Raw genomic sequence first — 57671 nt, 5'->3', positions numbered from 1 at the left:
AGAGCAGGACAAAGAACAATAATTCTGACAATGAGTGATTGGATGGTGATATCTAGTGGCTGAAAGTAAGAACAACAAATTGCAAATCCGAAATAGTACTGTAGATTCCCTTGTGTTTACGAAAGATGCCCATGAGGACGGAATTGAAGTTCGTGTCTAAGATCACGATGTTTGGCTGACACAAAAGGCGATTGGTCAGCTTTTCGATGTAGACAGAAGTGTTGTTATAAAGCACCTCAAAAATATTTATGAGAGTTGCGAACTGTCTGAGGATTCAACTTGTGCAAATTATGCACAAGTTGCGGATAACGGCAAAACTTATCAATACAAGTTCTATTTTTTGTCTGCCATTATCGCTGTTGGTTATCGCATCAACTCCGCCAAAGCAAAGGCAAAGTGACTGCAACTATTGCAAAAGCCTTAGCAGAGAGCGAATTTGAACAATACAGAGTCATTCAAGATCGTTTGTATCAAAGCGACTTTGACAGGCTTGTTGCCAGCGCCGAGGAGAATAACTGATATTCCCGGCGGTTGCGATTATTGTTCAGGCGGCGCGCCTGTTTCATTTTGGCCTGCCGCCATTCGTGACTCAGTCATGTTCGCGTCCTCCTGAAATGAAATATGCTCTAAACAAGCACCTCACTAACCATGAGAAAAATATGATTAAGAAGTTGCTTAGAGCATATAACACCGGAATTTGGATTCCGAACTAAAAAAGAATTAGTGTTGCTAAAATATTTTTATGTGCTACAATGATAATAGATAAAATCTATAAATAAGGGAGCGGGGAAAACATGATACCAGACAACGAAGTAAGGCTGACACAAATGACAAAGACAGCGGGCTGTGCTGCCAAGATTGGTCCGGGGACTCTGGCGGGGGTACTGGAGAATCTTCCAAAGGCTGAGGATCCGAATCTGCTGGTGGGAATCGAGACCTCCGACGATGGAGCCGTATACCGGGTGAACGATGAACTGGCGTTCATACAGACGCTGGATTTCTTCACACCGGTGGTGGACGACCCCTATACGTTCGGCCAGGTAGCGGCGGCCAACGCATTAAGCGATATTTATGCCATGGGCGGAGAACCGAAGGTGGCGCTCAATATCGTGGCCTGGCCCAACTGCGTCAATCCGGCATTTCTCGGTAAGATTCTGGAGGGCGGAGCCTCAAAGGTCGCGGAAGCGGGAGCGGTCCTGGCAGGCGGCCATTCCGTTCAGGATGATGAGCCGAAGTACGGCTTAAGTGTGACGGGATTCGTCCATCCGGACAGAATTTTTAAAAACTGCGGCGCAAGACCAGGCGATGTGCTGATTCTGACGAAACCACTGGGAACAGGTATCGTCAATACGGCGGTGAAGGCGGATATGGCTTCCGAGGAGGCGAAGGCGGAGGTGATCCGGGTTATGACCTCCTTAAACAAGACGGCCAAGCGCGTGATCGAACAGTTTGACGTGCACAGCTGTACCGATGTGACCGGGTTCGGCTTAGCAGGTCACAGCGTCGAGATGGCGGAAGGAAGCGGTGTGACTCTGGAAATCCATATGTCGGATTTACCGCTTCAGAAGGAAGCTCCGGATCTGGCAAAGATGGGGCTGATTCCGGCGGGAGCTTACAGAAACCGTTCGTTTGTTGAGAATAAGGTTGATTTCGGGGATACAGAGGAGTTTCTGTGTGATATTTTCTGTGATCCTCAGACCTCGGGGGGACTTTTAGTCAGCGTCACACCGGAGGATGGAGAAAAGATAACGGCCGGGCTGCGGGAAGCCGGTTTGGAGACTGCGTTTGCGGTGATTGGCTGTGTGAAGGAACTGGAAGATAAATTCGTGAAACTGAGGTGAGATTATGATCTATCTCGATAATGCCGCCACCTCGTACCAAAAGCCGGAGGCGGTGTATCAGGCGGTACAGGAGGCCATGTACCATATGGGAAACTCCGGCAGAGGAGCTCACGGCGCATCCCTGGATGCGTCCAGGCAGATCTATTCTGCCAGAGAGCTGCTGGCGGAGCTGTTCCATGCGGGAGACCCATCCCGGGTGGCGTTTACGGCCAATTCCACCGAAAGCCTGAATATGGCAGTCTTCGGCCTGTTCGGACCGGGAGATCACGTAATCACCACAATGCTGGAACATAACTCCGTTCTGCGTCCGCTCTATCTTCTGGAAGAAGCCGGACTGGAGCTGACGATTCTTCCCGCTGATCAAAATGGCTGCATCTGCTACGAGGATATTGAAAAGGCAATCAGACCCAATACGAAAGGAATTATCTGTACCCATGCCTCCAACCTCACCGGAAATATGGTGGATATCGGACGGATTGGGCGCTTCTGCAGAAAGAAAGGCCTGCTTTTCGTTGTAGATGCTTCCCAGACCGCAGGCGTGTTCGACATTAATATGGAAGAAATGGGAATTGATGTTCTCTGCTTCACCGGGCACAAAGGCCTGCTCGGCCCTCAGGGAACGGGAGGAATCTGCGTGCGCCAGGGTGTTGCTGTGAGACCTCTCATTGTGGGTGGAAGCGGAGTCCACAGCTATTCAAAGTCCCATCCGGAGGATATGCCGACTGCTTTGGAGGCCGGAACTTTAAACGGTCACGGAATTGCCGGACTTTACGCGGCTTTACGCTATATTCAGGAAACTGGCATGGAGCAGATCAAGGAAAGAGAGCTATCTCTGATGAGGCAGTTTTACGATGGGGTGAGAACCATTCCGGGAGTGACCATTTATGGCGATTTTACGGGGCAGAGGGCGCCTATCGTGTCACTGAATATCCGGGATTACGATTCCGGTGAGGTGGCGGACGAGCTGGCGTATCACTACGAGATCTATACCAGGGCAGGCGCCCACTGTGCGCCTCTGATGCATCGGGCGCTGGGGACGGAGAGCACCGGAGCCGTCCGTTTTTCCATGTCACACTTTAATACGGAAGCCGAGATCGACGAGGCCGTCCGCGCGGTACATGAAATTGCAAACACGCTCTAGTGCCTCCCGGCTTAAATACGCCTTATATAGTGCCTGATATCTGCGTCAGGTGTGCAACTGGCGTAGAGAGCAGGTGCTATGCATGGTGTATTTACGCCGGGCGGCACTAGTACGGACTACTGGAATTCCGGCTTCTGACAGGGGGAAATGTCTATGAATCTGAAACAACTGGAGGCCTTTGTCTGCGTGGCAGAGGTGAAAAACTTTTCTCAGGCCGCCAAGAAACTGTATCTGACCCAGCCTACGGTCAGTGCCCATATCCATTCGCTGGAAAAGGAGCTGGGGGCCAGGCTGTTTATCCGCACGACGAAGGACGTGGAATTATCACCGTCCGGGGAACTCCTGTACGACAATGCCAGAAAAATGCTGCAGCTGGAGAAAAATATTCTCCGCGATTTTACGAGGACCGATACGCCGGGCGTTCAAAAGATAACGGTGGGAGCTTCCACTGTTCCAGGGCAGTATATTCTTCCCCAGATCCTTTCTCTGTTTTCCAGGACGTATCCCGGTAATCAGCTGGAATTAATGGAGGCGGACAGCCTGGAAGTAGTGCGCATGGTGTTGGATGGGAAGGTGGAGATCGGCTTTACCGGTACGCGGCTGGAGGATCCGACCTGTGTGTTTGAGCCGTTTTACTACGACCGCCTCGTGGTAATTACACCAAATGTGGAGACATACCGGGAATATGAGAAGACCGGCTTTCCCATGGAACGTTTCTATGAGGAGAAATGGATTGTCCGGGAGGACGGATCCGGAACGCGAAAGGAAACGGAACAGTATTTGAAGGAACACGGCGTAGATTTAAAACGTATGAACGTGGTAGCTACAATAAGCAATCAGGAGACCATCAAAAAATCGGTCAGCACCGCCATGGGAATTGCCATTATCTCCAGTGCCGCGGTGGAAGATTATGTGGCTCAGGGGCAGCTTCTGCGTTTTCCTCTGGCAGAGGGCGATATTTACCGAAAACTTTACATGGTCTGGAGTAAGAGCAATAAGCCTGGCAAGGCGGCCCGGCTGTTCATACAGTTTGTTAGGGAACTGTATGCTTACTTATAGATAAAATCTATAAGCGTAATACGATTATCAATTAGACAGAGGTCCCTTTCTTTGCTACACTGATTTCATAAAATTTACGTAACAATTCAGAGCGGCGGGAAAATTGGCGCAAAAGCGGACGTTGAGCTTGCTCATAAGACCGTCTTTGCACCAATTTTCACATCGGATGAATATCCGGTGTTTCTTGAATGGCTGTATCCTTCAAGAAGATAAGCCGTTCGGAATTGTTACAGTGAAGAAAAGGGGGACAACATGAATTTGACGGAATCAAAAAAAACACTGGCGTTATCAGGGGTAGTACTGGGTATCGTTGCGGCGGCTCTGGCCTTCTTCGGAAACCCGAAGAATATGGCGATCTGCATCGCCTGCTTTATCCGTGATACGGCGGGGGCCATGAAATTACACCAGGCGGCGGTGGTGCAGTATGTGCGGCCTGAGATCGTCGGAATTGTGGTGGGAGCGTTCTTGATATCTCTGATCACAAAAGAATACCGCTCCACGGCAGGCTCTTCACCGATGATACGGTTTGTGCTGGGGATGATCATGATGATCGGCGCCCTAGTATTTCTGGGATGTCCGCTGCGTATGCTGATCCGTATGTCGGCAGGCGATTTGAACGCCTACGTGGCTCTGGTTGGCTTTGTGGGCGGCGTTTTTACCGGAACAGCCGCACTTAAGAAGGGCTTCAGTCTTGGAAGATCTTATGAATCAAGAAGCGTCAGCGGATACGTTCTGCCGGTCCTTTTGGTTATCGTACTGATCTTGAGCGTGACGACGACTCTGATGGCAGTCAGCGAGAAGGGGCCGGGAAGTATGCACGCGCCGGTTCTCATTGCACTCGTGGGAGGGCTGGTATTCGGAGCGGTCTCACAGAAATGCCGGACCTGCTTTGCCGGAAGCTTTCGAGATGTGATTTTAATGAAAAACTTTGATTTGATTACGATCATCGGAGCATTTTTCGTAGTAATGCTTATCTTTAATATTGCAACCGGAGGGTTTAAGCTTTCCTTTGACGGTCAGCCGGTAGCCCATGCACAGCATTTGTGGAATATACTCGGTATGTATGTGGTTGGATTTGCAGCCGTCCTTGCAGGCGGGTGTCCCCTCAGACAGCTGGTGCTGGCGGGACAGGGATCTTCCGATTCCGCTGTTACCTTCCTGGGAATGTTCATAGGCGCGGCTCTCTGTCATAACTTTGGACTTGCCGGCGCGGCAGCAGCGGCAGCGACGGACGCTTCACCAGCGGTAGCCGGAGGCCCGGGAATGGCTGGAAAAGCAGCGGTTATCCTCTGTATCGCGGTGCTGTTTGTGATTGGTTTTCTTCCGGGAATTCAGCGGGAGAAAAATAGAAGAACAGAAATCAGAGATCAGAGATCAAAGATCAAAGGTCAGAGATCAAAGGTCAGAGATTGGAGATCGGAGATCAGAAAGTGCAGAGAACAGATCAGGAGGAAACCCACATGTACGAAGTAGATGCAAGAGGCTTATCGTGTCCGGAACCGTTAATGCTGGTGTCGGATGCATTGAAATCCCATCCGGGAGAGAAATTGAAAGTTCTGGTGAGCGAACCGCATTCCAGAACGAATGTAGAGAAGTTTGTTAAGAGCAGAGGACTTACCGTGCTGGTAAAAGAGACTGGTTCGGATTTCGAACTGACGATAGAAGGATAGAAATTAATGAGGCAAAAGGAAAATAAAGTGATCGTGACTTTCCACACAACGGCGGAAGCGATTGCGATGGAGAAAGCCTGTTTAAACGGCGGAATCCCGGGCCGTCTTATTCCGGTCCCGCGCCAGATTTCCTCCGGATGCGGATTGGCCTACTGTGCCGCCGCAGAGCTGGAGGAAATGATTTTAAAATATATGAAGCAAAATGATATGCATTATGAGGCGGTTGGTGTGTATCTGATCTGATTCGATTCGATGGAAGCAAATGAGGCGGTTTGATGCGGAAAGCAGAGAGCAGTAAGCAGAGAGCTGAAAGCAGTAAGCAGAGCGCAGAAAGCAGAGCAGAAAGCAGTAAGTAGAAAGCAGAGAGCAGAGAGCAGAGAGCAGAAAGCAGAAAGCAGAAAACAGAAATCAGAAATCAGAAAGCAGAAATCAGTAAAGTAGAGATCAGAAATCATAAAACAACCAACAACCAGCAACCAACAACCAGCAACCAGCAACCAACCAACAGCAATACCAGCGGTCAGATCTCTGACCGCCTTTTTTTAACTAATAATTTTTTAGATTTATAGAAAAAAACTATAAGTATCCTTTCCGAATTGTATTCAAAATATCCACCCAAAAGACAGAAATAAAGAAAAATGCACAAAAATGAAAATGGTATTGACAAATAGTTGTACAATATGGTAGACTCAAACTGTCAGAGGTCAGAAAATTTAATAGAGATAAGTATTCAAAGAAACTTATATATGCTCATAATTGGTTGAGCGTTTCTACCAACTACCGTAATAGTTGTCTATAAGTTTTTGCATGACTGTCAGCACGATCAGTAAAGACTGCAAAAGACACCAGTCATGCGAAAATTATAGGGGTGACGGTGGTTTTTTTTTGAGATGGAAGTCGTCCGGACGCGATTTTACAGCTGTCTCTCCTATAACAGGAATACGGAATAGGAGGGAAAATGGCCGGAGATAAGAATTTTGTACTGAAGGGAAACATCTGTTACAGCGAAGATGCAAAGAACTTAAAACTGGTAGAAGCCGGATGGCTCGTCTGCAGGGAGGGGCTGTGTGCCGGAGTTTTTGAGACACTGCCGGAGGAATACGCATCGTATCCGGTGACGGACTGCGGCGATCAGATCATCACACCAGGACTTGTGGATTTACATGTCCATGCACCGCAGTATGCGTTCCGCGGTCTGGGAATGGATTTAGAGCTTCTGGACTGGCTGAATACCAACACATTTCCGGAGGAGTCCAAGTACCGTGATTTAGATTACGCGAAGAGCGCCTATGGAATTTTTGCTGATTCCATGAGGAGCAGTGCGACTACGAGAGCCTGTATTTTCGCAACCATCCATAATCAGGCGACAGAGCTTCTCATGGATCTCATGGAGGAAACTGGATTAAAGACCATGATCGGCAAGGTCAACATGGACCGGAACTCACCGGAGTACTTATGTGAAGAGAGTGCGGAGCAGTCTGCGGCCGACACGGTGAAGTGGCTGGAAGACACGGCGGATCAGTATGAGAACGTCCGTCCGATCCTGACACCTAGGTTCATTCCATCCTGTACGGATGAGCTGATGAGGAAGCTAAAAGAGGTTCAGAAGAAGTATGACCTTCCGGTTCAGTCTCATTTGTCTGAGAATCAGGGCGAGATCGCATGGGTACAGGAGTTGTGCCCGGAGTCACGCTTCTACGGAGATGCTTACGATCAGTTTGGCCTGTTCGGCGGAGATGTGAAGACCATTATGGCCCACTGTGTATCCTCGACCGAAGAGGAAATCGAGTTAATGAGAGAACGCGGCGTATACGTCGCCCACTGCCCGGAATCCAATACGAACCTCTCATCCGGTGTTGCACCGGTGAGAACCTATCTGGACAAAGGCGTCAACGTGGGGCTTGGCTCTGACGTAGCCGGCGGAAGCAAGGAATCCATATTTTACGCCATGGCACACGCAGTCCAGGTATCCAAGCTGAGATGGAGACTGCAGGATACCAGCTTAAAACCGCTTACCGTGGAAGAAGCTTTCTATTTGGGAACCATGGGCGGCGGCTCATTCTTCGGAAAGGTTGGAAGCTTCCTGGAAGGCTATGAGTTTGACGCATTGATTCTCGACGACAGCGATATCCGCCATCCGCAGCCGCTTTCCCTGAAGGAGAGACTGGAGCGTTTCATCTATTTGTCTGATGAGAGGCATATAAAAGGAAAGATCGTAGCGGGAAACAGAATTTTCTGATATAATTAAAGAAAAGTGTAAATTTAAAACTGAATATAGAATTTCGAGAAGTTACCATATACGAAAGAAACCCATATATACTGAGCTGCGTGGGGCTGCTCTGCTATATAAACGAAAATCATTCAACTATCAAGGAGGTAGGAAGTATGGAAACGAAGGGAAACGAGAACTTTTTTGAGAAAGTGTTCCACTTGTCGGAAAACCACACGGACGTCAAAACCGAAGTTGTAGCCGGTATTACCACATTTATGACCATGGCATACATACTTGCAGTAAACCCGAGCATCTTAAGTGCGACTGGTATGGACAGCGGCGCCATATTCACGGCGACTGCACTGGCGGCACTGGTAGCGACTCTGTTAATGGCAGCATTTGCAAACTATCCGTTTGTACTTGCACCAGGTATGGGATTAAATGCGTACTTTGCATACACCGTTGTTTTGAACATGGGTTACACCTGGGAGATGGCTCTGGCAGCTGTATTCGTAGAAGGTCTTATCTTCATTCTTCTGTCACTGACCAATGTGCGGGAGGCGATCTTCAACGCAATCCCGATGAACTTAAAACACGCGGTATCCGTAGGTATCGGTCTGTTCATCGCATTTATCGGCCTTCAGAACGCGAAAATCGTTGTGGACGGCGCCACACTTGTTTCTGTTTACTCCTTCAAGGGTGCTTTAACGGATGGAACCTTCAATTCCGTAGGAATTACAGTTTTATTAGCAATCATTGGTATTCTTATTACCGCAATTTTAGTTGTTAAGAATGTAAAGGGCAATATCTTATGGGGAATCCTGGCAACCTGGATTCTTGGCATGATCTGCCAGGCGGTCGGCTTATATCAGCCGAATCCGGAACTTGGCATGTACAGCGTATTCCCGGATTTATCCTCCGGTTTCGGTATCAAGAGCATGGCTCCGACGTTCTTCAAACTGGACTTCTCAAGAGTGTTATCCCTTGACTTCCTGGTAGTTATGTTCGCGTTCTTATTCGTCGATATGTTTGATACGCTGGGAACGTTAATCGGTGTAGCTTCCAAGGCCGACATGCTTGATAAAGACGGAAAGCTTCCGCATATCAAGGGTGCTTTGATGGCAGACGCTGTTGGTACATCCGTAGGCGCATTATTCGGTACTTCCACCACCACCACCTTCGTAGAGAGCGCTTCCGGCGTTTCTGAAGGCGGCAGAACAGGTTTAACGGCAGTAGTAGCAGCCATTTTATTCGGCTTATCCTTATTCCTGTCCCCGATCTTCTTAGCGATTCCGTCCTTTGCAACGGCACCGGCTCTGGTAGTAGTAGGATTCTTAATGCTTACTTCCATTACGAAGATCGACTTCAACGATTTTACAGAAGCAATTCCATGCTACATTGCAATCATCGCCATGCCGTTTATGTACAGCATTTCTGAAGGTATTGCCATGGGCGTTATCTCCTATGTAGTCATCAATCTGGTTACGGGTCACGCAAAGGAGAAGAAGATCAGTACGCTGATGTATGTTCTGGCGGTACTGTTTGTACTAAAATATATATTGATTTAATAATATATAGAGCAACTGAAAATAGCAACCTGAGCAAATCAGGAGAACCGGTCATGTAGACATTGTCAAACGGGCTGGCGGCGACATCACTTTGATGGATGAAATTGTCCTGAAAAAGTCTCGTCGCTGCCAGCCTTTCTTATTTTTTAAGAACAGGGGCCGGCCGGAGCCTGATTAGCAGGAGAATAAAAGAAACAGGAGGTAGGATACCATGGGAGTTGGTAATAACATGGTCCGCGTTGACGCCATCGAGAAAGTGACCGGCGGCGCCAAATATACGGCGGATTTGGAACCAAAAGGACTTCTTGTGGCTAAGGTCGTAAGAAGCACAATTGCCAATGGTGTAGTAAAAAGCTTTGATTTGGAGGCAGCTCTGGCCGTGCCGGGAGTCGTTAAGATTGTTACGTGTTTTGACGTTCCGGATATTCAGTTCCCGACACCGGGACATCCCTGGTCTGTGGAGACCGCGCACCAGGATATTGCAGACAGAAAGCTGTTAAATACCAGAGTCCGCGTCTACGGTGACGACATCGCTGCGGTAATTGCAGAGGATGAGATCGCGGCAAGCCGTGCGGCGCGTCTGGTGAAGGTGGAGTATGAGGAGTACGAACCCATGCTTACCGTCGAGGCTGCCATGGCGGAAGGAGCCACGGTTCTTCACGAGGAGAAGCCGGGCAATGTAATCGCCCATTCCAGCTTTGTAGTAGGGGAAGGAACCTATCAGGAGGCTGTGGAAGGCGAGGACGTGGCAGAGATCGATCATGTCTATGCGACGCAGAGCGTTCAGCACTGCCATATCGAGACTCCGATTTCCTTTGCTTACATGGAAAAAGGAAGGATTGTCGTGACGACTTCTACGCAGATTCCTCATATTGTACGCCGTGTCATCAGCCAGGCGCTGGGAATTCCGGCCGGTGAAATCCGCGTGATCAAGCCGTACATCGGCGGCGGATTCGGCAACAAGCAGGACGTCCTTTATGAACCGTTAAATGCGTTCCTCTGTACCCAAGTGGGCGGAAGAGGCGTCCGCATGGAGATTTCCAGGGAAGAGACGCTGGCCTGCACGAGAGTGCGTCATGCCATCAAGCTGCACGTGAAGGCGGCAGTGAGAAAGGATGGAACGCTGGTAGCGAGAAAGCTGGAGGCATACTCCAACCAGGGCGGTTACGCTTCTCACGCCCACGCCATCGTGGCAAACACATCCAATGAGTTCAAGCAGATTTACCACGACGAGAAGACGCTGGAATCCGACGCTTACACCGTCTATACGAATATTACCACGGGCGGCGCCATGAGAGGTTACGGAATTCCGCAGGCTGCATTTGCTGCGGAGTGTATGGCCGATGATCTGGCTGTGGCCGTTCATATGGACCCGCTGGAATTCAGAATGAAAAACTGCATGCCGGAGGGCTATGTGGATCCCCATACCCACGTTGCATGTAATACATACGGCTTAAAGGAATGTATGGAAAAAGGCCGGAACTATATTCATTGGGACGAAAAACGGAAAGAGTATGAGAACCAGACCGGTCCTGTCAGAAAAGGAATCGGTATGGCGATCTTCTGCTATAAGACAGGAGTTTACCCGATCTCTCTGGAGACCGCTTCCTGCCGTATGGTTTTAAATCAGGACGGCTCCATGCAGCTGCAGATGGGCGCTACGGAGATCGGACAGGGCGCGGATACCGTATTTACCCAGATGGCCGCGGAGACCACCGGTATTACGGAGGACAAAGTTCATATTCTCTCCACGCAGGATACCGATATTACACCGTTTGATACGGGCGCTTACGCATCCCGCCAGACGTATGTCAGCGGTATGGCCGTGAAGAAGGCCGGACTCATTTTCAAGGACAGAATCCTGGATTATGCGGCATATATGCTGGATAAAGAGAAAGACACCATGGATATCCAGAATAACGTGGTGGTCGATAAGGAGAGCAGGGAGAAGCTTCTCGATATGGCGGAGCTTGCGACGACGGCTTTCTACAGCCTCGACCGCTCGATCCACATCACCGCGGAGGCGACCAGCCACTGCAAGGATAATACCTTTGCAACGGGCGCCTGTTTCGCAGAGGTGGAAGTGGATATGCCTCTCGGCAAGGTGAAGGTGACCAATATTGTTAATGTTCACGACAGCGGCACGCTGATCAACCCGAAGCTGGCTGAAGCGCAGGTTCACGGCGGCATGAGCATGGGACTTGGATACGCGCTCAGCGAAGAACTCCTCTTTGATAAGAGCGGCAGGCCGTTAAATGACAACCTGCTGGATTACAAACTGCCTACCTCCATGGACACGCCGGATCTCCACGTGCAATTTGTGGAACTGGACGATCCGACGGGTCCATTTGGAAATAAAGCGTTAGGTGAGCCGCCGGCTATTCCGGTCGCACCGGCCATCCGGAACGCAGTGTTAAACGCAACTGGTGTAGCGGTAGATTCCCTGCCTCTTGACCCGCAGAAGCTTGTGGCTCATTTTAAGGCAGCGGAACTGATCTAGAAGGGACGGTGATATTCCATGTATGATATTGAAAAATTATACCAGGCAAAAGATATAGGGGATGCGATCCGTGCCTTGAAGGAAGACCCCGAGGCCGTCGTCATTTCCGGCGGCAGCGACGTGCTCATTAAGGTCAGGGAAGGCAAGCTTGCCGGATGTTCCCTGGTCAGCATTCACGGAATCAAAGAACTGGAAGGTGTGAGAATGGAAGAGGACGGCACCATCGTCATCGGTCCGGCGACCACATTTTCCCATGTAACCAATAACAGGATTATTCAGAAATATATCCCGATTTTAGGGGATGCCGTGGACCAGGCAGGCGGACCGCAGCTGCGCAACATCGGTACGGTGGGCGGCAATGTCTGTAACGGTGTGACCAGTGCGGACAGCGCCTCATCCTTCTGCTGTCTCGACGCGGTCTTAGTCGTCGAAGGACCGGAGGGAGTGCGGGAGATTCCGATCCGTGAGTGGTATACCGGCCCAGGAAAGACGGTAAGGCAGCACGACGAGATACTGACTGCCATCCGGATCCGCAAGGAGTCCTACGAGGGCTTTGGCGGCCATTACATCAAGTACGGCAAGAGGAACGCCATGGAGATCGCTACCATGGGCTGTGCGGTCACAGTAAAGCTGACCGAAGATAAGAAGCACATCGAAGAAATGCACATCGGCTACGGCGTCGCCGCTCCGACCCCGATCCGCTGCTTTAAGGCAGAGGAAAAGGTGAAAGGCATGGAAATCGGAAACGAGCTGTTTGAGACGCTGGGCAAGAGCGTTCTGGAGGAAGTTAATCCACGTACCAGTTGGAGAGCTTCCAAGGAATTCCGTTTACAGCTCATCGAAGAGATGGCAAAACGTGCCCTGAAACAGGCGATTATAAATGCAGGGGGTGAATGCGATGCTTAAGATTGTTCATATGATTGTCAACGATAAAGAGGTCGAGGTGGCGGTAGACGACAGGGAATCCTTACTGGAGACGCTGAGGGACCGTCTGGGCCTTACCAGCGTGAAGAAAGGCTGTGAGGTCGGAGAGTGCGGGGCCTGTACCGTCTTAGTGGACGGCGAGGCCATCGACAGCTGTATCTACTTAACCATGTGGGCGGAAGGACGCCGGATCATGACGGTAGAGGGCTTAAAAGGTCCTAACGGCGAGCTGAGCACGATCCAGAAGGCATTTGTGGAAGAAGCGGCCGTGCAGTGCGGATTCTGTACGCCGGGTCTGATCATGACCGCGGTGGAGATCGTGGGAACCGGAAAACGGTACAACCGCGAGGAATTGAGAAAGATGATATCCGGCCATCTCTGCCGGTGCACGGGATATGAAAATATCTTAAACGCCATGGAGAGAATCGTGGAAGAGACTTATAAGGTGGTTGGCAAAGAGGATTAAAGGGAGAAGCGTGTTACTGTTTTCATAGAGCTTCATTATGTTTTGGATTGTTTCGAAGAGAGAAAAAGCCGGAGCGGCGACATTTGGGAGAGTGTCGCCGCTCCGGCTTTTTGGGTGCGGTGAGGTGTGGGGCGGAGAAGGGGAAGATTGGATTGTTGGGGGATATTTAGACCTGTTTCGGAAAAATGATGCGGAAGCAGACTGTCAGACGCGGCATTTCTATGGTATGATAGATGAAACGTAAGTGACACATCTAAGAAAACGAGGACAGAGCGTATGGAAGACGGGCTGAGAACCGTGATGAAAGAATACATCGATCAGGTAAACGACGTTTGCCTCCGTTTGCTGGCTGGCCTCTGCCTGAAATCCAAAGCGGATTTTCTGTGCAGCAGAAAGCTGCGCTGGGGCATCGAGTATGAGATCAACGGAACGAAGTATCTGCTTCATGGGGCCGGATGCCGGGCCTGTGACGGGGAACGGTATCTGGACTGGAACTTTGGCTATGGAAGCAGATGGTGTGGAATAGACCCGTGGCTTCTCGCCAGGACGCTGGAATATAACCGGGATCCGCATACAGAATACTACGACGGAAACCGAGTGAAAGCGGAATGTGAACAGGCGGTATCGCTTGGCGAAATGTATCAGAAGCACAATCTCTATTACTTCACAATTCCTGTCAGCGAAACCTTTGAACCACAGTTTCCCAAAGAATTTGATACTCTGATCGTGGAACATTTTGAGGACCGGTGGGTGATCCCGAGGAACCGGATGGTTGAGCGCTTCTTGAGAAAGAGCAGAAGGGTGTACAGGGAAATCGGCAGCAGCCTGAATAAATATACACTGAGATTCATGCTGGACGGGAAAGAGACCGGTACATTTCTGTACGATGATATCTGTTATCCGGAGCGTGCGGTGACGATTATGAGAGAAATTCTGATAAACCTCGGGAGCGGTACAGACAAACCACAGAGAATGGAGAACAGATGAAATATTTAATATACGGAGCAGGAACGATCGGAATAACCTATGGATGGCTGCTGTCTCAGAATCACGAGATCGACCTGCTGGTGAAGCCGGAGCACTATGAAGAACTGTCTGGAGGAGTGGTTTTATCCGTTAAGGACTTGAGGAAGAAGGCCTCCTCTTACGAGAACGTGACTTTTTATCCCAGCTGTGTGACGGAAGTGACAGACCATTACGACGGGATCCTGGTAACTGTTAACCGGTGTCAGCTGGCGGGCGTTCTGCCCCGGCTTTCAGAGCTGGCTGAATATACAAAATATTTTGCATTTATGCAGAATAACTGGAATATTCAGGCGGAGATCGAGGCGTACTTATCGGCGGATCAGTATCTGATTGCGTTCCCTTCCAGCACGGGAGGCGGCCGCGATGAAGCCGGTTTAAAGGTCATCCTCTCCGATGAGGCAGTAAGGCTGGGCGGAAAATGCCGGGCCGGGCTTGGCGACATACAGACAGCGCTGAATCAGTCCGGGATTCGTACGGTTTTCGATAAAAATATCTTTGACTGGATGAAGGTCCACTATTTGCAGCAGTCTGTTACGGCGGGCGCTGTGCTGGAGTGCGGGGGCTACGGCTCATTTGCGAGTGACTATCAGGCCGTCAAAAAGGTGGTCAAGGCGTTTCGGGAGGGGATCGGTGTGTGCCGGATGCAGGGAGTCGATACGAATAAGACATTTCCGGCCGGCCTGTTCAAACTCCCGACATTTGTGGCAGCCCATATCATGCAGAACATGTTTTTAGAGGCCAACACCAGGGAGATGGTGGAAAACCATATGAAGAAGGGGCTCCCGGAATGGGCGGCGGGCTATCAGGAGATCTTAAACGCCGGAACGTGCTGCGGCCTGCCTATGACGGTATGGAGATCGTACGATGAGGCGGTGGAAAAGTACTGCCTGGAACAGACCTTGAAATGTTAAAAATGCACAAAAAACAGACGAATTTTTTATTAGTTTATACAGATTGCAGGAAATGAGACTGTCTGCTATACTAACACACAGTAAGAATTGCACCTTGATAAGTACATCTCTATATGGCTGTTTAAAACATAGCTGGGTTCACGCGGCATATTTTCTCCCAATTTATATTCGGCGACATTAGTCTTGACGATATGAAGGGACGAATCGTGAGCGTCCCTGTCCGCCAGCAGTATACCAGAAGTATAGTTGTATGAAACAATGCATATTTTTACGTAAAAAATTCAGGAGGAATTGAAATGGCAGAAACTCTATTGATGAAAAACGTAAAGTATCTTGTGACATGTGACGACAACGACAGGTTTATGACGGATATTAACATGCTGGTGACAGATGGGGTAATTACCTACATTGGAACAGAAGAAAAAACAGCTGATAAAATAATTGATGCGTCCCGGATGGTTGTCTATCCGGGACTTATTAATTCCCATCATCATTTATATCAAACCTTCACAAGAAATCTTCCACAGGTACAAAACATGGAACTCTTTCCATGGCTGAAAACTTTATATGAGATATGGAAGGGCATCGACGGCGACAGTGTCTACTACAGCTCCTTAACCGGAATGGGGGAGCTGTTAAAGACTGGCTGCACGACGTGCTTAGACCATCACTACGTGTTTCCGGAGCACAGCGCCGGAGCACTTCTTGACGCGCAGTTTGCGGCGGCGGACGCCCTGGGAATCCGGATGGCGGCCACGCGGGGCAGCATGGATTTGAGTGTGAAGGACGGGGGACTGCCTCCGGACAGCGTGGTTCAGACGATCGATGAGATTTTAAGGGATTCGCAGGCGGTGGTTGAGAAGTATCATGATTCTTCCCGGTATTCCATGCACACCGTTGCGCTGGCGCCCTGTTCGCCGTTCAGCGTGACCGGCGGCCTCTTAAGAGAATCAGCGGTCCTGGCCCGCAGCCTGGGAGTCCGCCTCCATACGCACCTGGCGGAGACGAAGGACGAGGAGGCGTTCACCCTGGAGCATTACGGCATGCGTCCGCTGGCCTATATGGAGAGCCTGGGATGGATCGGAGACGATGTCTGGTATGCTCATGGAATCCATTTTAACACAGAGGAACTGGAACTTCTGGCAGCGACGGGAACCGGAGTGGCCCACTGCCCTGTCTCCAACATGAAGCTTTCCTCCGGCATTGCCAGAATCCCGGAAATGCTGCGGCTGGGAGTGAAAACCGGACTGGCCGTAGACGGAAGCGCCAGCAACGACGGCTCCAATATGCTGGAGGAGATGCGGGTGGCCTATCTGCTTCACCGCCTGAATTCCAGCAGTGAGGCTCCATCCGGTTACGATATCCTGAAGATGGCTTCGAGAGGGAGCGCATCGATTCTCGGGCGAGAGGAACTGGGACATTTAGCCGAGGGGATGGCGGCAGATTTCTTTGCCATATCCCTGGACCGTATCGAGCTGGTCGGCGGACAATACGACCCAAAATCACTGCTGTCCTGCATCGGATTCAAAGGTGCAGTGGATTACACGGTTGTGAACGGGAAGGTCGTGGTAGAGCAGGGCCGTCTCGTCAATGTGGAAGAGGAAAAGATCGTATCGAGGGCCAACGCGGCTGTGGAAAAACTTCTGTATATAAAGTGAGGATCGTGAGATGAATGAGAAAAGAAATGCTTCGGTTTTTGATTTAAATGGAATACCCAAAATGTCCCAGACACTGCCCCTGGCGCTCCAGCATGTGGTTGCCATGATCGTAGGCTGTGTGACGCCGGCCATCATCGTTGCGGGAGTGACAGGCGCCAGCCGGGAGGACCAGATTATCCTGATCCAGGCGGCGCTGCTCATATCCGCGGTTGCGACGCTGATCCAGGTGTTTCCTGTCCATAAATACTGCGGCTCCGGCCTTCCCGTCATTATGGGCGCCAGCTTTGCATACATACCCATGCTGATATCGCTGGGAAGCAGGTTTGACCTGCCCACCATTTTCGGCGCGCAGCTGGTGGGCGGCGCGGTTGCGATCCTGGTCGGTGTCTTCTATAAGAAGATCAACGCGCTGTTTCCTCCCATTGTGACGGGAACTGTGGTCTTTACGATTGGTCTTTCCCTGTATCCGACGGCGGTGAATTACATGGCAGGCGGCACGGGAGCGGCGGACTTTGGAAGCCCTCTTAACTGGGCAATCGCCCTTTTTACGCTGGGCGTCGTACTTTTCTGCAATCACTTTACGAAAGGGATCACGAAAATGGCATCGATCCTGATCGGGATGGCCTGCGGCTACGTTCTGGCCCTTGTGCTGGGAAAGGTTTCCTTCGCGCCCGTCGCGGAGGCGGGCTGGTTTCAGATCACGACACCGCTGCATTTTGGCATTAAATTTGAACTCACCTCGATCATATCGATGACAATCATGTGTATTGTGGGATCGGTAGAGGCAATCGGGGACTTTACCTCCACAGCGGGAGGCGGCCTGGACCGGGAGGCCACGGAGAATGAGATGTGCGGAGGGATAATCGGGAATGGAATCGCCTGCATTCTGGGCGGTCTGTTTGGCGGAATTCCCACGGCGACATTCAGCCAGAACGTGGGAATTGTCATTATGACAAAGGTGGTAAACCGGTTTGTGATCGGTACGGCAGCTGTTATCATCCTTCTGGCCGGATTTATTCCGAAGTTCGCTTCGCTGCTGACGACCATCCCCTCCTGCGTGCTGGGAGGCGCGACGGTGTCCGTCTTCGCCATGATCGCCATGACAGGAATCAAGCTGATCGTGAAGGAAGAGCTGACCGCCCGCACCATCTCGATCGTGGGCCTGTCCGTTGCCGTCGGTATCGGCGTGATCCAGGCTCCGGGCTGTCTGGGACTGTTCCCGGACTGGGCCAGAACCATATTTGGGGAATCGGCGGTCGTGATGTCCAGTATCATGTCGATTGCACTGAATCTGATCCTTCCGAGGGAAGAGGCGGAAGCCATGAATGCTGCGATGAACAGCAATGGAATTTAGGGGGATGAATCTATGGGAAAGTTAACGGGTAAATTAGAATTTGCAGCAGCCTGGTCCTTCCGGGAGGCGCTTAAAAACGGCGGCGCAGAGACGAAGCTGTCCATGGTTTTGATGGGACTCGGAAATATTGTACATAAACAGGTCGCCAAAGGCCTGATCTACATGGCAATCGAAGCGGCTTACGTGGTATTTATGATTATGACCGGCTTTCACTGCATCTCCATGCTGGGAAGTCTCGGCACCGTGGGGCAGCAGGTGGTCTGGGACGAGGTGAACCAGGTCTACTTATATACAAAGGGAGACCAGTCTGTGCTGATCCTGCTGTATGGAGTGGCGGTGCTGTTTCTGACCGTACTTATGGCGGCCGCATGGTACGGCGCAGTGAAGAGCGCCTATAAGGCCGAGTGCCTCGATAAGGCGGGAAAGCATGTAAACAATTTCGTGGAAGATGTAAAGAGTCTGCTCCATGAAAATTTATACCGCCTCTTCATGACGCCGCCGCTGACCTTTATCTTCGGGTTTACCGTGCTGCCGCTGATCTTCATGATCTGTATGGCGTTTACCAATTACAGCAAAATCGACAACCATCTGGTTCTGTTTGACTGGGTCGGCCTCGATAATTTCCGGGCGCTGTTTGATTCCAGCAGTATCCTGGGAAGTACCTTCTGGTCAGTCCTGTCATGGACTCTGGTGTGGGCGTTTTTTGCCACCTTCACCAACTATATCTTCGGTATGATCCTCGCGATCGCCATCAACCGGAAGGAGACGAAGGCCAAAGGCTTCTGGCGGTTCTGTTTCGTCCTTTCCTGTGCGGTTCCCATGTTCGTATCGCTGCTGATTATGAGAACGATGCTGCAGCCCAACGGCGCCGTTAATGTGCTCCTGAGAAATATCGGGCTGATCGGAGCCGATGCCAGCCTTCCGTTCTTTACCAATCCAACCTGGGCCCGCGTAACCATTATCGTCATCAATATCTGGGTCGGAGTTCCCTACACGCTGCTTCAGCTGACCGGCGTCCTTCAGAGCATCCCGGCCGACGTATACGAGGCAGCCAGAGTGGACGGCGCCAATGCCTTCCAGACCTTCTTTAAGATCACGCTTCCGTATATGCTTTACATTACCACACCGTACCTGATTGCCACCTTTACCGGCAATGTCAATAATTTCAATGTCATCTACTTATTATCCGGCGGCGATCCGGTGACGGATTTAGCCTCTACGGCGGGCAAGACGGACCTTCTCGTCACCTGGCTCTATAAGCTGACGATTGATAAACAGTATTACAACATCGGCGCAGTCATCGGTATCCTGACGTTTATCATTCTGGCCGTGGGAGCGCTGCTCACGTACCGCAACAGCAAATCCTATAAAGATGAGGAGGCATTCTAGTATGAAAAAAATGAGATCGGCAAAACAGGTTAAGACGGTAAATAATATCCTGGTTCACACGGCTCTTGCCATTCTGGCGGCAGTCTGGGTGTTTCCCATCATCTGGGTGGTGCTCACCAGCTTCCGTGCGGAAAAGGGCTCCTATGTGTCAACCTTCTTTCCGAAGGCGTATACGCTGGCAAACTATACCAAGCTTTTCACGGATACGACGATTTTAAACTTCCCGCGTATGTTCGCCAATACGCTGTTCATCGCGGTGTGTTCCTGCATTCTGTCCACGTTCTATGTGCTGGCGGTATCCTACTGTCTCTCCCGGCTTAAGTTCCGTATGAGAAAGCCGTACATGAACATGGCGATGATTCTGGGCCTGTTTCCAGGCTTCATGTCCATGGTGGCGGTGTATTTTATCCTGAAGGCTCTTGGACTGACGGAAGGCAATCTGATCCGCCTGGCGCTCATACTCTGTTACTCCGGAGGCGCGGGACTGACATTTCAGATTGCCAAGGGCTTCTTTGACACGGTTCCGCGCGCCATCGACGAGGCGGCCCTGATCGACGGCTGCAACCGCTGGCAGATATTTTCAAAGATTACACTGCCATTGAGCAAACCGATTATCATCTACACGGTGCTGACCTCCTTTATCTCACCGTGGGTGGATTTTATCTTCGCAAAGGTAATCTGCCGCGCCAATTCGGACCAGTATACGATAGCGATCGGCTTATGGAGAATGCTGGAAAAGGAATATATTGACAACTGGTACACCAGCTTTGCGGCCAGCGCGGTGCTGATATCCATACCGATTGCGATCCTGTTTCTGTGTATGCAGAAGTATTATGTGAATGGCATGTCCGGTGCAGTGAAAGGGTAACGCAGCTTCAGGAAGGCTGAGGAATGACTATGACGAAGAAAATGACAGCAAGAGAGCTGAAACGCTTCTATGCGGACAGCACATTTAAGAAAAATTACATCTATGACGGCCATGATCTGGGTGCTGCCTGCGGCAGTGACGGGACTGTGTTTAAGCTGTGGAGTCCGGTCGCGGACCGGGTGGAGCTCCATCTCTACCCGGATGGGGACGAGAGCGGCTGTATGCGCTCCGTCTCCATGGAACGGGGAGAGAAAGGCGTATGGATGTACCGGACGGAGGAATGTCTTCACGGTACGTATTACGATTACGATGTGAGCATTGGCCATGAGACACGCCGGACCGCGGACCCGTATGCAAGAGCCTGCGGAATCAACAGCAGGCGCAGTATGGCGGTAGAGCTTGGAAGGACGGACCCGGAAAGGTGGGAATCGGACCGGGCCCCGAAACGGCAGCAGGAAGACATCATCTACGAGCTTCATGTGAAGGAGTTTTCCTGGGACGGGAGCGCGGGATTTCCGGAGGAGTTAAGGGGAACGTACCGCGCGTTTACAGTGGAGGATACTACCCTGTTCGGGGATGGCGTCCACCCAACCGGAATCCGGTATTTAAAGGAGCTGGGCGTGACCCATATCCAGCTGATGCCGGTCTATGATTTCGGCTCCGTCGATGAGGCCGGGGACCGGGACCAGTTTAACTGGGGCTATGATCCGGTCTGCTACAATGTGCCGGAAGGCTCCTATTCCACCGATCCCGCCCACGGGGAGGTGCGGATAAAGGAACTGAAGGAGCTGGTGCAGACGCTGCACCGGAACGGTTTTCGGGTCATCATGGACGTGGTTTACAACCACACCTACTCGGCGGACTCTTCCTTTCAGCGGGTTGTACCCTGGTATTACTACCGCCAGGAGGAAGACGGAACGCTCTCCGACGGCTCCGGATGCGGCAATGATTTTGCCGCCGAGAGGGAGATGGCTGCGTCATTTATCCTGGACTCGGTCCTTTACTGGACAGAGGAATACCATATGGACGGCTTCCGGTTTGATTTAATGGGGCTGCTCCCGACAGAGCTGATGAACCGGATCCAGGAAGAGCTGGATAAGCGGTACGGCATGGGTGAGAAGCTGATCTACGGGGAGCCGTGGGCTGCGAACGAGACGCCCATGGAACCCGGCTTTCATCAGGCTTTGAAAGAAAATGAAAAGAGACTGAATCCCCGCGTCGCCATGTTCTGCGACAACACGAGGGATGCGGTTAAGGGCCACGTGTTCGAAGCCATGGAACCAGGTTTTGTAAATGGCGGGGAAGGACTGGAGCGGGAGATCATGCACGCGGCTTCAGCCTGGTGTGACAGGGGCGGGGCATTCCACGCTGGTTCGCCGGAACGGGTCTTAAGCTACGTTTCGGCCCACGATAACCTGACGCTCTGGGATAAACTGATCCTTTCCATGACCCATAACGATCATTCGCTGGCGCTGCACATGAGCCGCTGTGACAAAAAAGGCTTTTATGAAAGGCCGGAGGAGGTCGTGCGGGCGTATAAGCTGGCGGTTTCTGTGTATTTTACATGTCAGGGACGCTTATTCTTCCTTTCGGGCGAAGAGTTTGCGCGGACGAAGGAGGGAGATGACAACAGCTTTGAAGCTCCCATTTCCTTGAACCGCCTGGACTATAAACGGGCGTATGAATTCGAAGAGCTGGTTCATTTTTATAAAGACCTGATTGCGCTGAGAAAATGCCTCCCGGGCCTCTGCGATAAAACGGAGGAAGCCGGAAAACGCATTTTTAAGAAGAGTGCAAACCGAAAGGGCGTCGTCAGCTTCCAGGTGGATAACCGATACAGGGGAGAGGGGCTCTGTGACACGCTCTTTATCGCTTACAACAGCCGCCGCCGTCCGGTGAAGGTGACACTTCCGGAAGGGGAGTGGGAAGCATTTTTAAAGGATGGAGACAGCGGGATGTGGAGGCGGCCAGAGAGAGAGACGTATTCGGGCCTTCTGATTCTGCCGCCGGTTTCCGCGGTTATCATGGGACGGAAAACAGAGATTAATCAGGAGGCAGCGCGATGAAGTTTGTATATGGAAAACAGGATTTTAAAACACTGGAGCGCGGCCAGGAGAACTGTTATCTGCTGACCAACGGGCTCGGCGGCTTTTCGTCGGAAACGGTGATCGGCTCAGCCGCCCGCAACGACCACGCGTTTTTTATGGCCTGTACGAAGGCGCCGAATCACAGGTATCACATGATTCACAGGCTGCGTGAGAGGCTGGTTATGGCAGAGGGTGCGGAATATCTCTCCAGCCAGGAGTTCGCAGACGGAAAGGAACCGGAAGACGGATACCTCCGCCTGTCCTCCTTTCAGTTCGAGGATTGCCCCGTGTGGATGTACCACACGGCCGGAGTCGAGGTTAGAAAGACAGCGGCCATGAAACAGGGGGAGAATACAATTGCCGTCCGGTATGAGATTCAGAATCACAGGAGAGAGGCGTGTACTCTTGAGGTAGTTCCTTTCCTGCAGTTTGTAAAGAAGGGGGACGATCTGGACATGGATCAGGCGTTTTCCTGTTCTGACGGCCGGGTCAGTTCGGCGGGATTGGACCTCTATTTTTCTACAGACGGCATTGTGACTGCCTTCAAACCGGTTTATGAGACGTACTACTACGCTTATGACGCCTGTGACGGACGGAGGGAGACCGGGAAGGCGCTGGCCAACCATGGGATCAGCTTAACGGCTGGCGCCGGAGTGTGTTCCAGTCTGGAAATCGTATACTCTCTGGAACCGGTGACGGAAACGGCAGAGGCCATACTGGAAGGCGCGGTCCGATATCGCCGGGAGCTGGAGAGACAGGCCGGTTTTCAGTCTGAGACAGCTTCCATGCTGGCCAAGAGCGCGGCACAGTTCATCGCCCGCCGGGAAACCACCGGGGGAGATACGATTCTGGCCGGATATCCGTTTTTCGAGGACTGGGGCCGGGATACCATGATCGCGCTGGGCGGATGCGCTTTGGCGACGGGGCGGTTCGAGACGGTAAAGAGCATTTTAAGGACATTTTTGAAGGCGGAGAAGAATGGGCTGATGCCGAATCTCTTCCCTGAAGGCGGCAGCGAGCCCATGTACAACACGGTGGATGCGGCGCTTCTTTTTATCAACAGCGTTTATCTGTATTTTGAGAGGACAAATGACATATCCTTTGTAAGAGAGTGCTATCCGGTCATGGAGCATATCGTGAGGCGGTACGAGGAAGGGACGGATTTCGGTATTCACATGGACGAAGACGGGCTGATCGCCGCGGGACAGGGCTTCGACCAGGTAACCTGGATGGATGTGCGGATCGGCGGCATACTCCCCACACCGCGCCACGGGAAACCTGTGGAGATTAATGCTTACTGGTATAATGCGCTGCGGATTATGGAGAGATTGGGCGGGACCGCCTCCGCCGCTCACTACGGCCGTCTGGCGGAGCTTGTAAAACAGTCTTTCAATGAAAAATTCTGGCTGGAGGAAAAACACTGCTTAAAAGATGTGATCTCCGGGACAGAAGATGGCGGCAGAGCGGGCGCTGACAATCAAATCCGGTGTAATCAGATCTGGGCGGTCTCCATGGCTTTTTCCATGCTTTCACCGGAAAAAGAGAAACAGGTGGTGGAAACTGTGGCGGAAAAGTTGTATACTCCTTATGGACTGAGAACTCTCTCAGAGGATGAGAAGGAGTTCAAGCCATTTTACGGAGGCAGCCAGCTTGACAGGGATTTGGCGTACCATCAGGGTACGGTCTGGGTGTTTCCGCTGGGCGGATACTACCTCGCATATCTGAAGGTACATGGATACAGCAGGGAGGCGAAGGCGGAAGTATGCCGCCAGCTGGAGGTTTTGGAAGGCGCCATGCGGGAAGGATGCGCCGGGCAGCTGCCTGAGATTTATGACGGGAAAAATCCCGTTTCTTCGAAGGGGTGTTTTGCCCAGGCGTGGAGTGTGGGAGAAATCCTCCGTGTATATGAAGCTTTGGAAAAAGTATAAGTAAAGGAGAATCGATGATGATGGAACAGGAATTAAATAAAGTTCTGGGCGAAAGATTTGGAAAAACTCTTGAGGAGGCCTGTATGGAGGAAATCTACCATGCGCTTCTTACCATTGTAAAGGGCAGGATGAAGGACCTCAAAAAGAATACGGGCAGCAGGAAGCTCTATTATATTTCGGCAGAATTTTTAATTGGAAAGCTGCTTTCCAACAACTTGATCAACCTCGGCCTGTTTGATGAGACGGCGGAAGTCTTAAAGAAGCACGGAATCGATATTGCGGATATCGAAGAGGCGGAGACAGAGCCATCGCTGGGAAATGGCGGCCTCGGAAGGCTGGCGGCCTGCTTCCTCGACTCGATTGCGACGCTTGAGCTGCCGGGCGACGGCGTGGGCTTAAATTACCATGACGGCCTCTTTAAACAGACCTTTGCAGACCATAAGCAGAGGGAAGAGAAGAACCCGTGGATGACCGGGGACGACTGGCTGACAAGGACGGACGTTCGGTTTGAAGTGCCGTTTAAGGATCTTACCGTGACCTCCACCATGTATGACATTGACGTGCCAGGCTACAAAGGCGGAAAGAATTCCCTTCATTTATTCGATTTAGACTCGGTGGACGAATCCATCATCCATGACGGAATCGAGTTCGATAAAGAAGATATCCGGCGGGGCTTAACCCTCTTCCTCTATCCGGACGACAGCGACGAGAAGGGACAGCTTCTGCGCATCTACCAGCAGTATTTCATGGTAAGCAACGCGGCTCAGCTGATTTTAAAAGAGACGGAAGAGCGCGGATTTGATCTGTACCATCTCCATGAGCATGTAGTCATTCAGATCAACGATACCCATCCGACCATGGTGATCCCGGAACTGGTCCGCCTCCTGATGGCAAGAGGCTTTAACATTGACACCGCCATCGATGTGGTGAGAAAGACGTGTGCGTACACCAACCACACCATCCTGGCAGAGGCCCTGGAAAAATGGCCGGCTTCCTATTTGGAAAAGGTGGTTCCGCAGCTGATGCCGATTATCCGGGAGCTGGATAAGAGGGTGAGACGCGATTTCCACGATGAGAAGGTCTATATCATCGACGAGCAGGAACGCGTTCATATGGCTCATATCGATATCCATTACGGACAGAGCGTCAACGGCGTTGCGGCTCTTCATACACAGATACTCGAGGAATCAGAGCTGAAGCCGTTTTACGATATTTACCCGGAAAAATTCAATAATAAAACGAACGGAATTACATTCCGCAGATGGCTGCTGCACTGCAACCATGAGCTGGCTTCCTATATTGAGGAGCTGATCGGATCCGGCTATAAGATTCACGCGGAGGAGCTGGAAAAACTCCTTGACTTTCAGGATGACGAGGCAGTTCTGGACCGTCTCCGCCAGATCAAGCAGAATGCAAAGCTGGAATTAAAGAAGTATTTGAAGAGCACCCAGGGAGTCGAGATTGACGAAACTTCCGTTTACGATATCCAGGTGAAGCGTCTCCACGAATACAAGCGCCAGCAGATGAATGCGCTTTACGCCATTTATAAGTATCTGGAGATCAAGAAGTGCAATCTGCCGAAGCGTCCCATTACCATGATTTTCGGAGCTAAGGCGGCCCCGGCCTATACGATTGCCAAGGATATTATCCATTTAATTCTCTGTCTGCAGGAGCTGATCGACAGCGACCCGGAAGTGAGTCCGTACTTAAAGGTCGTGATGGTGGAGAATTACAATGTGAGCAAGGCTGCGAAGCTGATTCCGGCCTGCGACATTTCCGAGCAGATTTCCCTGGCTTCCAAGGAGGCGTCAGGAACCGGCAACATGAAATTTATGTTAAACGGAGCGGTGACTCTGGGAACCGAGGATGGCGCCAATGTGGAGATTCATCAGCTTGTGGGCGACGATAACATCTATATTTTCGGAAAATCCTCCGATGAGGTTATTAAGCTCTATGAAACCAGCGGTTACTGCTCCAGAAAGATTTATGAGAGCGACAGCCTCGTGGAGGAGCTGGTGGACTTTATCATCAGCAAGAAGATGATCTTAACCGGCGATCCGGTTAATTTAGGAAGACTTTATAAAGAACTGGTTTCCAAGGACTGGTTTATGACACTTCTGGATGTGAGAGAGTATATCGCTGTGAAAGAGCAGATGCTGGCGGATTACGAGGATGAGCGTTCCTGGGCCCGCAAGTCCCTGGTTAATATTGCGAAGGCCGGATACTTCTCTTCAGACAGAACCATCGAGGAGTACAATAAGGATATCTGGCACCTGTAAAACGGATGGTTTACGCTGCAAAGTGAGTGTGAACGGAAGCAATGATACGCTGGAGGAAATGGAAAGACTATGGCAGACAGAAATGAGCAAAAATGGTGGAAAACATCGGTGATCTATCAGATCTATCCCAGAAGCTTTAAGGACAGCGACGGCGACGGAATCGGAGACTTGAACGGAATCATAGAAAAACTGGATTATCTGGAGGAACTGGGGATCGACGCCGTCTGGCTTTCACCTGTGTGTAAGTCACCTCAGGACGACAACGGGTATGATATCTCGGATTATCAGGATATCGATCCGCTGTTCGGAAGCCTCCTGGATATGGAACGCCTGATTAAAGAGGCGGGAGAGCATGGGATTAAGATCATCATGGACCTGGTCTTAAACCATACGTCGGATGAACACCGGTGGTTTTTAGAAGCGAAGAAGAGTAAGGATAATCCCTACCATGACTACTACGTCTGGCGCGACGGTGAGGAGGGCGTTCTTCCCAATGACATGAGAGCCTGCTTCGGCGGCCCGGCATGGGAGTGGGTACCGGAACTGTCACAGTACTATTTTCATCAGTTCTCCGTCAAACAGCCGGATTTAAACTGGGAAAATGAAGCCGTACGGAGGGAAATCTACGAGATGATCCGCTGGTGGATGGACAAAGGCGTGGGCGGCTTCCGCTTAGACGTCATCGATCAGATCGCCAAGGAACCGGACTTAAAGATTACGGGCAATGGACCGCGCCTTCATGAATTTATCCGCGAATTGAGCCGGGAGACGTTCCAGAAGGGCGATTGTGTCACCGTAGGCGAGTGCTGGGGCGCCGATACGGAGCGTGCAAAGCTCTACAGCGCGCCGGATGGAAGCGAGTTCTCCATGGTGTTCCAGTTTGAGCACATCATGCTGGATTCCGTACCGGGCAGGGAGAAATGGGATCTGGCCCCCCTTCCTTTCGTAAAACTCAAGGAAGTTTTAAACAAATGGCAGTGTGAGCTGCAGGGGAGCGGCTGGAACAGCCTCTTCTGGGACAATCACGATCTGCCGCGGATCGTATCGCGGTGGGGCAATGACAAGGAGTACCGTGTGGAGTCGGCTAAGATGCTGGCCACGGTTCTCCACGGCATGCAGGGAACGCCCTATATCTACCAGGGAGAGGAACTGGGCATGACGAACACGGACTATGAGATCGGAGAGTATCGGGACATCGAGACGCTTCATATGTATGAGGAACGTCTGGAAGCCGGGTATTCTGAGGAGGAGATCATGCGGTCCATCCACGCCAAAGGGCGGGACAATGCCAGAACGCCGATGCAGTGGAACTGCGGCGAGGGAGCCGGATTTACAGATGGAACTCCCTGGATCCGGATCAATGGGAATTACGGGGAAATCAACGCGGAAAGAGAACTGGCGGATCCTCAATCGGTCTTCCATTATTATAAGAGACTGATCCATTTAAGGAAAGAGTATCCTGTCTTTGTACATGGAAGCTTCCAACTGCTTCTGGAGGACGATCCGAATATCTTTGCATACGTAAGAGAATGGGAAGGCGTCCGCCTGCTGGTACTCTGCAATTTCTTCGGCAGTGAAATCGAGTGCCCTTTAAAGGAGATGTGGGAAGGCAAATCCCGGCTCCTGTGCAATTACCAGGATGCAGAGAATGAGGAGATTTTAAGGCCGTATGAGGCCCGGATGATTCTGCTTTAAGGAAGGAACGCTTTGGCCCGGAGGCTGAACCTGTGGAGGAAAACTGCAGGGGAGGCGCCGGGCTTTCGCATAATCATAAAATAAATTCCAAAACGGAGGTCTGCCCATGAGCGCCAGTTCGGTAACAGAATACACAGATAGCTTAAGTGAGGACGGAAAAAAGTATGTCAGCGATTTCATCGGATTCATGCGCAAACAGTATCCGCAGATCGATTCTAAAATATGCTTTTCAATGCCGATGTGGCTGGCGGGAGAAAAAATGAAGGACGGATATATCGCTGTCTCCGCGGCCAAAAATCATTTTTCCATCCATTTTTCAGAGGAAGGATATGTAACCAACATAGCCAGAATGGTACCTGCCTGTAAAACCGGAAAACAGTGTATCAATATTAAATATGGTGATGACGAGTCCTATCAGATTGTGAAGGATCACGTCAGGGATTTTTTGCTGCGCCAGTAACGGCTCATGGGGACTGTGCCCGCCGGAGTGTTCCGGCGCACACGGTCCCCATGGTTTATTTCAGGCCGTTTATGTTGTCCACGAATTCGCTGTTTCTGGCAGTCAGTTCTACCCAGGCCGGCCGAAAACCGCATTTTATTGCGTTGCGGACGGACTTTAAGTTGGACCATGCGGCACAATAAAAGGGAACTTTCCCCAAAGCGATGATTTCCAGCGCCAGTTTGCTGGTCAATGCGGCCGCGATCCCTTTTCGTCTGTAAGCGGGAAGAACGTCGATCCCGATCTGATACATGGCTTCACAGTCGGCAGAGCAGCCAGCGAGTCCGATTAGCCTGCCGTGATCGTAGGCTCCCACGCCAAGAACATCGAGCCCTCTGTTTTCGCTGGATAGGGCGTTGCTCCATTCCTCCGTATACAGATCAGAAAAATCGCCTTTATGCAGGACTCTTGTCTCGAATTCACAGGGCAGCTCCTTCAGTTGTGTCAGATCAGGCAGAAAGTATTCTGCCATAAAGCATACCTTTAAATTGTAAGCGGCCAGAGCGTCGTTTAAAGCGTTTATATTAGGCGTCTCAAAACAATGCTCAACCGGATATTTTTCTATGTAGACGCTAACAATGCCGGCCAGCCGTTCACTCACCTGAGCTACAATGTTATTGCCGTAGGATACCAGATCACATTCCAGCGGCAGAGGAAGATATTTTCTCGCGTTTCTGTGCGGTTTCGACAGTACAACCCGGTTTTCTGCCTGCAAAAAATCTTCCGCGCTGCAGCTGCAGTCGACTGCGGATTGTTCCAATGCTATTTCCAGTATTTCCTTATTCGTCATAAATAATCTCCTCAAAGTAAAGCATATCAATTGAATGAAAGTAACTTTTCCCTACATTCATAATACCGGGAGTATCGGATCGCGGGTAAAATATCATGGGAAATTCCCTCCTCTTTCAGAAAACGGGAGGCTTCCATAATTTCCTTTAGCGACAGACTCCTGTTCAGCTTTTCACGGTTTTCTATCTGTCTTTTCATCTCCAGAACCCCTATATGCAGCATCGAGCCCAATTTTACGAGCACTGCCGCCGGTATGCGGTCTTCTCTGATCCAAAGGCAGTAGGGCTTCCTGTCCTGCTCACAGGGGCTGTAGAAGCTGGCTCCGACGACCCGGCAGCCGCAGCTTTGGCATTCCAGTACCAGACTGTGGCCTTCCAGAAATGCCTTCGTGTCTTTTCCGTGGCACTGCGTGCATGCCAGACTGGATAAGTCCGCATTACGTATGCAGCAGGCGCATAAATCGCTGTCCAACCCTCTGTAGTTCTGTGTCATATAGGCGTCAATGGCGTCTTTCTGTTCCTCCAGCAGATCGGGGATGGCGTGAAGCTGGAAACTTTCGATCAAGGCATCATTTGCCCAGTAGGAAGGCGGGATTATAGAAGCGTGCTCAAAGGAACAGCAGGCGCTGCACCAGATCCACAGGCCGCCCCGTCTGGGCCTGTCGGCCCTCAGATAGATATGGCCGCCCCTGTGCCCGCAGACTGGACAGACAGCGGGGAATTCACAGGTGTCCAGCAGTGATTCCATAGAAATGTCCGAGCTATGCCACATGATATCCCTCCCTTTTTCTTTCAGACTTCATACAGCCGGACGAAGCTCTCCGGCCATAATCCTGTGAATCCATTGTACCATAGGCTAAAGATTCGTGAAAGACTTTGCCGTGCGGTTATTGTAATCCGTACGCATTGCAATTGCCCCTTTCTTTCGCTATAATGGATGAATACAAATGGCAGGAGGAATTGACATATGATACGATGTGCAACCATAGGAACAAATTTTGTGGCGGACTGGTTTATGAAGGCGGTCCAGGCGTGTGACGAGATCACCTGCAGCCTGGTTTATTCCAGAAACAGGGAGACGGCGGAGGTGTTTTGCAGGAAACACGGAGCGGGGCGGTGGTGTACGGATTTAATGGAGGTTGCGGGAGCAGAGGATGTAGATGCGGTCTATATCGCCAGCCCTAACAGCCTTCATTACGAACAGGCGGCGCTGATGCTGTCCCATGGAAAACATGTGCTCTGCGAGAAGACCATAACCTCGAATGAGGCGGAGCTTAAGGAACTGGTCCGGATTGCGGGAGAGAACCGCGCAGTTCTTATGGAAGCCATGCGTTCGGTCCATGAGGAAGGATTTTTGCAGCTGAGAGAGGTGCTTCCGATGGTGGGGACGATCCGGAGGGCCAGCTTCCAGTATGCGAAATATTCCTCGCGATACGATAAGTTTAAGGAAGGAATCATTGAAAATGCATTCAACCCGGAGTTTTCCAACGGCGCTCTGATGGACATCGGAGTCTACTGCGTCCATCCGCTGGTACGGCTGTTTGGTATGCCGAAGAAGATTATCGCAGATTCCCTGCTTCTCTCCAACGGTGTGGAAGGAGCGGGTACCATCCTGGCCTCCTACGATGGCATGCAGGCGGAACTTCTCTATTCCAAAATCACCAATAACCGCCTTCCAAGTCAGATTCAGGGAGAAGACGGGACTCTGGTGATCGACAATATTACGAATATCTGCAGCGTGGTTTTCCATGACAGAAAAGGCAATGCGGAAACGGTTATTGATCTTCCTCCGGAGCACAGCCTGGAGGGAGAAGTAAAGGACTGGCTCCGCATGATTGAGACCGGGGAAGGAGTTCGGGAAGACAACGAATGTTCCCTGATGGAACTGCGTGTGATGGATGAGGCGAGACGCCAGGCGGGAATCGTCTTCCCGGCCGATCTCCGCAAAATTACCGGGTGTTGATTATATGAAAGCAAAGGGGGATTACCTATGTATTATTCGACGACCTGTCCGTCACCTGTGGGAGTGATAACCCTGGCCTCCGACGGAGAGAAGCTGGCCGGTCTGTGGCTGGAGGGACAGAAGTATTATGGCGGCGCGATTGCAGGCAGCATGACAGAAAATGATGATGTGCCGGTGTTCAGCGCCGCGAAACAGTGGCTGAACCGGTATTTTTCAGGGGAGAAACCGTTGGCCTCGGAACTGCCCCTGGCGCCTGTGGGCAGCGAATTCCGGCAGAAGGTATGGGAGATTCTCTGCGAAATTCCGTATGGCAGCGTGATCACCTACGGAGATATCGCAAAACGGATGGCTGTGATGTTAAACAGGCCCACCATGTCGGGGCAGGCGGTGGGCGGAGCGGTGGGACACAATCCCATTTCCATTATCATACCGTGCCACCGGGTTGTGGGCGGAAATGGAAGCCTGACCGGGTATGCAGGCGGAATTGCCACGAAGATGAAGCTGCTGGAGCTGGAAGGCGTAGATATGTCCTCCCTGTTTATTCCCGCGAGCAGCGAGCCAAATGGACACGCTGGCGCGTCCATTTGACGACTGCCGCGAGGGGGAGTGCGCTCTGAACGCGAGAAACGGTACAGGTCAGGGGCGGGCCGCAGTTTCAGACTGATTCGGCCGGCTCCCGGTATTGCCGGCTCCCCCCTGTTTTAAACGACCGCGTATATTTATCCCCATACAGGGTCATGAAGTGTGATTTTCATCAGACATTCACCGTCTCCCATCTTAATACTTTTCAGCAGTTCCACGTCAGCCTCACAGGCAAACGCCTGCTCAAAGAGGACCTTGCTGTACCCTGTCGTACACTGACACCAGGTATTCGTCTCCAGCTTATCCACTTCCGCCAGCATGGGGCAGGGACAAAAATGGAACTGCAGAAAGAGTTCGCCGTCTCTGCAGGAGAGTCCGGCGGCTTTTGCTTTCTCTGAATTTGCAAACTCTTCTATGCTTGATACAGATGCCTTCAGTTCCTTTACGAGCGCAGCTTTCTCATCCATTCCATAACCGCATTGACAGTTCCTTCTTATTTTCTTTATGGTATCAGATTCGAATCTGCTTTCCAGGCGGTGCATGGCAGACTTTACCCACTCAGAATTGCTTTCTGTATTTGTTGCCTGTTCCTTACCATAAACCACTTCATTCGCCAGATCCGCGTTGCTTTCCGCTTTGACAGATTCGTAAATGACCTTCTCTTGTATTTTTCTTATATCAAACATTGTTTTCCTCCATAATCCTGACTGGGTGTGTAATGTTAGCTGAGTAATGTTAGCTGAGTAATGTTAGCTGAGTAATGTTAGCTGAGTAATGTTAGCTGAGTAATGTTAGCTGGGTAATGTTAGCTGGGTAATGTTAGCTAAGTATTGTTGGTTAAGTATCGTTCATGAAGATTCGTTCCTTGAGCGGTACTTTCTGTTCTGGCAGCCGCTTCTGAAAAACATCTTCCCGATCATCTCACATACCTGATGGTGGACCGCATAAAAAAATGACCTCCTTTCTGCATACAGTGTTTCGAACACTTTTATTATAGAAAGAAAGCCATGGTGTTGACTTCTGAATTCTTGCTGTTATGAGCTTGTTATGAAATGGGGATGCATAAATCCATAACAACGCTGTGATTGCCGCGGTCAATGCGGCGATACAGATTCAGTCCGTAACGCCGTGCCATGTGATAACCGCTCTGCGGCAGCCAGATATTGAAGATTCCCTGCAGCGTCTCGAAGATGTCCTTGATTTCTCCGTCGTAATGATACACAATCCATTTGCCGCCTCTGATCCGCATAACGTGATCCAGACTGCAGTCCGGCTCTGCTGTCATGCAGAGATCGCAGATGCACTGAGATGCATTTGTAATCGCCGGGTCATTGAAAAAGCGTTCGATCAGAACGGTCTCTTCCCTCAAAAATGCTTTGTATTGATCGAAAAACTGATACCAGTGCGTCTCAATGTCCACATAGCTTCCAATAAAACGCTCATATATCACAAATATGTCAGGAAACTCCTGAATTTCGATTCGTGCTGCGTATTCTTCCGTAGTTTTGAAGCGGGCAGTCCGCTCCGGGGTAAAGGGAACAGGCATGCTATGAGCCGGTATTGACTGCTTGTACCCCGTAGGGGAGGTATGATGGCGCTCTTTAAATACGGTACTGTAGTTGGAAGCGCTGTATCCGTAATCCAGACCAATGTCCGTAATGGCTTTCGTTGGATTCAGCTTCAGATCCACGGCGCTCTGGTCAACCTTACAGCGTTTGATAAACGCATAAACGCTTTCGCCGGTTTCTTCCTTAAATATCCGGCTGAAATGGAATTTTGATATGTAAACATGAGCGGCTAAGCGGTCAAGCGACAGATCCTCATCTAAATGCCCCATTATATAATCAATGCTTTGATTCACAAGATTTTTTCTGTCCATAGTTCTCCAGTTCTTTGCTGTATTTAAGATACGTTTATTGTAAAATCTTTGCCTCACGCTGTCAATACATGGGAACGGAGTGGAAGGAAATACCTGTACCAGGCCATAAACACATCGCCCGGCTGCATAAAAAAGCGCCCAATGACCAGTCAATAGTCATTGGGCGCTTTTCCTGTGAAAGGATGGATCTTATTTCACTTTTTTACCTTCTCTCGGAAGGATAATATTCAGCAGAACCGCCACGATGGTAGCGACTACGACCGGTGAACGGCCGAAGATGGTGACTACCCAGCTGGGGAATGTGGAAAGTGCTGCGGTGGCCTGGGAGATACCCATGCCGAGCGCTGCGGCAAGTCCTACGATAGAAGAGTTGCGGTAAGTCATCTCTTCCGACATAACGAGCTTCATACCGGTCATGGCGATAGAAGCAAAGACTGATACGGTCGCACCGCCCAGAACACATTGGGGAATGGTGGTGAGCAGTGCGGAGAACTTCGGGATTAAACCGGCTGCAAGGAGAATGACAGCGGTAAGACCCAGGACACAGCGGTTGACAACCTTTGTCGTCGTAACGATACCGACGTTCTGGCTGTAGGTTGCGGTGGGGAGGCCTCCGAGCAGGGCGCCGAGAATATTAGTGACACCGTAGCCCATGATACCGCCCTGAAGTTCCTTATCGGTTGGTTCGCGGTCGATAGAACCGCTGGTAGTTGCCGTAAAGTCGCCGATCGCCTGTATGGAGTTGATGGCGAACAGGATTGCAATGGCAATACAGGAAGACGGTTCAAACATGATTCCAAAATGAAGAGGCTGGGGAACCTGGAAGGCTGCCGCGGAACCGATGCTGGCGAAATCGACCATGCCAAAGAAGAGTGAGACAACATAGCCGACGATGATGCCGATCAGGATCGAGGCGAGCTTAAAGATTCCTTTGCCGAAATGGTTCAGTACAGTAACTACGACGAGTGTAATAAATGCAATCGTCCAGTTCTGCCAGGAACCGTATGTGGGGCTGGAGGTACCTCCGGCCATGTAATTAATTGCCGTCGGATATAAGGATAAGCCGATGGTGAAGACCACGGTACCCGTAATAAGCGGCGGAAAAAACTTACGGATCTGCATGACAAAAGCACCCACAATGAAGGCGACAACGCCGCCGACGATCTGAGCGCCTAAAATAGCAGGAACGCCGTAGTCCGCTGCGATCGACTGCATGCTGGGCACGTAAGCAAAGCTGATGCCCATGATTACCGGCAGAGCGGCTCCGAGGCGGAAACCATTCTTTTTACCGATGGGGAAAAGCTGCAGTAATGTGGAAAGTGCGGATACGACAAGAGCAGCCTGGATTAAGATAACCCGGTCTGCGGTGGAAAGGTTTGCAACGTTGGATACGATGATGGCTGGCGTAACGCAGCCAACGATCATGGCTACCACGTGCTGAAGTGCTAACGGCAGAGCCTGGGAGAATTTTGGGATGCCGTCCATCTGAAATATAGAAGCGTATTCTTTACTTGACTGTTTCATAGAGAGAGTTCCTCCTTAGGTTATTGGAAGTACTCCGGGAAATCGGATTGCGGTTTCCCGGCAGAAAATTACTGATGAATGCGAGTACCGGTTTTCCCCAGGATTCCCTCTTTTGCTTTTTCAAGCAGAGTGATGAGTGCGTTGCGCCCATCTTTGGAATCTGCGAATTTCACAGCAGCCTGCACTTTCGGAAGCATGGAGCCTGGCGCAAAATGGCCTTCGTCCATATACTTTCTGGCATCGTCTGTTGTGATATCGTCCAACCATTTCTCTTCCGGTTTTCCGAAGTTGATAGCGACCTTTTCTACTGCGGTTAAGATGATTAAGAAATCAGCGTTCAGTTCTTCCGCCAGCAGTTCACTTGCAAAGTCTTTGTCAATTACGGCGCTTGCGCCTTTTAAATGGTTTCCGATTAAAGTAACCGGGATACCGCCTCCGCCGCAGGCGATGACCAGCTGTCCGGAGTCCACGAGGGAGCGGATCGCACCGATCTCAATGATTTCGGCAGGCTTTGGAGATGCAACGACACGGCGGTAGCCGCGGCCTGCGTCTTCCTTCATGATATATCCATACTTTTCTTCTGCGATCTTAGCCTGTTCCTCTGTCATGAAATGGCCGATCGGTTTGGAAGGTGCGTTAAATGCAGGATCTTCCGCATCTACACGGATCTGTGTGATCATGGTAGTGACCGGAATATCCGTGATGTTTCTGTTTAACAGCTCTTCTCTCAGTGCGTTCTGCAGGTCATAGCCGATGTAAGCCTGGCTCATGGCAACACAGACGGAGAGAGGAGTATTAGGCTGAGACGGATCTTCACGGCTCAGTGCGCTCATAGCGTTGTTGATCATGCCGACCTGAGGTCCGTTGCCGTGTGCAACGACGACCTCGCAGCCTTCCTCGATCAGGTCTACGATCGCTTTTGCGGTGATTTTAACTGCCGTCATCTGTTCTGGCAGTGTGTTGCCTAAGGCGTTGCCGCCCAGGGCAATGACAATTCTTTTCTTCTTATCCATTGAATAAACCCTCCACCGGTTTTATAAAAAATCCAAAAAAGGACGCACCTGCTACTCGCTGGCAGCGGGTGCGCCCGGATTCATATTCTTCTTATTTGAATACGCGTGGCGTGTTTCTTTCTTCCAGCTTCTTTAAGATTTCCTGTGGATTCTCAAACTTGGCAAGGAAGATCATAGCGGCGATTACGTATGGCTTGAAGCTTGCTTCTTTGTATAACGGATCGCGGTAACGATCGAATACGGAAGCTTCTACTTCACCATCTACACAGCTTACGTCGTTGATATCAGCCGGTAAGCAGTGTAAGTACAGGGCCTTGCCATCCTTTGTGGTCTTCATAAGCTCTTCTGTACAGCACCAGTCTTTGTGGTCTGCGTTCTGAGCCAGTAATTCTTTCTCCAGAGCCTTGATACCCTCTGTATCGCCTTCGCCGTATAAGTTGGTTCTCTTTTCCATTGCTGCGAATGGAGCCCAGCTCTTCGGGTAAACGATGTCAGCGTCTTTAAATGCGTCAGCCATGTCGTGAGATACACGGAAGGAACCGCCGGACTTCTCAGCATTATTTCTGGCAACTTCCTCAACCTCAGGCATTACTTCGTAGCCTTCCGGATGAGCCAGAACAACTTCCATGCCCATACGTGTCATCAGACCGATTACACCCTGAGGAACGGATAATGGCTTTCCGTAGGAAGGAGAGTAAGCCCATGTCATAGCCAGCTTTTTGCCCTTTAAGTTCTCAAGGCCGCCGAACTCATGGATAATATGTAACATATCAGCCATACACTGTGTCGGATGGTCGATATCGCACTGTAAGTTTACTAAGGTTGGCTTCTGCTCTAAGATTCCGTCCTTGTGGCCCTGTGTTACAGAGTCAACAACTTCATGCATATAAGCGTTGCCCTTGCCGATGTACATGTCATCACGGATACCGATCACATCAGCCATGAAGGAGATCATGTTGGCTGTTTCACGAACGGTCTCGCCGTGAGCAACCTGAGACTTGCCCTCGTCTAAGTCCTGAACTTCCAGGCCGAGTAAGTTACATGCGGAAGCGAAGGAGAAACGGGTACGTGTGGAGTTGTCACGGAATAAGGAGATTCCAAGGCCGCTCTCGAATACCTTTGTGGAAATGTTGTTTTCTCTCATGAAACGGAGAGCATCAGCTACGGTCCAGACAGCTTCCAGTTCTTCGTCTGTCTTTTCCCATGTTAAGAAGAAATCATTGTTGTACATTTCCTTGAAATTTAAAGCGTTTAATTTGTCGATGTAATCCTGTAAGGTTTTCATATTGGTATAAAGCCTCCTGAAATAAATGTAATGTTATTTGGTATCTATCCTGCATGCTGTCCAGCCTGTCATAGATTTGGGGAAGGAATGAGGGCCGACGGCAAGAGTGATTGTTTTTAGGGGTGGCTGCATTTTCTTCAACAGGAAAGTACATCCTGTCGAAGAAAACCCTCCGGGTGGATGCGCACTGCGCGCTAAGGTAATATGGCTGCGGTAGCAGCCGCGCTTCGGCGCACGATTCCGGAAACCGGATTCGATTGAATCTGCAGCCGGCATATATGGTTACAAAATGGCAACTGATTGGCTAAGTATTATTTCTCGCAGTAGATAGAAGGAAGTGCTGCGTAAACTGCTGCACATGTTACTAAATCCTGCTTCCATGTCTTCTCGTTCGGAGCGTGAGCCTGAGCCTCTGCGCCAGGTCCGAAGCCGATACACGGAATTCCGTTGCGTCCCATGATGGAAACGCCGTTGGTAGAGAATGTCCATTTGTCTGTCAATGGACGGGCAGTTCTCATGGCAAGTGTTTCTTCTGCGCCGATACGGACATCGCCGTATAAGTTCTTGTAAGCTTCTTCCAGAGATGCGGTTACTTTGTGATCCTCCGGAATAACCCAGGTCGGGAAGTAGCACTCGATCGGATAAGTAAGTCCTTTATAGGAAGGACGGGAATATTCATACATGGATACGGTTACGTCTCCGCCGTACTTCTTTACGCTCGGTAAGTTGCGGATTTCTTCTAAGCAGCTTTCCCAGGTCTCACCGGCTGTCATACGACGGTCTAAGGATACCGCACAGGAGTCAGCAACCGCACAGCGGCTCGGTGATGTGAAGAAGATTTCGGAAACAGTGACAGTGCCGCGGCCTAAGAAGTTTGCTTCTTTCCACTCTGCGTTGTAGCTCTCGTCTAACATCTTAACGAGACCTTTTACTTCTTTGTCATCGGCTGCGTCGTTTTCATTTAAGGCGCGTACATCCTGAAGGATATCGGCCATCTTGTAGATCGCGTTGTCACCGCGCTCCGGAGCGGAGCCGTGGCAGGAAACACCCTTTACGTCTACACGGATTTCCATACGTCCTCTCTGGCCGCGGTAGATTCCGCCGTCAGTAGGCTCTGTGGATACAACGAATTCCGGACGAACCTTGTCTTCGTTGATGATGTACTGCCAGCAGAGACCGTCACAGTCTTCTTCCTGAACAGTACCGGTTACGAGTACGGTGTATTTGTCGCTTAAAAGTCCTAAATCCTTCATGATTCTGGCTCCGTAAACGGCTGATACGATACCGCCGCACTGATCGGAAACGCCGCGGCCGCCGATTTCGGTGTCATTCTCGTAGCCTTCGTATGGATCGAAGTTCCAGTTGTTCTTGTTGCCGATACCAACGGTATCGATATGAGCATCGAAACCGATTAAGGTTGCGCCGGTTCCCATGTAACCAAGAACGTTGCCCATATCATCGATAACAACCTTGTCAAATTCAAGCTTTCTCATCTCTTCTGCGATGCGGTCGATATGAGCTTTCTCATCACAGCTCTCGCCTGGGAATTTTACGATGTCTCTTAAAAATCTGGTCATATCAGCTTCGTAATTTTTTGCTGCCTCTTTGATTTTTGCGTAATCCATGATTTTAATACCCTCCGTTTTATTCATTTTTTATGGTGTTCGATTGCCTAACGTTCTTTTCCTTCCCAAACGATCGCTTTGTAGCGTTCCGGGTCGGTGTCGCCCTCCGTAGAGAAGAGGAGAACTTTTGAATCCTGATTCAGTCCTAAATGCTCTCTTAAATCCTTGTACTCATCCATGGTCATGATGCAGGCCAGAATACCGAATGGAGCTGCACCGGACTCACCGGACGTGACTGATACGTCTCCCTTAATCGGAGCTGCCAGCATTCTCATGCCTTTTGCTGCTGCCCAGTCAGGAGCGGAGACGAAGGTGTCAACGTGGTTCTTTAAGATATCCCAGGATATGGTGTTCGGCTCGCCGCAGGCTAAACCGGCCATGATGGTCTGCATATCGCCGTCCACGATCTGAAGACGTCCGTCGCCGGCTTTCGCACCCTTGTAGAGACAGGCTGCAACATCAGCTTCCACAACGACAACCTTAGGCGGGTTTTCCGGATAACGGTTTGCGAAGTAGCCCTGTACAGCTCCTGCAAGAGAACCAACGCCTGCCTGAACGAATACGTGAGTCGGTCTGTCACATCCGTATTCCTCTAACTGCTCGCCGGCTTCCATCGCCATGGTTCCGTATCCCTGCATGATCCATGCCGGAATCTCTTCGTAGCCGTCCCATGCGGTATCCTGTACGACAACGCCGTGCTCTGTTTTAGAAGCGGCATCGGCTGCCATGCGGACACATTCGTCGTAGTTGACTTCCTCGATGGTAACGTCAGCGCCTTCTGCCTTGATGTTATTGAAACGGGTGATGGTGGAGCCCTTCGGCATGAAGACAACTGCCTTCTGTCCTAACCGGTTGGCCGCCCATGCAACGCCTCGTCCATGGTTTCCGTCTGTGGCTGTAAAGAAGGTAGCCTGGCCGAATTCCTCGCGGAGTGCTTCGGAAGTCAGAACACTATATGGAAGATCGGAGACGTCTTTGCCTGTCTGCTGTGCTATGTACTTCGCAATCGCGAAGGAACCGCCCAAAACCTTGAAAGCGTTTAAACCGAAGCGGTAGGATTCGTCCTTCACATAAACCTGGCCGAGTCCTAAGTATTCAGCCATATGGTCGAGCTTTGCAAGTGGTGTCTTGCTGTACTGCGGGAAGCTCTCATGGAATTTCCTTGCCTTTCCGATTTCGTCCAGCGCCATGACAGATAAATTCTTGTCGTCTGTCTTCGGCATGGTGTTAACCACCCATTCGATTGGATTCATGATGTTTGATTCTCCTTCTTATTTTAATAATGAATTTAAAATGGAAATTTTATTGAAAACTTATTTATTCTCTTTTCCGGCATCCATGTAGCTGTAAAGCGTGAACTTGGATATTCCGAAAAAGTTGGAAACCTTGTCGCCGGATTTTGTGATCAGGAATGCCCCGGCGTCGTTTAAATACTGAATCGCTGTGATCTTGTCATCCTTGCTCATCAGCGCCACCGGTTTGCCGACCAGCTGTACGGACTGTTCGATGAGCGTATCTAAAAGGTCGTTGACGTTGTGCGTGATCTTTCTTGGCTGCCGGTCTTCTCCGGACATCTCCGCGGTGGAGATGAGAGAGCGGATCGAGTTGTCAACAGTGAGCAATCCTGTGATGTCATAATTTAAGGAAAAGATATAATCGATGGTACCGTCCTTTCCTCTTATATACATGGTACTGGATTTTAAAATCCTTCCGTCATCTGTCTTCGTTAAATAAGACAGCCGGTCTTTTAAGCATTCAGGATTCCGGTTCAGCGTTTCAAGAACGATTTCCGAAGGTCCGTCTCCCAGTTTTCGGTTGCTTACGTGACCGTTTTCGATATAGACGATGGAGCTCTCTATATCCTGCTTTTTTAAGTCGTGGATGACCACCTCACAGGCGTTTCCAAAATGGGATGCCACACCGTGTGCAATCTGTGTCAGTTGTTCGAGCTTTGAATCCATCTTGTAACCCCCCTTACTTGATTTCTTATACTCCCATCATAACATAAAAAAATGAAAAATCAATACCTTTTCTAAAAATTTTTTAGGCAAACTAATTTTTTTTGTATTTTAATCTTGCATTTCTTACTTTTAGATGATACACTGTACCTATAAAGATATTTATGGTACAAACTGCATAAAAATGATGAGAAGGAAAAAGTTCTCAAGGACAATATGCAAGAACAATGCACGGGAGGCGGGGAAGGTCCCATGTGCACACTGTATACTCAAAATTTTTAAGATTTTGACGAAATATTAAGAAAAAGAGAGAAAAGGAGATGGAGACATGCTGATTATCGGTAATGGAAGAATGATCACAAGAAACCCGGAGGCTCCGTTTTTGGAAGATGGAGCAGTGGCGATGGATGGATCCACTATTATGAAAGTAGGAACGACAAAAGAGATAAAAGAGGCATATCCCGATGCAGAATATATCGACGCCAAAGGCGGCGTCATCATGCCGGCGTTTATCAACGCGCATGAGCATATCTACAGCGCATTTGCAAGAGGCTTAAGCATCAATGGCTACGATCCCCACGGTTTCCTGGAGATCCTGGACGGAATGTGGTGGACGATCGACCGCAACTTAACACTGGAGGAGACAAGGCTTTCCGCCATGGCAACCTATATCGATTCCATTAAGAATGGTATTACCACCACCTTCGATCACCATGCGAGCTTCGGCCACATACGCGATTCCCTGTTTAAAATAGAAGAAGCGGCAAAAGAGACCGGCGTTCGCTCCTGCTTATGTTATGAGATTTCTGACCGTGACGGCATGGATAAGGCCAGGGAAGCGGTAATGGAGAACGCGGCCTTTATCAAACACGCGCTGGCGGACGACAGTGATATGATCGCCGGAATGATGGGCATGCATGCGCAGTTCACTATTTCCGATGAGACCATGGCACTGGCAGCGGCCAACAAGCCGGCGGAGGTTGGCTACCACATTCATGTGGCGGAGGGCATCGAAGACCTTCATGACTGCTTAAAGAAATACGGCAAGCGCATCGTAGACCGTCTAATGGACTGCAATATCCTTGGCCCGAAGACACTGCTTGGCCACTGTATTTACGTAAATCCTCACGAGATGGAATTAATAAAGGAAACAGATACCATGGTCGTACATAATCCGGAATCCAACATGGGCAACGCCTGCGGATGTCCTCCAACTATGGAGATCGTTCACAGAGGAATCCTAACCGGTCTCGGCACTGACGGATACACACACGACATGACGGAATCCTACAAGGTTGCCAACGTACTTCACAAACACCATCTCTGCGATCCAAACGCCGCCTGGGGCGAGGTTCCGCAGATGCTGTTCGAAGGAAATGCAAAAATTGCCAACCGTTACTTTAAGAAGCCTCTCGGCGTATTAAAAGAAGGCGCAGCCGCCGATGTCATCGTTACCGATTATATCCCGCTGACCCCGATGAACGCAGGCAACGTAAACAGCCATATTCTTTTCGGCATGACCGGCAGAAGTGTGACAACGACAGTCGGAAACGGAAAAGTCCTGATGAAAGACAGAATTCTTACGAATATTGATGAAGAGAAAGTTATGGCTGACTGCAGGCAGGCGGCGAAGGAACTGGCTGACCGAATCAATAGTAGATAGAGGGAAATTTTGATGAGGGAGTGAGGGTGGCTGACGGTTACGTCCTTTCTGCGGGAGACGAAATTTTATATAAATCTAAAGCATGATTTAATAAAATTTGTTCCCGCAGAAAGGACTGTGTACGGGCAGGCTGGAGACTCTCCTCGCAAAAGTTGCTGGTGGAATAGAGGGGCTGGCCGATGGGATTGGCGGAATAAATGCAGAAAATGCAGGTAGAAGATTCCAGAGAGAAAGTCTTTTGTTTGATGTAAAATGAAGGCAGCAATTGTAATGTGAAAGAGTTTTTATGATACAGAGTTTTGAAGTAATGAAATATGGTAATAAAGCAACAGAAAAAAAATACAAATAAGCAGCAAAGATAAAAAGCAGCAAAGAAAAATAAGCAGCAATCACAATACCAATAAAGCAGAAAGAAAATATTAGAAAATTCACAGCGAGGTGTTTTCTTTTTTCAGCGGCATCCAGGGAAGCAGCGGGTTTTGGAGGGAAACAAATTTTATTAAATCATGCTTTAGATTTATATAAAATTTCGTCTTCCCTCCAAAGCCCGCGGACCCGGCAACCAATACATTTAAAAAGATAAATACCCGCAAATCAGGAGGTTAATGATGGGAGACAGAATGACACCAATGCCATTTCCGCAGTTAGTGGAGTGGGTAATGAAGGAACATGACGATAAGGGGACTGTGTTTGGGGTTTACAGACCTTATCAGGCGAAGGCGGAGAATGATAGGAAAATCTTTGGAAGGACTCTGGAGACTCCGGTTGGTCCGGCGGCGGGCCCTCATACCCAGCTGACCCAGAATATTGCAGCGGCTTACTATGCGGGAAGCCGGTTCTTTGAGCTTAAGACGGTTCAGATCATCGACGGCGAGGATCTTCCGGTGAGTAAGCCCTGTATCAAGGCTGATGATGAGTGCTATAACTGTGAGTGGTCAACGGAGCTTTACGTTCCGCAGGCACAGGAAGAGTACATAAAGGCATGGTTTTTACTGAGCGTTATGGCGAAAGAGTATGGACTCGGCGCCATGGACGGATTCCAGTTCAATATGAGCGTGGGATACGATCTGGAGGGAATCAAGTCTCCGAAGATTGATTTGTTTATCGAGTCCATGAAGGACGCAAAGGATACGGAGACCTATAAGAACTGCAGGGAGTATCTGCTGGAGAACGTTTCCATGTTTAAGCATGTGACGAAGGAGGATATTGAAGGGATTTCTTCTAATATCTGTAATTCCGTTACACTCTCCACGCTGCATGGCTGCCCGCCTCAGGAGATCGAGCGGATCGCTACGTATTTGATCGAGGTGAAGGGACTTCATACCTTTATCAAGTGCAATCCGACACTTCTGGGATATGAATTTGCAAGAAAGACCATGGATGAGATGGGATACGATTACGTCGCTTTCGGCGATTTCCATTTCCTCGATGATTTACAGTATAATGACGCGATTCCGATGCTTCAGAGGCTTAAAAAGCTGGCCGGAGATAAGAATCTGGAGTTTGGCGTGAAGATCACCAATACGTTCCCGGTTGATGTGAAGCAGAATGAACTTCCAAGCGAAGAGATGTACATGTCAGGAAAATCGTTGTATCCGCTGTCTATTTCACTGGCTGCGAAGCTGGCGAAGGAGTTTGACGGACAGTTAAGAATCTCTTACTCGGGCGGTGCAGATTACCATAATATCAAGAGCATTGTAGATGCGGGAATCTGGCCGGTAACGGTGGCGACAACCCTGTTAAAGCCGGGCGGATATCAGAGACTGGATCAGATGGCCAGTGAACTGGAATGTGGAAGCGTGGCGTTTGCCGGAGTAAATGCAGAGAAGACCGCGAAGCTGGCGGAAGCTGCGATTACGGACGAACACCATGTAAAGGCGGTAAAGCCGCTTCCATCCAGAAAGATGAACAAACCGGTTCCGCTTATCGACTGCTATGTGGCGCCGTGTAAGGAAGGATGTCCGATCCACCAGGATGTGACCACGTATTTACAGCTTTCCGGAGCAGGCAGGTATGAGGAAGCCATGAAGGTGATCGCAGAGAAGAACCCGCTTCCATTTATTACGGGTACCATCTGTGCACATAACTGTATGAGCAAATGTAACCGTAACTTCTATGAGGATCCGGTCAACATCCGCGGCGTCAAGCTGGTGTGTGCGGAAGGCGGCTACGACGCTCTGATGAAGGAAATCAAGGCTGGGGAGTTAAAAGGAAAGAAGACTGCTGTTGTAGGCGGCGGCCCGGCTGGTCTGGCGGCTGCGTATTTCCTGACAAAGAACGGCTGTCCGGCGACGATCTATGAGGCGGGCGACAGCCTTGGCGGCGTAGTAAAGCACGTAATTCCGGGATTCCGTATTTCTGATGAAGCGATTGCAAAGGATGTGGCTCTGGCTACGGCTTACGGCGCAGAGGTGAAGCTGAACACGAGAGTGGAGAGTCTGGAAGACTTAAAGAAGGCCGGATATGACTACATCATTCTGGCGACTGGCGCTTCAACGCCGGGAGTTTTAAAACTGGAAGCAGGAGAGGCTATGAACGCACTCGATTTCCTGGCACAGTTTAAGGCCACTGACGGAAATGTAAATATCGGCAAAAATGTCGTTGTCATCGGCGGCGGAAATACCGCGATGGATACGGCCAGAGCCGTAAAGAAAACAAAAGGGGTGGAACACTCCTATCTGGTATACAGAAGAACGAAACGCTTCATGCCGGCCGACGAGGAAGAACTCGTAATGGCGGTGGAAGATGGCGTGGAGTTCAAAGAACTCTTATCTCCTGTGAAGCTGGAAAATGGAAAGCTGATCTGCAGTGTGATGAAGCTGTCTGATTACGATGCTTCCGGCAGAAGAGGCGTGTCCGAGACAGGTGAGACGGTGGAAATCCCGGCGGATACCGTGATTGCAGCTGTCGGCGAGCAGGTTCCGACCGATTTCTTAAAGGCCAACGGAATCAATGTGAACGACAGAGGAAGAGCCATGGTAAACGAGGAGACACTGGAGACCAGCGTATCCGGCGTTTATGCAATCGGTGACGGTTTATACGGACCAAAGACAGTTGTAGAAGCTATGCGTGACGCCAGAATGGCGGCGGAGGCAATCCTCGGTGCAAAGGCGGCAAGAGACTTTGATGATACGGTGGAGGATCTTGGAAAACTCTACGACAGACGCGGAGTGCTGGCTGAAACGAAGGAATATAAGGAAGACAGCACACGCTGTCTCGGCTGCTCCAATATCTGCGAGAACTGTGCAGAGGTATGTCCGAACCGTGCCAATATCGCGATCCATGTACCTGGAATGGCGAAACACCAGATTATCCATGTGGATTATATGTGTAATGAGTGCGGTAACTGTAAGAGCTTCTGTCCATACGACAGCGCTCCGTACTTAGATAAATTTACCCTGTTTGCCAATGAAGCGGACATGGAAAACAGTAAGAATCAGGGCTTTGTTGTCCTCGATCAGGCTGCGGTTTCCTGTAAGGTGCGTTATCTTGGAAACATGTATACTTGGAATGCCGCGGACAGCGACAGCGTAATTCCGGAAGGCTTGCGCAAAGTAATGGAAACTGTCTGCAAAGATTATGATTACCTATTAGCATAGGGAAAGCAGGTGAACTTATGTATACCTTACTGGTGAATGGAACGAGCGTTACCGTGGAAGAGGACCGGAAGCTGATCGATGTGCTGAGAAATGACCTGGGACTCAAATCTGTCAAGGATGGCTGCAGCGAAGGCGCCTGCGGAACGTGTACGGTTCTGATTGATGGAAAGGCCACCAAGGCCTGTGTCCAGAAGGTTTCAAAGATGGAAGGAAAATCCATCGTAACAGTAGAAGGACTCAGTGACAGAGAAAAAGAAGTATTTGTCTATGCCTTTGGAGAAGCGGGAGCCGTGCAGTGCGGCTTCTGCATCCCCGGCATGGTTATGAGCGCAAAGGGACTGATCGACCAGAATCCGGATCCGACCCGCGATGAGGCGGCCTTCGCAATCCGCGGCAATATCTGCCGCTGTACAGGATATAAGAAAATCATCGATGCGATTCTGCTGGCGGCAAAGCTGTTCCGTGAGGACGCGAAGGATTTAAAAGCCCCGGTGGTAGATCATATCGGACAGCGCGCGCATCGTGTGGATGTGCCGGAAAAGGTGCTCGGTTACGGGGAGTACGTGGATGATATGGAAGTGGAGGGTATGATTTACGGAAGTGCCATCCGCACACCGTATCCGAGGGCAAGGGTCCTGTCCATCGATAAATCCGAAGCGCTTGCGCTGCCGGGAGTCCGTGCGGTCCTAACCGCCGATGACGTTCCGGGAGGCAATAAAGTAGGTCATTTAAAGAAGGACTGGGATACCATGATTCCGGTGGGTGAGATCACCCGTTACGTGGGAGATGCGGTCTGCCTGGTGGCGGCCGATACGCCGGAGATTCTGGAAGAAGCCAAAAAGCTGGTGAAAATCGAATATGAGGAGCTACCGGGGGTATTCAGCCCGCAGGAAGCTTTAAAACCGGATGCGCCGCTGGTTCATGAGACAGGCAACGTGCTGGCTCACGAGCACCTGGTGCGGGGCGACGCGAAGAAGGCCATCGAGAACTCCAAATATGTGGTGACAAAGGAATACCGCACTCCATTTACAGAGCATGCGTTCCTGGAGCCGGAATGCTCCGTCGCTATCGTAGACAGGGAGAAGAAAGAGGCTCTGATCTATTCGTCCGACCAGGGAACGTATGATACGCAGCGCGAATGCGCCGGAATGCTGGGCTGGGAGCTTTCCAGGGTCCATGTCATTAACAAACTGGTGGGCGGCGGCTTCGGCGGCAAAGAAGATATGGCGGTACAGCATCATGCGGCCCTTCTCGCTTACCATACGGGAAAGCCGGTCAAGGTGAGGCTGACGAGAAAAGAAAGCATTATGATTCATCCGAAACGCCATCCGGCGTGGATGGAATTTACCACAGCCTGTGATGAGAACGGATATTTAACCGGCATGGCGGCAAAGGTGATCACGGATACCGGCGCTTACGCTTCCCTGGGAGGACCGGTGCTTCAGAGGCTCTGTACCCATGCGGCAGGCCCCTATAACTATCAGAACATCGACATCGACGGCACCGCCGTCTATACGAATAATCCGCCTGCAGGTGCGTTCCGCGGCTTCGGCGTAACCCAGAGCTGCTTTGCTACGGAGTGCAACTTAAACCTCCTGGCAGAGATGGTGGGGATTACCCCGTGGGAAATCCGCTACCGCAACGCCATACGGCCGGGTCAGGAGCTTCCCAACGGCCAGATCGCCTCTCCGGGCACAGCCCTTGCAGAGACGCTGGAGGCGGTGAAAGAAATCTACGACAGCCACCCGTATGTGGGAATCGGCTGTGCCATGAAGAATGCCGGCGTCGGCGTCGGTATCCCGGACTGGGGCCGCTGCCGTATGACCATCGAGGACGGAAAGGTTCATGTCCGCTCCGGTGCATCGTGTATCGGTCAGGGACTGGGAACCGTGCTGGAGCAGGTGGTCTGTGAGGCGCTGGGCGTCACGGGAGACCGTGTGGTCTATGTGGCAGCTGAGACGAACCTGGCACCCGATTCCGGTACGACCTCCGGTTCCCGCCAGACCCTGGTGACAGGCGAGGCGGCCAGAAGAGCCTGTATGGATATTCTGGAAGATTTAAAGGGCGGAAAGACCCTGGAGGATTTGAATGGAAAAGAGTATTACGGCGAATACTTAGCCGCTACTGATCCCATGGGATGCGGCAAGAAGAATCCGGTATCCCACGTGGCCTACGGCTACGCGACCCAGGTGGTGTGCCTGAATGAAGACGGCACCATTGAAAAAGTGGTTGCGGCCCATGACGTCGGAAAAGCCATTAACCCGCTGTCCGTAGAAGGGCAGATCGAGGGTGGTGTAGTGATGTCCCTGGGATACGCCCTGACAGAGGATTTCCCATTGGATCACGGAAAACCTCTGGCAAAGTTCGGTACGCTCGGCTTATTCCGCGCGGATAAGACTCCGCCGGTTGAGAGCATCATTGTAGAAGAAAACAAGGATCCGCTGGCATACGGAGCAGTGGGAATCGGAGAAATCACCTCCATCCCAACGGCACCGGCAGTTCAGGGCGCCTACTACAAACTCGACGGAAAATTCCGTACGTCACTGCCTCTGGAAGACACAGCATACAGAAAGAGTAAAAAGTAAAAAGAAAAACCTTGATAAGGGCGCAGAGGGCCGAGCAGTATGGTCCTGCGCCCTTAAAGTAAAAATACGTTTCTCCGCCTGAAACGGTTGTATGCAAAAGAAAAATAAGGTATACTGAAAATAAGTTATTTCAGTGAACATTCACAGAAACTTATGCAATGTTGTGCTTATGCATGCGAGCGGAGAATGGAGGCCGTCATGTTCAGAGAATTGAGAAGAAAGAATCAGCAGTTATCGGAAACGGAAGCCAGGAGTATTTTGAAGAACGGAACCCATGGAGTGCTGTCTGTCCAGGGAGACGACGGTTATCCGTATGGTGTTCCGATGAATTATGTGTACGGAGACGACGCAATCTATTTCCACTGTGCAAAGGAAGGCCATAAGATGGAGGGCTTTCGGCGCTCCGATAAGGTTTCCTTCTGTGTTGTGGGAGAAGATGAGGTGATACCGGAAGCATTTTCGACCGCTTATACCAGCGTGATCGCGTTTGGCAGAGCCGTGATTGTGGCGGATGAGAAAGAGAAGCGGGAGGCATTAAAGCTTCTGGCGGAACGATTTTCCCCGGAGTTCGGGGAGGAGGGCGAGGCTGCGATCCGCAGCAGCTGGAATGATGTCTGCATCGTTAGGCTGAATATCGAACACGCGGTGGGAAAAGCCGGCAGGGAGCGGATTAAGCGGGAGGAAGCCCGATACGCTTCTTTCCTGTAACAGACAGCAGAAAGGAAGGAATTGTCCCATGAAAAAAGTATTAAAAGGCGGTACCGTGGTATCGGGGGAAGGCTGTAAAAAAGCTGACGTTCTGGTAGAGGATGGGAAGATCGGAGCCGTGGCTCCGGAGATTACGGACGAGGAAGCGGAAGTGGTCGATGTGTCGGGGAAGCTTTTGTTTCCCGGATTTATCGATGCTCATACCCATTTCGATCTGCATGTATCGGGAACGGTCACTGCGGATAATTTTGAGACTGGAACGAAGGCGGCCTTATCCGGCGGCACAACCATGATTATTGACTTCGCAACGCAGTACAAGGGAGAAAGCTTACATAAGGCTCTGGAGCACTGGCATGAAAAGGCCGACGGCAACGCCTCCTGTGACTACGGCTTCCATCTGGCCATATCCGACTGGAATGCCGGGATCAGCGAGGAGCTCCAGCAGATCGTGGACGAGGGAGTGACTTCCTTTAAGATCTATATGACCTATGACGACATGGTGCTGGATGACAAATCCATCTACCAGGTTTTAAAGCGGCTGAAGGAGGTCGGCGGAATCGCCGGCGTTCACTGCGAAAACAAGGGAATCATCGAAGCTTTGACAGAGGAAGAGAAGGCGAAAGGCCACCTCACCACCGACGCACATCCGAAGACGAGACCGGCCGTGGTGGAGGCGGAGGCGATCAGCCGTCTGCTCAAGATCGCGGATCTGGTACATACGCCGGTTATCATCGTGCACTTAAGCTCGGGAGCCGGTTATCAGGAAGTGAAGTATGCAAGGGAACGGGGCCAGGAGGTGATTCTGGAGACGTGTCCGCAGTACCTCGTTCTGAATGAAAGCGTATACAGCTTACCGGATTTTGAGGGAAGCAAGTACGTGATCGCTCCTACTATCAAGAAGGAGACAGACAGCACAAGGCTGTGGAACGCCATCAGAAAAGACCATATTCAGACGATTTCAACCGATCACTGCAGCTTCACCACCGGCCAGAAGGCGGCGGGAAAAGACGACTTTACGAAGATCCCCTGCGGCATGCCCGGAGTGGAGTCGAGACCGGCTCTGATCTACAGCTTCGGCGTTTTGGAACGCGATTTGAAGCTGGAGCAGATGTGCCGTCTGCTCTCCGAGAACCCGGCGAAGCTTTACGGGGTATACCCGCAGAAGGGAGCCATCGCTCCCGGAAGTGACGCGGATATCGTCGTCTGGAACCCGGATACCGAATGGACCATGTCCGTGGAGAATCAGGTTGCCAATGTGGACTACTGTCCATTTGAGGGCACGAAGGTGAAGGGAAAGGCGGAGCAGGTTTACTTGAAAGGCGAACTGGCCGCCAGGGACGGAAACGTGGTACTGGAGAAGAAGGGAAGCTACGTTCCGAGACAGCGCCGGATGGAACTGGATTAGGGAATCGAAAGGAAAAAAAGTATGATAGCTTACAGTTGGGAACATGACGGACTTCGGGAGCGCCCCACTCTGTGGGAGGCGTTAAAGCTTTCCACGGAACGCCACAGGGTGATTGCCCTGACCGGCGGAGGCGGAAAGACGAGCGTCATGTTCCGGCTGGCGGACGAACTGGCGGATATGGGAAAGACGGTCATTGTGACGACGACGACCCATATCTTTAACCCGCCGGACCGGAACGTGGTGGAGACTGACTGCGCAGAGGACGCGGCGAAGCGGTTGGAGAGAAATGGTTCAGTCCTCGTGGCCGGTGTTCCTGCGGCCGGCGGTAAGCTTAAAAGCCTGCCCTTAGCGGAGGCTGCCAGGCTGAAGGAGCTGGCCGACGTCCTGCTGTATGAAGCGGATGGGGCGAAGCGGCTTCCCATAAAGGTTCCAAAGGACGGAGAGCCTGTGATACTGGAGTGCACCGACGTTGTTATCGGCTGTATGGGACTGGACTGCATCGGCGGTGAGCTGGAGGAATTCTGTTTCCGCACAGAACAGGCTGCCGAACTGCTGGGTCTGCAGAAAGGACCGGATGGACATTACAGCCACCGGATCACATGCGGCGACGCGGCGAAGATTCTCACCAGTGAATCCGGTACGAGAAAGCTGGTGGGAGAAAGAGACTACCGGGTAGTGATGAACAAGGCGGATCAGGAGGAACTCTTAGCGAAGGCAGCCAGGATAGCAGGAGATATGGAACGGCTGCATCCGGTACCGTGCGCGGTGTCCTGTTTTCTGCGCGGGGACCATTTGTAGCAGAAGAGAAAGGCGGCGAAGATGGAGCAGGAGAAAATACTGCGTTTCCATATGAAACTCAGGCTTTACTATGAGGAACGGAACTTTGGACCGGGAGTCGCGGGCCTGATGCAGCTTGTGCGGGAACGCGGTTCCTTATCGGCCGCGTGCCAGGAGATGCATATGGCGTATTCCAAGGCCTGGAAGATCATACATAAGGCGGAGGAGGACTTAGGCTTTCCGCTTATGGAAGGAAAACGCGGCGGTGAAAATGGCGGAACCACGGTTTTGACCGAAGAGGGAGAAGCGTTTTTAAATAAGTATTTACAGTTTGTGAACGAAGCAGAAAATGCGGTTGCAGAGTTGTTTGAAAAGTATTACAGCTAGTACCGCCGGACCTAAATACGTACTGCATAGCACCCGCTATCTACGCCAGGAGCACGCCCACGAAGCTAGTCGTAGGGTCCACTACGCCGTCGCTTCGCGGACGCACACCTGACGCAGATATCACGCACTATGCAGTACGCATTTAAGTCCGGCGGCACTAGTACAGCGTTGCATAAGTTCCAGTGAATGCTGTACTAGACAGGAGGATGGGGACGGGCAATCACCCATTTTAATTTTATCAGGGATATTCTCACTTGAGAATATCGACGCAAATGGATGGGCTGCCTGTAATGATAAAGTGAGGTAAAAAATTGGGTTATAAATCAAGATTAAAAAATCAAGGATAAAGGAGCAGGAGTCATGAGGGAAATCAGGACAGAAGATGCGGTTGGCCACGTACTGTGCCACGACATTACGCAGATCATCCCGGGGGTGATCAAAGATGCGAAGTTTAAGAAGGGCCATGTGGTGACGGAGGAGGATATTCCGGTGCTGCTCTCGCTGGGTAAGGAGCATTTATACGTCTGGGAAAAGGACGAGTCGAAATACCATGAAAATGAGGCGGCCGAGATTCTTTGCGGCCTGTGCAGAGGCGATTATATGGAACGAAGCGGAGTGAAGGAAGGAAAGATTGAACTGACCTCCACGGTCCGCGGGCTTCTTAAGATAGATACAGAACTGCTGGACAGAATCAACGGACTGGGGGAGATGATGATCGCTTCCAGGCACAACAACACTCCGGTAGAGCCGGGAGACAAGCTGTGCGGAACCCGGATTATACCGCTTGTCATCGAAAAAGAGAAGATGGAGGAAGCCGTGGAGGTCTGCGGCGGAAAGAAGATATTTACCATACTCCCGTATCAGAACAAGAAGGTGGGAATCGTGACGACGGGAAGCGAAGTCTATCACGGACGGATCAAAGACGCGTTCGGCCCTGTCCTGAAGGAAAAGGTGAAGGAATTCGGCGGGGAAGTGATGGGACAGACGATCACGGATGACAATCCGGAGCATACGAGGAAGGCGATCCTGGAATTTATCGCACAGGGAGCCGACATGGTATTGGTGAGCGGCGGAATGAGCGTGGATCCTGACGATAAGACGCCACTCGCTATCCGCAGCACTGGAGCGCGTGTCGTATCGTACGGAGCGCCTGTGCTTCCGGGCGCCATGTTCCTGCTTGCCTACTATGAAAAGGATGGCCGCCAGATACCGGTGGCAGGCCTTCCAGGCTGCGTCATGTACGCCAGGCGCACGGTGTTTGACCTGGTGCTGCCGCGCCTCATGGCGGATGATCCCGTGACGAAGACAGAGCTGGACAAACTGGGAAGAGGCGGACTCTGCCTGTCCTGCGAGGTCTGTCATTATCCCAACTGTGGATTTGGAAAGGGCTGGTAAGATGGAAGGACTGACACATTTTGATGAACACGGCAACGCCCGCATGGTGGACGTTGGAGAGAAGGCCGTGACGGACAGAATCGCAACTGCGCATGGCTTTATTCACGTAAACCGTGAGGTCTATGAGGCTATAAAACAGGGAACAGCCAAAAAAGGGGACGTGCTGGGCGTGGCGCGCGTGGCCGGAATCATGGGGGCGAAGAGAACTTCTGATCTTATACCGCTCTGCCACGTGCTGATGCTGACGAAGTGCACGGTGGATTTTATTCTCCATGATGACAGGATGGCGGTGGAAGCCGTCTGTACCGTAAAGACCAGCGGAAAGACCGGCGTGGAGATGGAAGCCCTGACCGGTGTAAATGTGGCTCTGCTCACAATCTACGACATGTGCAAGGCCATGGACCGGGGCATGACCATGACGGATATCACTCTCCTGCTGAAGGATGGCGGCAAGAGCGGCCTCTACCGGAAAGACGGAGAGAGCCTATGAGAGACGGCAATGGAAGAAAGATCGATTATATCCGCATTTCCGTGACGGACCGGTGCAATTTGCGCTGCCGCTACTGTATGCCGGAGGAAGGCATCGACTTAATGCGCCACGAAGACATTCTCACCTACCAGGAGATTTTAAAGATCGCAGAGACTGGGGCAAGACTCGGGATCAGACGCGTGAAGGTGACTGGTGGGGAGCCGCTGGTGAGAAAGGGCGTCTCCCAGCTGATCCGGGAACTGAATGCGATCGAGGGAATGGAGGACGTGACGTTGACCACGAACGGCCTTCTGCTGGGGGACATGGCTCCGGAGCTTGCGGAGGCAGGGCTCTCCAGCGTCAATGTCAGCCTGGATACGCTGGATCCGGAACGCTTCAGCCGGATTACCAGGCGGGACCGGTTCGCGGATGTCATGAAAGGGATTGAATCCGCTGTCAGGAGCGGGCTGAAGGTGAAGATAAACTGTGCGGTGATGGAGCATTTGAGCAGGGAGGATGTGCTCGCCTTCGCCGAATATTCGGTGAAAAGCGGGATTCCTGTCCGTTTTATTGAGATGATGCCCATCGGACAGGGAAGAAAGTACCACGCCATGGATAATGAGGAGCTGCTCAAAATCCTTTCTGAGGAATACGGCGATTTAAGGGAAAGCACGGAGCCGAGGGGAAATGGGCCGGCGGTCTATTACACCTATGCATCGGGGGCGGGCTGTATCGGACTGATCAGCGCCGTTCACCATAAATTCTGCGGAAGCTGCAACCGGGTGAGACTGACATCGGATGGGTTTTTAAAGCTCTGCCTCGACAGTCCGGCCGGAGTCGATTTGCGGACACCGCTGCGCAGCGGCGTATCCGATGAGGAATTAAGAGGCCTGATGGAACAGTGGATCAGAGTGAAGCCGGAAAGCCATCACTTCCTTTCCTTAGAGGGACGTGAGGGAGAACTGCCGCTTTCCGACGGTACAACGGAAAAATGTTTAAATATGAATCAAATCGGAGGATAAAAACATGGGTCAGGTTATGGCTGTCTGCATCAGCGAGAAAAAAGGGACACAGAAAAAGGGAATTTCAGAGGGACATTTCATAGAGGAATTTGGCATTGAAAATGATGCACATGCGGGAAAATGGCACCGCCAGGTGAGTCTGCTGTCCTATGAGACCATCGAGGCATTTAAGGAGCGGGGAGCCGAGATCGGCGACGGCGCCTTCGGTGAAAATGTGATTGTGAAGGGGATCGATCTGGTCCGCCTTCCCGTGGGCACGAGGCTGTCCTGCGGCAATATCCTTCTGGAGGTGACGCAGATTGGCAAAGAGTGCCACAGCCACTGCGAGATTTTCAAGAAGATGGGGGAATGCATTATGCCTGCCAACGGAATTTTTACCCGGGTGCTGCACGGAGGCGTGATGAAGGAAGGGGATGAAATAAACGTATGTACAGAGCAGGAATCGTAACGCTCAGCGATAAAGGCGCGGCAGGCGAGAGAGAAGATAAGAGCGGAGCCGTGATAAAGGAAATTCTGGAGTCAGCGGGCTATGAGGTGGTTAGCCGGAGTCTGCTTCCGGATGAGGGAGAGGCGCTGAAGACAGAGCTCATCCGCCTGAGTGACCAGGTGCAGTGTGATCTGGTGCTGACGACGGGCGGAACCGGATTTTCCAGGCGGGATGTGACGCCGGAGGCCACGATGGCGGTAGCAGAGCGGAATGCTCCGGGAATCGCGGAGGCGATTCGTGCCTACAGCATGACCGTGACGAAACGCGCCATGCTGAGCCGCGGTGTGAGCGTCATCCGCGGAGGCACGCTGATTATCAATCTTCCGGGAAGCCCGAAGGCGGTCCGGGAGAGCCTGGAATACGTGCTGGATACGCTGCCGCATGGTTTGGACATCCTGTCGGGACGCGGCGGAGAGTGCGCCAGGAAGTAGAAAGAGATTGATTGAAAGGAAGAGAGTGTTGTGGAAAAAGTATTGATAAAAGGGGCGGGAGATCTGGCAACGGGAATCGCCTGCCGGCTGCATCGCTGTGGATTTTCCGTGGCGATGACCGAAATTGCGGTTCCCACAACCGTGCGGAGAACGGTCGCATTTTCCCGGGCGGTTTATGAAGGAAATGCCCTGGTGGAAGATATTGAAGGGGTGCTTTGCCGGAATACGGAGGAAATAGATCACACTGTGAATCAGGACAAGGTGGCGGTAATCGTCGATCCGTCGTGTGAGACGTTACAATCCTGGAGACCGGATATCGTGGTGGACGCTATCTTAGCCAAGGTGAATCTGGGATCAAAAATGTCGGATGCGGATATTGTTATCGGTGTCGGCCCCGGATTTACGGCTGGTGAGGACTGTCACGTGGTGGTGGAGACGAAACGCGGCCACAATCTGGGACGCTGTATCTGGGAAGGCAGTGCATTTCCGAATACGGGTGTCCCCGGAATGATCGGAGGATACGATAAGGAGCGCATCATTCGCGCTGCTTCTGACGGTATATTTACGGGAGCTGTGGAGATCGGAACGCTGGTTAAAAAGGGCGGCGTGGTAGGACACAGCGGAGGAACTCCCATATATGCAGAGGTGGGAGGCGTTGTACGAGGGCTGCTTCAGGACGGTGTGGCAGTGACAAAGGGAATGAAATCGGGAGATATTGATCCAAGGGGTGTCATCGAACACTGCTGGACCATTTCCGATAAGGCAACCGCCATAGGAGGCGGAGTGCTGGAAGGTATCTTTTATATAAAGAAGAAAAGGAGAGTAAAGTAATGAAAAAAGCAATCTTATTAGCAGGTGCATTAACAGTGGCGATGGCGGCGCTTACCGCGTGCGGAGGAACAGGAAAGGCTGAACCGGAGACGACAACACAGGCAGCTGCAGAGGCAGCCACAAAAGCAGAGACAGAGACCACAGCGAAAGCGGAAGAGACCACGGAGGCAGCGGAAAAAGCGGAGGCACAGACCGTGACCATCGCAGCGGCAGCAAGCCT

At 51.1% G+C, this 57671-nt stretch carries 48 protein-coding genes, 1 pseudogene and 1 riboswitch (1 of these 50 cut by a window edge); of the genes and pseudogenes, 39 read left to right on the top strand and 10 right to left on the bottom strand.

The window, feature by feature from the left end:
* The first annotated feature begins 794 nt into the window (after positions 1–794).
* The 23 genes and pseudogenes from selD (at position 795) to H8S80_RS23260 (ending at position 29036) form a co-directional block, all read left to right on the top strand.
* Positions 795–1841: a selenide, water dikinase SelD gene (gene selD, locus H8S80_RS23370; protein ID WP_002602672.1), complete on the top strand. Its 1047-nt coding sequence runs from the start codon at positions 795–797 to the stop codon at positions 1839–1841.
* Between the two features lie 4 nt (positions 1842–1845).
* The gene (locus tag H8S80_RS23365) at positions 1846–2982 is read left to right on the top strand and encodes an aminotransferase class V-fold PLP-dependent enzyme (protein ID WP_117632253.1); all 1137 of its coding nucleotides are present in this window, start codon (positions 1846–1848) and stop codon (positions 2980–2982) included.
* A 153-nt stretch (positions 2983–3135) separates the two neighbouring features.
* Positions 3136–4041, top strand: coding sequence for a selenium metabolism-associated LysR family transcriptional regulator (locus H8S80_RS23360; RefSeq protein ID WP_117632254.1), 906 nt, complete (start codon positions 3136–3138; stop codon positions 4039–4041).
* 252 nt (positions 4042–4293) lie between these two features.
* Positions 4294–5406, top strand: a pseudogene (gene yedE, locus H8S80_RS23355) (YedE family putative selenium transporter); the annotation flags it as partial.
* A gap of 95 nt (positions 5407–5501) precedes the next feature.
* Entirely contained in the window at positions 5502–5711 is a 210-nt protein-coding gene (locus H8S80_RS23350) for a sulfurtransferase TusA family protein (RefSeq protein ID WP_117632255.1), read from the top strand.
* A 6-nt stretch (positions 5712–5717) separates the two neighbouring features.
* Complete coding sequence (locus H8S80_RS23345; RefSeq protein ID WP_117632256.1) at positions 5718–5954, top strand: putative Se/S carrier protein; 237 nt, start codon at positions 5718–5720, stop codon at positions 5952–5954.
* Between the two features lie 477 nt (positions 5955–6431).
* Positions 6432–6527, top strand: a riboswitch (purine riboswitch).
* A gap of 142 nt (positions 6528–6669) precedes the next feature.
* Complete coding sequence (locus H8S80_RS23340; protein ID WP_117632258.1) at positions 6670–7950, top strand: amidohydrolase family protein; 1281 nt, start codon at positions 6670–6672, stop codon at positions 7948–7950.
* A 146-nt stretch (positions 7951–8096) separates the two neighbouring features.
* The gene (locus H8S80_RS23335; protein WP_110322504.1) at positions 8097–9491 is read left to right on the top strand and encodes an NCS2 family permease; all 1395 of its coding nucleotides are present in this window, start codon (positions 8097–8099) and stop codon (positions 9489–9491) included.
* Positions 9492–9702: 211 nt separating this feature from the next.
* Positions 9703–11991: a xanthine dehydrogenase subunit XdhA gene (xdhA, locus tag H8S80_RS23330; protein WP_117632259.1), complete on the top strand. Its 2289-nt coding sequence runs from the start codon at positions 9703–9705 to the stop codon at positions 11989–11991.
* Positions 11992–12009: 18 nt separating this feature from the next.
* A complete protein-coding gene (xdhB, locus tag H8S80_RS23325) occupies positions 12010–12897 on the top strand; it encodes a xanthine dehydrogenase subunit XdhB (protein WP_002602681.1) in 888 nt (295 codons plus the stop codon).
* Positions 12890–13381: a xanthine dehydrogenase subunit XdhC gene (xdhC, locus tag H8S80_RS23320; protein WP_002602682.1), complete on the top strand. Its 492-nt coding sequence runs from the start codon at positions 12890–12892 to the stop codon at positions 13379–13381. The genes xdhB and xdhC overlap by 8 nt, the downstream gene beginning before the upstream one ends.
* 37 nt (positions 13382–13418) lie before the next feature.
* Positions 13419–13625, top strand: a complete 207-nt coding sequence (locus tag H8S80_RS23315; RefSeq protein WP_117632260.1) for a hypothetical protein — start codon at positions 13419–13421, stop codon at positions 13623–13625.
* A gap of 32 nt (positions 13626–13657) precedes the next feature.
* Positions 13658–14368 (top strand): DUF6896 domain-containing protein, encoded by a 711-nt coding sequence (locus H8S80_RS23310; RefSeq protein WP_117632261.1) that lies wholly within the window; start codon positions 13658–13660, stop codon positions 14366–14368.
* Positions 14365–15318 carry a ketopantoate reductase family protein gene (locus tag H8S80_RS23305; protein ID WP_117632262.1) on the top strand — a complete coding sequence of 318 codons (954 nt, stop codon included), beginning with the start codon at positions 14365–14367 and terminating at the stop codon, positions 15316–15318. The genes H8S80_RS23310 and H8S80_RS23305 overlap by 4 nt, the downstream gene beginning before the upstream one ends.
* 296 nt (positions 15319–15614) lie before the next feature.
* Positions 15615–16976 (top strand): 8-oxoguanine deaminase, encoded by a 1362-nt coding sequence (locus tag H8S80_RS23300; RefSeq protein WP_117632263.1) that lies wholly within the window; start codon positions 15615–15617, stop codon positions 16974–16976.
* 10 nt (positions 16977–16986) lie between these two features.
* Complete coding sequence (locus H8S80_RS23295) at positions 16987–18330, top strand: uracil-xanthine permease family protein (protein WP_117632264.1); 1344 nt, start codon at positions 16987–16989, stop codon at positions 18328–18330.
* A 12-nt stretch (positions 18331–18342) separates the two neighbouring features.
* Positions 18343–19719 carry a carbohydrate ABC transporter permease gene (locus tag H8S80_RS23290; RefSeq protein ID WP_117632265.1) on the top strand — a complete coding sequence of 459 codons (1377 nt, stop codon included), beginning with the start codon at positions 18343–18345 and terminating at the stop codon, positions 19717–19719.
* Position 19720: 1 nt separating this feature from the next.
* Entirely contained in the window at positions 19721–20587 is an 867-nt protein-coding gene (locus H8S80_RS23285) for a sugar ABC transporter permease (RefSeq protein ID WP_002602691.1), read from the top strand.
* Between the two features lie 29 nt (positions 20588–20616).
* The gene (gene pulA, locus H8S80_RS23280) at positions 20617–22653 is read left to right on the top strand and encodes a type I pullulanase (protein ID WP_117632369.1); all 2037 of its coding nucleotides are present in this window, start codon (positions 20617–20619) and stop codon (positions 22651–22653) included.
* Positions 22650–24602: an amylo-alpha-1,6-glucosidase gene (locus tag H8S80_RS23275; RefSeq protein ID WP_117632266.1), complete on the top strand. Its 1953-nt coding sequence runs from the start codon at positions 22650–22652 to the stop codon at positions 24600–24602. The genes pulA and H8S80_RS23275 overlap by 4 nt, the downstream gene beginning before the upstream one ends.
* 20 nt (positions 24603–24622) lie before the next feature.
* On the top strand, positions 24623–26881 hold the full coding sequence (locus tag H8S80_RS23270) for a glycogen/starch/alpha-glucan phosphorylase (protein ID WP_117632370.1): 2259 nt from the start codon (positions 24623–24625) through the stop codon (positions 26879–26881).
* Positions 26882–26950: 69 nt separating this feature from the next.
* Positions 26951–28576 (top strand): glycoside hydrolase family 13 protein, encoded by a 1626-nt coding sequence (locus H8S80_RS23265; RefSeq protein WP_002602695.1) that lies wholly within the window; start codon positions 26951–26953, stop codon positions 28574–28576.
* Positions 28577–28682: 106 nt separating this feature from the next.
* On the top strand, positions 28683–29036 hold the full coding sequence (locus tag H8S80_RS23260; RefSeq protein ID WP_002602696.1) for a DUF1801 domain-containing protein: 354 nt from the start codon (positions 28683–28685) through the stop codon (positions 29034–29036).
* Between the two features lie 55 nt (positions 29037–29091).
* Here the strand turns inward: H8S80_RS23260 and H8S80_RS23255 are convergent, their stop codons facing one another.
* Together H8S80_RS23255 and H8S80_RS23250 are read right to left on the bottom strand one after the other, a co-directional pair.
* Positions 29092–29865, bottom strand: a complete 774-nt coding sequence (locus H8S80_RS23255; protein ID WP_117632267.1) for a GNAT family N-acetyltransferase — start codon at positions 29863–29865, stop codon at positions 29092–29094.
* Between the two features lie 26 nt (positions 29866–29891).
* Entirely contained in the window at positions 29892–30635 is a 744-nt protein-coding gene (locus H8S80_RS23250; RefSeq protein ID WP_117632268.1) for a hypothetical protein, read from the bottom strand.
* A 195-nt stretch (positions 30636–30830) separates the two neighbouring features.
* On the opposite strand from H8S80_RS23250, the gene H8S80_RS23245 reads away from it, so the two are divergent.
* Positions 30831–31826 carry a Gfo/Idh/MocA family protein gene (locus tag H8S80_RS23245; RefSeq protein ID WP_117632269.1) on the top strand — a complete coding sequence of 332 codons (996 nt, stop codon included), beginning with the start codon at positions 30831–30833 and terminating at the stop codon, positions 31824–31826.
* Positions 31827–31853: 27 nt separating this feature from the next.
* Positions 31854–32414 carry a methylated-DNA--[protein]-cysteine S-methyltransferase gene (locus tag H8S80_RS23240; RefSeq protein ID WP_029466771.1) on the top strand — a complete coding sequence of 187 codons (561 nt, stop codon included), beginning with the start codon at positions 31854–31856 and terminating at the stop codon, positions 32412–32414.
* A 131-nt stretch (positions 32415–32545) separates the two neighbouring features.
* On the opposite strand, the gene H8S80_RS23235 is transcribed toward H8S80_RS23240, so the two are convergent.
* From H8S80_RS23235 to H8S80_RS23200, 8 genes are all read right to left on the bottom strand, one after another.
* Positions 32546–33094 (bottom strand): DUF6144 family protein, encoded by a 549-nt coding sequence (locus H8S80_RS23235; RefSeq protein WP_117632270.1) that lies wholly within the window; start codon positions 33092–33094, stop codon positions 32546–32548.
* A gap of 359 nt (positions 33095–33453) precedes the next feature.
* Positions 33454–34287 carry an AraC family transcriptional regulator gene (locus H8S80_RS23230; protein WP_117632271.1) on the bottom strand — a complete coding sequence of 278 codons (834 nt, stop codon included), beginning with the start codon at positions 34285–34287 and terminating at the stop codon, positions 33454–33456.
* Between the two features lie 189 nt (positions 34288–34476).
* Complete coding sequence (locus H8S80_RS23225; RefSeq protein WP_117632272.1) at positions 34477–35811, bottom strand: uracil-xanthine permease family protein; 1335 nt, start codon at positions 35809–35811, stop codon at positions 34477–34479.
* A gap of 68 nt (positions 35812–35879) precedes the next feature.
* Complete coding sequence (arcC, locus tag H8S80_RS23220) at positions 35880–36824, bottom strand: carbamate kinase (protein WP_002602705.1); 945 nt, start codon at positions 36822–36824, stop codon at positions 35880–35882.
* A gap of 91 nt (positions 36825–36915) precedes the next feature.
* The gene (ygeW, locus tag H8S80_RS23215) at positions 36916–38109 is read right to left on the bottom strand and encodes a knotted carbamoyltransferase YgeW (protein ID WP_002602706.1); all 1194 of its coding nucleotides are present in this window, start codon (positions 38107–38109) and stop codon (positions 36916–36918) included.
* 311 nt (positions 38110–38420) lie between these two features.
* Positions 38421–39734, bottom strand: a complete 1314-nt coding sequence (locus H8S80_RS23210; RefSeq protein ID WP_002602707.1) for a YgeY family selenium metabolism-linked hydrolase — start codon at positions 39732–39734, stop codon at positions 38421–38423.
* 47 nt (positions 39735–39781) lie between these two features.
* Entirely contained in the window at positions 39782–40987 is a 1206-nt protein-coding gene (gene dpaL, locus H8S80_RS23205; RefSeq protein ID WP_117632273.1) for a diaminopropionate ammonia-lyase, read from the bottom strand.
* Between the two features lie 60 nt (positions 40988–41047).
* A complete protein-coding gene (locus H8S80_RS23200) occupies positions 41048–41695 on the bottom strand; it encodes a helix-turn-helix transcriptional regulator (protein WP_002602709.1) in 648 nt (215 codons plus the stop codon).
* A gap of 325 nt (positions 41696–42020) precedes the next feature.
* Here H8S80_RS23200 and ssnA point away from each other — a divergent pair, with 325 nt between their 5' ends.
* From ssnA to modA, 14 genes are all read left to right on the top strand, one after another.
* On the top strand, positions 42021–43355 hold the full coding sequence (gene ssnA, locus H8S80_RS23195) for a putative aminohydrolase SsnA (protein WP_002602710.1): 1335 nt from the start codon (positions 42021–42023) through the stop codon (positions 43353–43355).
* Between the two features lie 608 nt (positions 43356–43963).
* Entirely contained in the window at positions 43964–46954 is a 2991-nt protein-coding gene (gene ygfK / locus H8S80_RS23190; RefSeq protein ID WP_118033207.1) for a putative selenate reductase subunit YgfK, read from the top strand.
* 17 nt (positions 46955–46971) lie between these two features.
* A complete protein-coding gene (gene xdh, locus H8S80_RS23185) occupies positions 46972–49539 on the top strand; it encodes a selenium-dependent xanthine dehydrogenase (RefSeq protein ID WP_117632275.1) in 2568 nt (855 codons plus the stop codon).
* A 198-nt stretch (positions 49540–49737) separates the two neighbouring features.
* Positions 49738–50247 (top strand): pyridoxamine 5'-phosphate oxidase family protein, encoded by a 510-nt coding sequence (locus H8S80_RS23180; RefSeq protein ID WP_025529670.1) that lies wholly within the window; start codon positions 49738–49740, stop codon positions 50245–50247.
* 28 nt (positions 50248–50275) lie between these two features.
* Positions 50276–51652 (top strand): dihydropyrimidinase, encoded by a 1377-nt coding sequence (gene hydA / locus H8S80_RS23175; RefSeq protein ID WP_002602714.1) that lies wholly within the window; start codon positions 50276–50278, stop codon positions 51650–51652.
* 21 nt (positions 51653–51673) lie between these two features.
* Positions 51674–52450 (top strand): selenium cofactor biosynthesis protein YqeC, encoded by a 777-nt coding sequence (gene yqeC / locus H8S80_RS23170; protein ID WP_117632276.1) that lies wholly within the window; start codon positions 51674–51676, stop codon positions 52448–52450.
* Positions 52451–52471: 21 nt separating this feature from the next.
* A complete protein-coding gene (locus tag H8S80_RS23165) occupies positions 52472–52816 on the top strand; it encodes a winged helix-turn-helix domain-containing protein (protein ID WP_002602716.1) in 345 nt (114 codons plus the stop codon).
* A 360-nt stretch (positions 52817–53176) separates the two neighbouring features.
* Positions 53177–54211 (top strand): molybdopterin-binding protein, encoded by a 1035-nt coding sequence (locus H8S80_RS23160; RefSeq protein ID WP_117632277.1) that lies wholly within the window; start codon positions 53177–53179, stop codon positions 54209–54211.
* A 1-nt stretch (position 54212) separates the two neighbouring features.
* Complete coding sequence (gene moaC / locus H8S80_RS23155) at positions 54213–54701, top strand: cyclic pyranopterin monophosphate synthase MoaC (protein ID WP_002602718.1); 489 nt, start codon at positions 54213–54215, stop codon at positions 54699–54701.
* Entirely contained in the window at positions 54698–55702 is a 1005-nt protein-coding gene (moaA, locus tag H8S80_RS23150) for a GTP 3',8-cyclase MoaA (RefSeq protein WP_117632278.1), read from the top strand. The genes moaC and moaA overlap by 4 nt, the downstream gene beginning before the upstream one ends.
* 4 nt (positions 55703–55706) lie before the next feature.
* Positions 55707–56150 (top strand): MOSC domain-containing protein, encoded by a 444-nt coding sequence (locus H8S80_RS23145; protein ID WP_117632279.1) that lies wholly within the window; start codon positions 55707–55709, stop codon positions 56148–56150.
* Positions 56129–56620, top strand: coding sequence for a MogA/MoaB family molybdenum cofactor biosynthesis protein (locus H8S80_RS23140; protein ID WP_029466760.1), 492 nt, complete (start codon positions 56129–56131; stop codon positions 56618–56620). The genes H8S80_RS23145 and H8S80_RS23140 overlap by 22 nt, the downstream gene beginning before the upstream one ends.
* 30 nt (positions 56621–56650) lie before the next feature.
* A complete protein-coding gene (yqeB, locus tag H8S80_RS23135) occupies positions 56651–57451 on the top strand; it encodes a selenium-dependent molybdenum cofactor biosynthesis protein YqeB (RefSeq protein WP_117632280.1) in 801 nt (266 codons plus the stop codon).
* Positions 57451–57671: the 5' end (the start) of a molybdate ABC transporter substrate-binding protein gene (modA, locus tag H8S80_RS23130; RefSeq protein ID WP_025529674.1), read on the top strand. The gene runs 658 nt beyond the window's last position; only the first 221 of its 879 coding nucleotides appear in the window; the start codon lies at positions 57451–57453; its stop codon lies beyond the right edge, outside the window. The genes yqeB and modA overlap by 1 nt, the downstream gene beginning before the upstream one ends.

This window comes from Hungatella sp. L36 (assembly GCF_014288035.1).
This window is presented reverse-complemented; position numbering and strand designations above follow the sequence as displayed.

What these genes read in the sequence shown, in the direction of transcription:
- H8S80_RS23305 (WP_117632262.1), top strand. Translation starts at nt 14,365, where the DNA reads ATGAAATATTTAATATACGGAGCAGGAACGATCGGAATAACCTATGGA.
- ygfK (WP_118033207.1), top strand. Translation starts at nt 43,964, where the DNA reads ATGGGAGACAGAATGACACCAATGCCATTTCCGCAGTTAGTGGAGTGG.
- H8S80_RS23250 (WP_117632268.1), bottom strand. Translation starts at nt 30,635, where the DNA reads ATGTGGCATAGCTCGGACATTTCTATGGAATCACTGCTGGACACCTGT.
- H8S80_RS23295 (WP_117632264.1), top strand. Translation starts at nt 16,987, where the DNA reads ATGAATGAGAAAAGAAATGCTTCGGTTTTTGATTTAAATGGAATACCC.
- moaC (WP_002602718.1), top strand. Translation starts at nt 54,213, where the DNA reads ATGGAAGGACTGACACATTTTGATGAACACGGCAACGCCCGCATGGTG.
- xdhC (WP_002602682.1), top strand. Translation starts at nt 12,890, where the DNA reads ATGCTTAAGATTGTTCATATGATTGTCAACGATAAAGAGGTCGAGGTG.
- H8S80_RS23300 (WP_117632263.1), top strand. Translation starts at nt 15,615, where the DNA reads ATGGCAGAAACTCTATTGATGAAAAACGTAAAGTATCTTGTGACATGT.
- H8S80_RS23200 (WP_002602709.1), bottom strand. Translation starts at nt 41,695, where the DNA reads ATGGATTCAAAGCTCGAACAACTGACACAGATTGCACACGGTGTGGCA.
- xdh (WP_117632275.1), top strand. Translation starts at nt 46,972, where the DNA reads ATGTATACCTTACTGGTGAATGGAACGAGCGTTACCGTGGAAGAGGAC.
- H8S80_RS23235 (WP_117632270.1), bottom strand. Translation starts at nt 33,094, where the DNA reads ATGTTTGATATAAGAAAAATACAAGAGAAGGTCATTTACGAATCTGTC.
- xdhB (WP_002602681.1), top strand. Translation starts at nt 12,010, where the DNA reads ATGTATGATATTGAAAAATTATACCAGGCAAAAGATATAGGGGATGCG.
- H8S80_RS23275 (WP_117632266.1), top strand. Translation starts at nt 22,650, where the DNA reads ATGAAGTTTGTATATGGAAAACAGGATTTTAAAACACTGGAGCGCGGC.
- xdhA (WP_117632259.1), top strand. Translation starts at nt 9,703, where the DNA reads ATGGGAGTTGGTAATAACATGGTCCGCGTTGACGCCATCGAGAAAGTG.
- H8S80_RS23145 (WP_117632279.1), top strand. Translation starts at nt 55,707, where the DNA reads ATGGGTCAGGTTATGGCTGTCTGCATCAGCGAGAAAAAAGGGACACAG.
- H8S80_RS23365 (WP_117632253.1), top strand. Translation starts at nt 1,846, where the DNA reads ATGATCTATCTCGATAATGCCGCCACCTCGTACCAAAAGCCGGAGGCG.
- H8S80_RS23350 (WP_117632255.1), top strand. Translation starts at nt 5,502, where the DNA reads ATGTACGAAGTAGATGCAAGAGGCTTATCGTGTCCGGAACCGTTAATG.
- H8S80_RS23290 (WP_117632265.1), top strand. Translation starts at nt 18,343, where the DNA reads ATGGGAAAGTTAACGGGTAAATTAGAATTTGCAGCAGCCTGGTCCTTC.
- H8S80_RS23210 (WP_002602707.1), bottom strand. Translation starts at nt 39,734, where the DNA reads ATGGATTACGCAAAAATCAAAGAGGCAGCAAAAAATTACGAAGCTGAT.
- H8S80_RS23335 (WP_110322504.1), top strand. Translation starts at nt 8,097, where the DNA reads ATGGAAACGAAGGGAAACGAGAACTTTTTTGAGAAAGTGTTCCACTTG.
- H8S80_RS23345 (WP_117632256.1), top strand. Translation starts at nt 5,718, where the DNA reads ATGAGGCAAAAGGAAAATAAAGTGATCGTGACTTTCCACACAACGGCG.
- H8S80_RS23245 (WP_117632269.1), top strand. Translation starts at nt 30,831, where the DNA reads ATGATACGATGTGCAACCATAGGAACAAATTTTGTGGCGGACTGGTTT.
- H8S80_RS23230 (WP_117632271.1), bottom strand. Translation starts at nt 34,287, where the DNA reads ATGGACAGAAAAAATCTTGTGAATCAAAGCATTGATTATATAATGGGG.
- moaA (WP_117632278.1), top strand. Translation starts at nt 54,698, where the DNA reads ATGAGAGACGGCAATGGAAGAAAGATCGATTATATCCGCATTTCCGTG.
- ygeW (WP_002602706.1), bottom strand. Translation starts at nt 38,109, where the DNA reads ATGAAAACCTTACAGGATTACATCGACAAATTAAACGCTTTAAATTTC.
- hydA (WP_002602714.1), top strand. Translation starts at nt 50,276, where the DNA reads ATGAAAAAAGTATTAAAAGGCGGTACCGTGGTATCGGGGGAAGGCTGT.
- ssnA (WP_002602710.1), top strand. Translation starts at nt 42,021, where the DNA reads ATGCTGATTATCGGTAATGGAAGAATGATCACAAGAAACCCGGAGGCT.
- selD (WP_002602672.1), top strand. Translation starts at nt 795, where the DNA reads ATGATACCAGACAACGAAGTAAGGCTGACACAAATGACAAAGACAGCG.
- H8S80_RS23285 (WP_002602691.1), top strand. Translation starts at nt 19,721, where the DNA reads ATGAAAAAAATGAGATCGGCAAAACAGGTTAAGACGGTAAATAATATC.
- pulA (WP_117632369.1), top strand. Translation starts at nt 20,617, where the DNA reads ATGACGAAGAAAATGACAGCAAGAGAGCTGAAACGCTTCTATGCGGAC.
- H8S80_RS23310 (WP_117632261.1), top strand. Translation starts at nt 13,658, where the DNA reads ATGGAAGACGGGCTGAGAACCGTGATGAAAGAATACATCGATCAGGTA.
- dpaL (WP_117632273.1), bottom strand. Translation starts at nt 40,987, where the DNA reads ATGAATCCAATCGAATGGGTGGTTAACACCATGCCGAAGACAGACGAC.
- H8S80_RS23260 (WP_002602696.1), top strand. Translation starts at nt 28,683, where the DNA reads ATGAGCGCCAGTTCGGTAACAGAATACACAGATAGCTTAAGTGAGGAC.
- H8S80_RS23255 (WP_117632267.1), bottom strand. Translation starts at nt 29,865, where the DNA reads ATGACGAATAAGGAAATACTGGAAATAGCATTGGAACAATCCGCAGTC.
- arcC (WP_002602705.1), bottom strand. Translation starts at nt 36,824, where the DNA reads ATGGATAAGAAGAAAAGAATTGTCATTGCCCTGGGCGGCAACGCCTTA.
- H8S80_RS23225 (WP_117632272.1), bottom strand. Translation starts at nt 35,811, where the DNA reads ATGAAACAGTCAAGTAAAGAATACGCTTCTATATTTCAGATGGACGGC.
- H8S80_RS23140 (WP_029466760.1), top strand. Translation starts at nt 56,129, where the DNA reads ATGTACAGAGCAGGAATCGTAACGCTCAGCGATAAAGGCGCGGCAGGC.
- H8S80_RS23270 (WP_117632370.1), top strand. Translation starts at nt 24,623, where the DNA reads ATGGAACAGGAATTAAATAAAGTTCTGGGCGAAAGATTTGGAAAAACT.
- yqeC (WP_117632276.1), top strand. Translation starts at nt 51,674, where the DNA reads ATGATAGCTTACAGTTGGGAACATGACGGACTTCGGGAGCGCCCCACT.
- H8S80_RS23165 (WP_002602716.1), top strand. Translation starts at nt 52,472, where the DNA reads ATGGAGCAGGAGAAAATACTGCGTTTCCATATGAAACTCAGGCTTTAC.
- H8S80_RS23180 (WP_025529670.1), top strand. Translation starts at nt 49,738, where the DNA reads ATGTTCAGAGAATTGAGAAGAAAGAATCAGCAGTTATCGGAAACGGAA.
- H8S80_RS23360 (WP_117632254.1), top strand. Translation starts at nt 3,136, where the DNA reads ATGAATCTGAAACAACTGGAGGCCTTTGTCTGCGTGGCAGAGGTGAAA.
- H8S80_RS23340 (WP_117632258.1), top strand. Translation starts at nt 6,670, where the DNA reads ATGGCCGGAGATAAGAATTTTGTACTGAAGGGAAACATCTGTTACAGC.
- H8S80_RS23265 (WP_002602695.1), top strand. Translation starts at nt 26,951, where the DNA reads ATGGCAGACAGAAATGAGCAAAAATGGTGGAAAACATCGGTGATCTAT.
- H8S80_RS23240 (WP_029466771.1), top strand. Translation starts at nt 31,854, where the DNA reads ATGTATTATTCGACGACCTGTCCGTCACCTGTGGGAGTGATAACCCTG.
- H8S80_RS23315 (WP_117632260.1), top strand. Translation starts at nt 13,419, where the DNA reads ATGTTTTGGATTGTTTCGAAGAGAGAAAAAGCCGGAGCGGCGACATTT.
- H8S80_RS23160 (WP_117632277.1), top strand. Translation starts at nt 53,177, where the DNA reads ATGAGGGAAATCAGGACAGAAGATGCGGTTGGCCACGTACTGTGCCAC.